The following is a 57,671-nucleotide window of genomic DNA, read 5'->3' as shown; positions in this document are numbered from 1 at the left end:
TGCAGAACCACTACAACGTGGTGAACCGCGACGACGACTCACTCGTCGATCAGCTCGCCGCACAGGGTATCGCGTATGTGCCGTTCTTCCCGCTCGGCGGATTCACGCCGATCCAGTCGTCGGCATTGTCGGACCTGGCGCACACGTTGAACGCCACGCCGATGCAGGTTGCGCTCGCGTGGCTGTTGCACCGCTCACCGAATATCCTGCTGATTCCAGGCACGTCGTCGCTCGCGCATCTGCGCGAAAATATGCAGGCCGCGCAGCTGCGCCTGAGCGACGATGTACTGCGCCAGCTCGATGCCATTCGTGGCACAGGTGGCGCGCATCAGGCGGGGCACTAAGCTCAACGAGACTGCGAACGCATCGCCGGCTCCGCGCCTTCGGGCGCGGAGCCGTGTGTGTCATGCGCGGGTTCGCCGCGCAAGCGGTCGTCCTGATCCAGCATCGCGCGGGCCGTCTTCATGTCGATGGCGCCTTCCCAGCGCGCCACGGCAATCGTTGCAACACCATTGCCGATCAGGTTTGTGACAGCACGCGCTTCGTTCAGGAAGCGGTCCACGCCAAGCAGCAGCACGAGTCCGGACACGGGAATCTTCTGCATCGATGCCAGCGTCGCTGCAAGCGCCACGAACCCCGCGCCCGCCTCGCCCGCCGATCCCTTCGACGTCAGCAACAACACGCCTAGCACCAGCAACTGGTCCCAGATGGACAGGTGAATGTTCATGGCCTGCGCGATGAAAATGGCGGCCATGGTCAGATAGATCGCGGTGCCGTCGGCGTTGAACGTATACCCTGTTGGCAGCACCATGCCGACCACGGGCTTCGTGCAGCCGAGCTTTTCCAGCTTGATCATCATTTGCGGCAATACGGCTTCGGTCGAAGCCGTGCCGAACGTGATGAAGATTTCGTCCTTGATATAGCGCAGAAACTTCCATAGCGAGAGGCCGCACAAACGCATCACCGCGCCGAGCACGACGACCACGAACAGTATCGACGTCAGATACAACGCGAGCATCAACTCGCCGAAAGAAGCCAGCGTGCCAATGCCGTACTTCGCGATCGTGAACGCCATGCCGCCGAATGCACCAATCGGCGCGGCGTACATGACGATACGCACGACGCCGAACATCGCCTGCAGAAACATGTCGAGCAGATCGACGAATGGCGCCGTGCGCGGACCGAGCCGCGCAAGTGCAATCGCAAGCAATACGGAAAAGAAGATGACAGGCAACATCTCGCCATTCGCAAACGCACCGACCACGCTATTCGGCACGATGCTCATGAAGAAATCGAGCATGCCATGCTGATGCGCGCTGTGCGTGTAGCTGCTGATGGCCGCGCTGTCGATATGCGCGGGGTCGATGTTCATGCCGCTGCCCGGCTTCAGTACATTGACGACCACCAGCCCGATGCCGAGCGCGAGCGTCGACGCAATCTCGAAGTACAGCACCGCTTTCACGCCGACGCGCCCTGCTTCGTGGATGTCGTTCATGCGCGCAATGCCGACCACCACCGAAGCAAAAATGATCGGCGCAAGCAGCATGCGAATCAGACGGATGAAGAGATCGCCGAGCGGCTTCATCTGCGAGCCGATGTCGGGATAGAAATGGCCGACCAGGACACCGGCGACAATGCCGATCAGTACCTGGACGTAGAGCTTCGATAAGGTCTTCGTCAGCTTCGAGCCTTGCATGTCTGTCTCCTGTGCATGGCGTCTTGTGAGTTGCGCCTGGGCGTTGCGGGCGCTCCGTTTGCGTGCTGTGCGCTTCTGTTCTTGTTGTTCGTTACCGCTCGTGCTCAAGGCCGCGCCGGCGTTCTGCTTGCGCCGGTCGCGGCCCTGTTTGTGTCACATCAGGCGGAGAGTTGCTGCATCACTGCGAACAGATCCGACTTGCCTTCGAAACCGATGCCCGGCAAATCCGGCATCGTGATGTAGCCGTTGTCGACCTTCACGCCATCGGGGAAGCCGCCGAACGGCTGGAACAGATCCGGATACGACTCGTTGCCGCCCAGCCCCAGGCCCGCCGCGATGTTCAGCGACATCTGATGCCCGCCGTGCGGAATGCAGCGGCTCGCGGTCCAGCCATGCTGATGCAGCATCTCGAGCGTGCGCAGATATTCGACGAGGCCGTAGCTCAGCGCGCAATCGAACTGCAGCCAGTCGCGGTCGGCGCGCATGCCGCCGTAACGGATCAGGTTGCGCGCGTCCTGCATCGAGAACAGGTCTTCCCCCGTCGCCATCGGCTTGTCGTAGTAGTTGCGCAGCGTCGCCTGCAATTCGAAGTCGAGCGGATCGCCCGGCTCTTCGTACCAGAACAGGTCGTATTGCGACAGCGCCTTCGCGTACTGGATCGCCGTGTCGAGATCGAAGCGGCCATTGGCATCGACGGCGAGTTTCTGGCCGTCGCCGAGCACACTGAGAATCGAGTCGATGCGGCGCAGGTCTTCATCGAGCGACGCGCCGCCGATCTTCTTCTTCACCACCGTATAGCCACGGTCGATATAGCTGCGCATCTCGTCCTTCAACTTGCCATGATCCTGGCCTGGGTAGTAGTAACCACCCGCGGCATAGACGAACACCTTGCGGTTCGGCTTGCCGTCGCCATAACGGTCGGCGAGCAACTGGAACAGCGGCTTGCCTTCGATCTTCGCTACCGCGTCCCACACGGCCATGTCGATCGTGCCGATCGCCACCGAGCGCTCGCCGTGGCCGCCCGGCTTTTCGTTCTTGAACATCGTTGCCCAGATCTTGTGCGGATCGAGGTTGTCGCCGGCATCGTTGACGAGGGAAGCGGGGTCCGCTTCCGTCAGGCGCGGAATGAAACGCTCGCGCATCAGCTTGCCCTGCCCGTAGCGGCCATTCGAATTGAAGCCGTAGCCGACCACCGGCTTGCCGTCGCGGATCACGTCGGTGATCACTGCGACTAGGCTCAGCGTCATCTTGCTGAAGTCGATATACGCATTGCGGATGGGGGAACTGATCGGAAGGGTCTTCTCGCGGATTTCAACGATTCTCATGGCAACTCCAGGAACGCGCCGCCCTTGTCTGTGCAATGTGGCGGCGCAAAGCTACGGGACTTCAGGAGTCGCTAGGTTATGCGCGAATTGACGCGTTATGATTCACTGAAAATCACTTCTTTATTAACTTTCGGTGAAAACTGACATCGCCTCGCAACTGGAGTTCTTCGTGCTGCTGGCACGGCATGGCAACCTGTCGGCGGCCGCGCGCGAGCTCGATCTGACGCCGCCCGCCGCCACCAAGCGCCTTTCGCAGATGGAAGCGCGCCTGGGCGTGCGGCTCGTGAACCGCACCACGCGCAGCGTCAGCCTGACGGCGGAGGGCGAGACGTATCTGCATCACGCCACACGTATCCTTGCGGAAATCCGCGATATGGAAGACGCCGTGTCGTCGAGCCGCTCAGTGCCGCGCGGCCTGCTGCGCGTGAACGCGACGCTCGGCTTCGGGCGCACCACCATCGCGCCGCTCGTGTCGGAGTTCGCGAAACGCTATCCGCATGTGGAAGTGCAACTGGACGTGACCGACCGCCCTGTCGATCTGGTCGAGACGGGTGTCGATCTGGCGATCCGCTTCGGCTCGCTGCCCGACAAGCGCCTCAACGCGCGCCGCGTGATGGAGAACCGGCGTTTTCTGTGCGCGTCGCCGGCCTATCTCGAGCGGCACGGCACGCCCGAATCGCTCGCCGATCTCGCCAACCATCATTGCATCGTGCATCGGCAAAACGACGATGCGTATGGCGTGTGGCGTTTCGAGCACGACGGCGCCACGGAGAGCGTGAAGGTGCACGGCATGCTGTCGAGCAACGATGGCGACATCGTGCTGGGTTGGGCGCTCGACGGCCACGGGATACTCGTGCGCTCCGAATGGGATCTGGCGAAATACGTGGAGAGCGGACGGCTGCGCATCGTGCTGCCGGACTATACGCAGCCTTCGGCGGATCTGTTTGTCTACTATTCGAACCGCCGCAATCAGTCGGCGCGGGCGCGAGCGTTTATCGATTTTCTGGTTCAGCGCTTTACAGGCAACGCGTGATCCAGGCTTGAATTGCCTGGTCCGGCTCTTTCAAGTCTCTTCTCCTGCATACGCAACTCGTTCGATTTCATCGAACGAGTTCATCGGCAAACGCGTACGTCAAAGCGCGGCCCGCCCTCTACGATCTCTTCCATCCGCCAGATAGCGGCACCTGCAGCGTGCAGGGCCGCTTTCAGGTCTTCGCACATGTTCGCCTGCTCTGTCCGTGCCGAACGCGTGCCGACTCCATCAACTGTACGCACACGACATCATGCGAAACACACTTGTCTCTGCCTTGCTTGCTGCATCGGTCGTTTTGAGCGGCGCGGCGCATCACGCGCACGCGGCCGTCAGCGACGACTATCTGCCCGCTTCATCGCCAGCCATTGCGGCCGCTTCCGCGAGAGTCCAAGACGGCAAGATCGACGTGAACGGCGTGCGATATCACTATCTGCTCGCGCCGGGCAAGAAAGACAGCCCGACCGTCGTGCTGCTGCACGGCTGGGCATCTACGTCGTATATGTGGCGCTTCGTGATGCCGCAACTCGTCGCGCGCGGCTATACGGTGCTCGCGCCCGATCTGCGCGGCCTTGGCGATACGTCGAAGCCCGCCACGGGTTACGACAAGGCCACTGTAGCCGAAGACATTCATGCGCTCGTCGCGAAGCTCGGGCTTGGACCGCAGATCAATATTGTCGGCCACGACATGGGCGGCATGGTCGCTTATGCGTACGCGGCACAACATCCCAATGAGGTAAGCACGCTTGCGATTCTCGATGTGCCGCTGCCCGGCATCGAACCGTGGGATCAACTGGTGCAGACGCCGCGCACATGGCACTTCCGCTTTTACTCCGTGCAGGATGTGCCCGAAATGCTGATCGCGGGGCGAGAACTCGAATACCTGAAGTGGTTCCACAACTCGGAAGCCGTGAATGCGCGTGCCTTTACTGAAGATGTCGAAGAAACGTATGCGCGCGAATACGCGATGCCGGGCGCACTGCGCGCAGGCTTCGAGTACTACCGTGCCTTTCCGCAGGACATCAAGGACAACCGTGCGTTCTCCGCAACGAAGCTGACCATGCCGGTGCTCGGAATCGGCGGCGCGGGAAGCATGGGACCGATTATCGGCGACCAGTTGCGGCATGTTGCGACAAACGTGCAAGCCGTCAACGTGCAGGGTTCCGGACATTGGGTCGCAGAGGAACAACCTGCCATCGTCACCGACGCGCTGCTGAAGTTCTTGCCCGCTGTGCACTGATCCCGACACGCTTTAAAAAAAGTACTCAACCCATTTCGAATGAGTGCTTTTTCTCTCTTCAAACCGAAAGGACACACCATGAAGTTCTATTTCCACCCGTCGCCGAATCCTCTCAAAGCTGCGTTGCTGATCGAAGAACTGGGTCTTCCGTACGAATTGATCGCCGTCGATACCTTCAAGGGCGAGCAGCACAAGCCTGAATTTCTCGCGATCAATCCGAATGCGAAAGTGCCTGCAATCGTCGACGAAGGCGTGACCGTGTTCGACTCGCAAGCTATCCTGCTGCATCTTGCCGGCAAGCATGAGCGCTTCGTTGCACGCTCGGCAGCCAGCCACGGCGCGATGCTGTCGTGGCTGATGTTCATCGGCACGGGCCTCTCGCCGTTTTCGGGGCAAGCGGTGCACTTCCTGCACCACGCACCGGAAGCGATTGCCTATGCGCGCAATCGCTACCTGAAGGAAGTGGAGCGCCACTATCGCGTACTCGACGAACGCCTCGCCGTATCGAAGTACCTCGCTGGCGACGAATACACCATCGCCGATATGGCGCTGTGGGGCTGGGCCAATTTCGCGGGCTATATTCTTGGCGAGAAGGGTCTCGGCGACTATCCGCACGTCAAGCGCCTGGTCGAAGAAATCTCGGCACGTCCGGCTGCAATGCGTGCACAGGCGCTCAAGGAAAAGCTCGTGCTGAAGGCCGATTTCGATGAAGAAACGCGCCGCGCACTGTTCCCGCAAAACGCTGCACTGTAAGCCTCAAATAAGGTATGCCGTGGCGCAGATCATTCTGCATCTCGCTGCGGCATTTCATGTTTGCTGCTTGAAGTACTCCGCCCAATACGCGAATCGGAATGCGCCAGCCTTTTGTCTGAAATACACCTGGAACCTCTCCGGTCCGTGAATTAGACTAGTTTCTGCCACGCGACCTTCAAGCGTGGCGGACTCACAAAGTCATCATTGCGCGGACTTTCGTGCCCTCCCTTCTGCACGTGTCTGCCGGCATCGGGCCAGATAACGACTGCCTGATGAAGTCTTTCGCCATCCATTACGCTGGCCCGTCCCCACGGCCATTGCGCCTCACACTCCAGAACACCCGGCCGCATTGACGGCTTTTCGTTCTCTCTTTGATTGCTCCGCGCCAAGCGGCAGCGAGGTGTCACTGCGGCCATTTCAGATTGCAATCCGTTTGAGCCGGTCATTTGATCCTGCAGGCAAAGGGCCCCTGCGATTCAGGGTGTCGAGCGTCCGGTTCCGTGACAAGGAGTTGATCATGAAGATTCCGTATTCAGTCATTGTGTCGGCAACTGCAATGGCAGTGTTCTCGCTCAGCGGCACTGCGCAAGCTCACGATCTCTGTTCGACCGCCACGCTGAAGGGTGCTTTCGGCTTTATCGGCCACGGAGAAATTCTTGGATTGGTAGGCGACGACGGCAAAGTCCATCCCTACACGACGACATCGACACTCGATGACGTCGCACTCGTCACATTCGACGGCGCTGGCAACTTTCAACGCACTGACTTCGGCATGATCGGCGGATTGCCGAAAGGCGGCGTGACGACGTTCAATCCTGTCCAGAGCGGCAGCTACAAGGTGAATGGCGATTGCACCGGCACCATGACCATCATCTACAAGGCAGGCGGCCCTGTGCCAGCGGGTGTCGAAACGGATCTGAACATCGTCGTCGCTGCCGACGGCACGCTCGTCGAATCCGTCGTCTACCGGGCCGTCACCGTGTCGGGCGAAAGCGCGGATCTCACGGTGAAGTGTCCGCCGAATTGCGTGCAAGGCGTGCAGGAAAACTTCGAAGGGAAGAAAGTGCTGGTGTACGGCTTCCGCTAGCCAGATGTAGAAAGGCGCAGTCATCTTATTGCACTGCGCCATTCCCGATGCCGCGCAATCCTTGGCTGGCAGCCTCGACGCAGCATTCGAACAATCCCAGTATCATCAAACAACACTGTCCCGTCCCCGCCGGAGGTCATGCATGTCCAGTTCATCCCCAGTCCGCGTCGCCGTGCTCGACGACTACCAGAACGTTGCGCTCGACCTCGCGGACTGGTCGCCCCTGAAAAACCGCGCGGACATCACCGTCTTCAATGATCATCTTGCCGATCGCTCGCAGGTTATCGAACGTCTGAAGCCCTTCGATATTGTCTGCGTGATGCGCGAGCGCACGCCGCTCACCAGAGAGATCATCGAAAGCCTGCCCAATCTCAAGCTGATTGCGTCGACGGGATCGGCCAATGCGTCGATCGACCTGGACGCAGCGGCTGCGCGCGGCATCGAGGTCGTGCACACGGGCTATTCGTCCACGCCGACCATCGAGTTCACATGGGCGATGATTCTCGCGATGGCACGCAATATCTCCCCGGAAAATCAGTCGCTGCGAGCAGGCGGCTGGCAGCAGATGATCGGCACGCAACTGGCGGGCAAGACGCTCGGCGTGCTCGGACTTGGGCATATCGGTTCGGCCGTCGGCGTGATTGGCCGCGCGTTCCGGATGAACGTGATTGCGTGGAGCCAGAATCTGACGGACGAGCGCGCGGAATCGAAAGGCGTGCAACGGGTCGATAAAGACACGCTGTTCTCCACTTCCGATTTTCTGTCGGTGCATTTGCGCCTGAGCGAACGCACACGGCATCTCGTCGGTGCGGCAGAACTCGCGCAAATGAAGCGTACGGCGAGTATCGTCAATACGTCGCGTGGTCCCATTGTCGATACGGCGGCGCTGGTTGCAGCACTGCAGAACGGACAGATCGCGGGCGCCGCTATCGATGTGTACGATACCGAACCGCTGGAACCGACCCACCCATTGCGTTCGATGAATAACGTGCTCGCGACGCCGCATATCGGCTATGTGTCCCGCGAGTTGTACCAGACTTTCTATGGCGATACCGTGCGCAATATCGTCGAGTGGCTCGACAAGAAGAATGCCTGATGCTTGGTCGGCAAGGCCGGTATGGCCTTGTCAGTCGAACAGCAGCGAAATTCAATCAGGATTATAATTGATTTCCTGATTTCTCAGATCCGTGTTCAGGAGCCGTTCTGATTGCGGCTCAGTGTCTGACCGATCAGCGCACACTTTCGAACTTCGCGAGTCCATCATGAAATCCGCAACTCAAGCTCTCATCATCGCGGCCTTTCTCACCGCGCCCCTCGTTTCTCACGCGCAAACAGCGACGCCCACGGAGAACAACATGACCGGCCAGGCCGGGACTTCGTCACTCAGCGTGGGCACCAAGGATCAATCCACGGGTACACAATCTGGCGGAGGCTTCGGCTCGGAGCCGAGAAGCGCGACGCAATCGGGTGCGGGCAATGAAACGACCCTGAGTCCCTATTCGCCGCCGATTCGGGTCGCACGCTAAATAGCGTACTCCCGCGCTAGCCTCAAACCCCATACGAGGCAATCAGACCTTCTCATGGACGACATGATTCACGGTCCGGTTGCCTCGCTGTCCATGCGCGGCATTTAAACCACAGGCGGCAACAGCTTGCGGTCGATAAAGGACTGCAGTGCAGCGCAAAACGCATCGCGTGTATCGACGGCAGCATTGAATCCCGCTTTGCGCAGCTTGACCGTGCTCACAAACGCAACCGGTCCAGCGGGCGCTCCGGAAGCAAACGCGAAGTCGGCATGCTGATCGCCCTGTCCGACGAAGGCGCGCAGATCACCGCTTGCAAGACCATACTTCGCGACAATCTTCGCCCACACGTCCGCGTTGTCGCGAATGTACTGCGCGACATTCGTCGGTTCATCCGTTCCCGCTGTTACGCCAAGCGTGCTTGCCATCGCCGGCCACACACTGCGCCATTCGAATACATCGCCGTTGGTGATGTTGAAAATTTCATTGATTGCCTGCGGCGATTGCGCGGCCCAGACCATCACGTCGCCGACAAGATCGGCATCAGCCGTTTCCCACACAAATGAAGGGCCGCCAGGAAAGCCAAATGCTTCGCCTTTCTCGCGGCGAATCGCGGCATATACGCCAATGGCGGGCAGTACATTGAGCGCGCCTGCGGTCTTTCCTGTCACCAGTTGCGGACGCAATACCGTGTAAGCGAAGCCATGCTTTTCGCCGGCGTCGCGCACATAGTCCTGCTGGTCAAAGAAGAAGTTCGCGTGATCGTCGCGCGGATCGCTTTCGCGCGCGGGAATGGCAATCGGGTGCAAATGCACGCCATACGCTTTCGTGCCCTGAAGAATCGACACGTGCCTGAGCGTTGCATTGTTCTTGCCGGAAACGAGCGGCTCGATGACATTGCGCAGCATCGCGTTGTTGATCTCGATCTGCGCGGCATTCGACCAGCCGCTCACCAGATCATCTGCATTCTCGTAGATCGCTGCATACGCGACGTGTGTAATTCCTTCCAGCGTCGACAGTGCTTTGCGTGCCGCATTTTCATCGCGCAGGTCGACGGAGACAAATTCAAAGTCACCGCCTTCCGTCAATTCCAGCAATTCCGGCTTGCGCCGCGATACGCCGACGACATCCCAACCCGCAGCGAGAAAACGTTCGATAGCGGCGACGCCAATCAATCCACTCGCGCCCGCCACCAGAACCTTGCCATTCTTGCCCATTTCATTTCTCCAGTTTCGATCCATTTCATTCCGGCTCGAACTGTCGCGTCATGTACTGCGCGACAGCTTCGCGTGTCTTTCCCGATATCGAATCGGCTGGAACGGAATGTAGGCGCGAACGGAAACGGGCAGAAGCCAGCGGCGAGGAATGACGCTTATTCCTTCGGGTAATGGGCTAGCGGAAACTGACGGATGCTGCGCGCGCTCAGGCGCGCGCCAGTGCCTCTTCGACGAATTCGACGAACGCACGCGCTCGCGCCGTCACCAGCCGCCCTGACGGGAAGACGGCCCACAGATCGATGGAAGGCAGCGCCCAGTCGGTCAACACGGCCTGAACCTCGCCTGTGGCCAGTTCGGGAGAGAACATCCAGCGCGACGCCACGGCCAGCCCCATGCCGTTGAGCACGGCTGTGCGCATGCCCTCTGCTGCGCTCACACGCACGCGTCCCGCGAGTGTGACGTCTACCTCGCTGCCATTCTGGCTGAATGTCCAGGTCTCACCGCCGCCGCCCTGCCAATAGACGATGGCCTGATGCCGGCTCAGATCGGCGGGCACGGTGGGCACTCCCGCTCGCGCAAAATAGGCGGGCGCGCCGATCACGAGCCGAGGATTGCACCCGATGCGCCGCGCCGTCATCGACGAATCGCTCAGCGCTCCCATGCGCAACGCCACGTCCATGCCTTCTTCGAGCAGGTCGATGTTGCGGTCATCGAGCTTCAGGTCGATTTCGAGCTTCGGGTGCCGGTTCATGAATTCCTCCAGCCACGGCAGCACATGAAGACATGCGAAGGTCACGGCCGCGCTCACGCGCAGCTTGCCGGACAGGCTGTCAGAGGCGTCGCGGACGGCGTGCTCGGCATCGTCGGCTTCCTGGATGGCGAGCTTCGCATGCTCGTAAAAACGCTGGCCGGCTTCCGTCATCGCCAGGCCGCGGGTCGAACGCAGAATAAGCCGAACGCCGAGGCGTTCTTCGAGTTGCGCGACAGATTTGGAGATCGCGGGCTGCCCCACGTTCATCCGCCTGGCAGCAGCCGAAAACGACCCCGCCTCGGCGACGCTGACGAAAATCTCCATTGCAGCCAATCGATCCATACCGCGCTTCCTCCTGGGTCCGTCGAACCGGTCACGCCGTATTCTCTAACAGATGCCCGCACGGCGGGCGGTTCCGGCACACGTTGCGACCTCCGCAAGAAAGGCTCATATCGGCCACACCTGCACCACCCATGCCTGCAGGGAATGACTCTTATCGCCGCCAGACCGCTTCTGCGCGGCATGTCGAGCGCGCATGATCCTGTCACCGTCAACGCTCATCCCGAGGATGCAAGCATGAACCAGCTCTTCACCCAAACCCAGGTCGGTCCCTTCGAACTTAGCCATCGTGTCGTGCTCGCGCCGCTTACGCGGATGCGCACGGAAGAAGGCAACGTACCCGGCGATCTGATGGTCGAGTACTACACGCAACGCGCCACGCAAGGCGGCCTGCTGATCAGCGACGCGACAGCCGTCGCGCCGCTCGGCATCGCCTATGTCGGCGCACCGGGCATCTATACGGACGAGCAGGCCGCGGGCTGGAAGCGCGTGACGGACGCCGTGCACGCAAAAGGCGCGCGGATCTTTCTGCAGCTGTGGCATGCAGGGCGTCAGGCGCACCCGGCGAACACCGGCGGCGTCACACCCGTGGCACCTTCCGCGCTGCGCTCGCTCGAACATGCGGCCATCCGCGATGAGCACGGCAATCTCGCAGAAGCCGAACTGATCGTGCCGCGCGCGCTCGAACTCGACGAGATCGCCCCGATCGTCGAGCAGTTCCGCCGCAGCGCCGTGCTGGCGAAACAGGCTGGCTTCGACGGTGTCGAACTGCACGGCGCGAACGGCTATCTGTTCGAGCAGTTCCTGCTGGACGGCACGAATCATCGCACCGATGCGTACGGTGGCTCCATCGAAAACCGCGCGCGCTTTCTGTTCGACACGCTCGACGCCGTGGTCTCCGTGTGGGGTCCGGGCCGCGTCGCGCTACGGCTGTCACCGAGCGGCAGATACGGCACCATGTCCGACAGCGATCCGCACGCGACCTTCGGCTACGTCGCCGCTCGTCTGAACGACTATGAGCTTGCCTATCTGCATGTGATCGAGCCGCGCATTCGCGGCATCGAAGAACAGGAGACGACCGAGTCGGACGTCACATCGAAGGACATGCGCCGGATCTTTCGCGGCAGGATCATCGCTGCCGGTGGCTTCACGGGTGAAAGCGCCGAACAGATCATCGTCGACGGCCATGCCGATCTCGTCGCATTCGGGCGCATGTTCATCTCGAACCCCGATCTGCCCGAGCGTCTACGTACGGGCAAGCCGCTCGATCGCTACGACCGCTCGACGTTCTATGGCGGCGATGGACGCGGCTACACCGATTATGCGTTCCATGCCGAAGCCAGAACCGAAGCCGAAGCCGAAACCGAGTGAATCAGCGAGGACAACATCATGAATCGACTTGTGAACAAGACGGCCGTGATCACGGGCGGCAGCAGTGGCATCGGACTCGCGACCGCCCAGCGCTTCGTCGACGAAGGCGCGCATGTGTTCATCGTCGCCAGACGGCAATCGGAACTCGACAAGGCCGTGCGGCAGATCGGGCGCAACGTGACGGCCGTGCAGGCCGATGTGACGAAACTCGACGAGCTCGAGCGCCTGTACGCCATCGTCGGGAAGGAGCGAGGCAGCATCGACGTGCTATTCGCCAACTCCGGAGCGATCGAACATCGCACGCTCGATGCCATCACGCCCGAGCACTACGACGCCACCTTCGACGTCAACGTGCGCGGCCTGATTTTCACCGTGCAAAAAGCGCTGCCGTTGATGGCAAGAGGAAGCAGCATCATCCTGACCAGTTCGATTGCAGGCGTCAAAGGCTTGCCCGCGCACGACACCTATAGCGCCGCCAAAGCCGCTGTGCGCTCACTGGCTCGAACGTGGACGACGGAACTGAAGGGTCGCGGCATCCGCGTCAATGCGATCAGCCCTGGCGCCATCGACACGCCGATTATCGACAGCCAGGTGACCCCGGCAGCGGAAGCGGACCAACTGCGCGCGCAATTTGCTGCGGCAACGCCGCTGGGACGTATCGGCCAACCGGAAGAAATCGCTTCGGCAGCGCTCTTTCTCGCATCCGACGACAGCAGTTACGTGGCGGGCATCGATCTGTTCGTGGATGGCGGACTGGCGCAAGTGTAGGTCTGCCAGCCGTTCGAAGCGAACGGTTGCGCTCACCTTCCTCGTCACGCGACGTGCATCCCGCTCCCTGTAAAGGATGCACGTCGCGCTTACCTTTACTGCAGGAGCTTCAGGACTTGCTGCGGCATCGAGTTCGCTTGCGCGAGCACCGAAATGCCAGCCTGTTGCAGAACCTGAGCCTTCGACAGGTTGGCCGTTTCCGTCGCGAAGTCGGCGTCGGTGATCTGCGATTCAGCCGCGCTCATGTTGGTCGCTTCCGTTTGCGTCGTCGAAATAGCGGCCTGGAACGTGTTCTGCGTTGCACCGAGCGTTGCCTGGAAGGTGTTGACGCTCGTCAGCACCGTATCGATCGAGCTCATCGCTGCCTGCGCATCCGAAGCCGTCGCCACCGTCAGGCCACTGATACCCAGCGAGCTTGCATCCCACTTCTGCGTGCCGAAGTCAGCGGTGATCTGCTGGCCGTTGAACGCACCGATCTGGAAGTTCACCGAACCCGCGCCGTTCAGCACGGACTGGCCGTTGAAAGTGGTCTGTTGCGCGACGCGCGTGATTTCCGTCAGACGCGTTGACACTTCCGCCTGCAGATTGGCGAGTGCGTTCGAGTCGAGCGAGCCGTCGCCTGCTTCCACTGCCAGCTGGCGGATACGCTGCAGGTTGTCGACGATCGATTGCAGCGCGCCGTTGGTGGTCTGCACCATCGAAATGCCGTTGTTCGCGTTGGCCGCGCCTTGCGTGAGCGCATTGATCGAAGCCGTTTGCGACGTCGCAATCGCGAGGCCAGCCGCGTCGTCAGCAGCCGTGTTGATGCGCTTGCCGGACGACAGACGGTTGATCGCCTGCGAGAGCGCATTCTGCGACCCCGACAGGTTGTTCTGCGCCGTCAGCGACATGATGTTCGTATTGATGTTAAGCATTTCAACCCCTTTCGGTTCCATGAGATCGGACATAAGCGATCACGCGGTTTATTCCATGTCTCGCGTAATCACTTGACGGGGTTTACGACAACTCCAAATATTGCTTTAAGTTTCCACATGAAATAAATGACTTACAAAAACATAAAATCACGACACTGCGAAGCGCTGGATATCTGCCGGACACCATGCGCATACCGTTGATTTATATGTACATTTTTTATGCAAAAAAGTATTTCTTCCACTTTCATTCTGCGCAATTACAAACCCGATACTCTTATCGCGATTGTTACGAATAATTATGCAAGCTTATTAGCCTGGTGAAAGCATAAATCGAATGGAAGGCGTTTAATGCTGACGCGGTAATAACTTTAGCTGACAGGTCTTTTTCCAGTCTGACCTGAATCTTTCATTTTCTGGACGTTCTGGACGGCAGCGGCACGATTTGTCAAATCGCGGCTGCCGGGCGTCGAAAAGCGGTTGCGCTACAGCCTGGGAATGACGAACCGCCCCGCTCCCGTCAGCTGGTCGAGCGACGTGATCTCGCCATCGCGCTCGAGGAACTCGAACGTCGAACCCGGCGCCGACGCAATGCGAAACACGCGTTCGCGCGATGCGATCAGGCGCGCGTCGCGTTGCCCAGGCACACGCAGCCACAAGCTGCCGTCATCGCGATGAAGAACTTCGGCGCAGACGCCCGCAGCCGTTTCATATCTGCCTGCCAAGCGCTGCAATGTTTCCGGCGCGTGCGCAAATTCCTTGCGCATGAAGACCACTTCGTTCTCGACGATCTTCGTCACGAAGCGGTCCAGTTCACCTTCATGATCCGACTGGAAGTTGATTCGCCAGCGCGCATCGTCCTCGGGGTCTTCCGTTTCGGCGTCGAAGCGATCGTAGTGGTAGTGCTTCAGCGCAAGATCCTGGTGCCGGAACCTGAAGCGCAATTGATCGTTCTCGACGGCAATCGAGACCGTGCCGTACGCTTCATGCGCAAAGTCGCCCGCGTAGTCCCGCAACGGATGCGATGGGCTGGTCTGTTCGATCCGGTCGTCATGGCGAGTGCTACGCGCAGCCGATATCGCGCGTCGCCCCGACTCCAGCAGCCCGAACAGCCGCTCGTTCCATGGCGTGATGTCGAGGCCGAGCAGGCGTTCATACAGTTGATAGTGCACGACATCGCGCAACGCCGCGCAATGGTCGCCAATCACGAATACGCCGACTCCAAAGCCCTCTTTCGGCATCACCGACAGTTTCGAATGGAACCCGCTGATGTCGCCGCCATGCGAAGCCAGCAGATGTCCGCGATACACCTCCGTTTGCCTGCCAAGACCATAGGCGGCGTTCAGCACTTCCCACCAGCCGAATTGCTCGGTCGCAACGTTCTGGATCGGGATTGCGGGCGCCATCGTGTCGCGCAGCAGGCGCTTCGATAACACCTGCGTGTCGCCCGCCATACCTTCGCTGGCCAGCACCGACAGCCAGCGGGACATGTCGGCGGGTGTCGACACCATGCTGCCCGACGGCCAGGGCGGATCGCTGGTCCGTTTCGTCGGCAGTTTGCGCAAGGCGTGGCTGTCGCGGTATTCGGTGTAACCGATGGCCAGATCAGGGTGATCCAGCAGATCCGCATAGAGAAACGACGTGTCGTGCATGCCCGACGGTTCGAGAATGCGCTCGCGCACGGTGTCGGTCCACGACATGCAGCCCAGTCGCTCGATGATGTGCGCGACCGCGTAATACATCACGTTGTTGTAGATGAACGTTTCGCGCAGGCCTGCGCTCGGCTTCATCAGATGCAGCCGGTCGAATACGTGTTTCGGCGTCGCGGCTGCGCCGTACGTCATCATGTCGTGGCGCGTGATGCCAGTGCGATGCGCGAGCAGATCGCGCAGCGTGACGCAGCGCGTCAGGATGTCGTTATGAAAACGCAAGTCAGGCAGATACGTGCACAACGGTTCGTCGAATGCAAGCTTGCCGTCTTCGACCAGCATGCCCGCCGCCAGCGCGACGAACAGCTTCGTGTTGGACGCGATGGGAAAACGCGTCGATGTATCGAAAGGCAAGCGCTTGTCGTAGTCGCGAAAGCCATACCCACGCGTCAGAACGGGCGTGTCGCCGATCACGACCGCGACGCCTAGACCAGGTGCATTCCATTGCGTCATGAGCGCTGCAATGCTGTCGTCGAAGCCTTCGAGTCTGTCCAATGGCGTCAATCGAATTCTCCTCGCGTCGGAAGCATGCCATGTTCGCATACTTGCCCGGAAGCATCATCGAGGACTAACCGCCGTCACAGCAATCCAACCAGATTGCCAAGCGCCGCCGACGCATCTCCTTCGCGCCATCCGAGCGCCAGACGCGCCCGCATCTTTGCGCCCTGCACGTCGAGGTAACGCACGCCCTTCACCTGCACCTGAGCGATCGCAGCGGGCACGATGGACACACCCAGCCCCGCCGCGACCAGATTGATCACCGACGACACCTGCGGCGCGGGCTGCGCAAGCTGCGGACTGAAGCCCGCCTCGCCGCATGCGCGGACAATCTCGTCATGCAGCGTCACACCGGCCGGCCCCGGTACCAGCACGAACGGCTCGCCCGCCAGCGCGGTCAACGGCAGACGCTTCTTCGCCGCCAGCGGATGCGTGGACGGCAACACGATCTTCATCGTTTCATCGGCGAAACGATGCGTCTGCACATTGTCAGGCGACGTCATGCCAGGACGAAAGAACACGGCATCGAGTCCGTCATCGAGCAGGCGTTGCAGCAGCGCAGGCGTGTTCGCTTCTTCGAGTGTGAGATCGACGCTGGCGTAGCGGCTCTTGAAGCGCTGGATCAGCGCAGGCACGACGGGGTTGAAAGCGGCCGAACCCGTGAAGCCGATCCGCAACCGCCCTGTCTCGCCGCGCGCCGCCCGCTGCGCAGCACGCGCGGCGCGATCCGCACCGCTCAGCACGCGTTGCGCCTCGCTCAGGAAAGCATCGCCCGCGCCTGTCAGCTCGGCGCCATGTGCAGTGCGGCGAAACAGTTCGACGCCCAGTTCGCGCTCCAGGCTCTTGATCTGTTGACTGAGCGGCGGCTGCCCGATGCCCAGCTTTTCAGCCGCGCGCGTGAAGTTGCGCTCGTTCGCCACTTCGATGAAATACCGTAGATGTCGCAGTTCCATGCTAGTGCTTAAACATATCGCGTTAGCCTGTTTCATATATTGGACAGTATAGCTTCCCAGCAGGACAATTCCTGCGTCACATTCGAAGGCACGTCTTGTCCATGAACGCCGATTCATCCGTTGCGACGCCCACTCGCATCCAGACTTCCAGTACGCATTCGCCCATCAGCGCCGTATCCGGCGTGCGCCCCGGCTCTGCGGATTTCCGCCGCATCAGCATCGCACTCTTCCTGGCAGGCTTCTCGACCTTCTCGCTGCTGTATTGCGTGCAGCCGCTGTTGCCCGTGTTCGCGAGCGAATTCCACATAGGTGCCGCACAAAGCTCGCTGGCGCTGTCGCTGTCGACGGGGTTTCTTGCAGTTTCGATTCTGTGCGCGGGCGCGTTGTCCGAGCGCTTCGGCAGACGCGGGTTGATCTTCGCGTCGATGACGCTGGCCGCGCTCTTCAACGTATGTGCGGCGCTCGAAGTGGACTGGCACAGCATTCTCATCGCTCGTGCACTGGAAGGGCTGGCGCTCGGCGGCGTGCCTGCCGTTGCGATGGCGTATCTGGCAGAGGAAATCGAACCGCGCGGCCTCGGCTTCGCCATGGGGCTATACGTGGGCGGCACGGCGTTCGGCGGCATGATCGGCCGTGTCGGCATGAGCTATATGAGCGATCATCTTTCGTGGCGCACGGCCATGCTGACGATCGGCATCGTCGATATCATTGCGGCGATTGCGTTCTTCGTGCTGCTGCCAGGCTCGCGCAATTTCGTCAGGCGCACGGACCTCAGCCCCGCGCATCACGTCGCGCTATGGCGCAAGCATCTGACGGCATCCACCTTGCCCGCCGTGTTCGCCACAGGATGTCTCGTCATGGGTGTGTTCGTCACTGTCTACAACTACGCGGGCTTCCGGTTAATGGCGCCGCCGTTCAGTCTCAGCGCGACGCAAACCGGGCTGATTTTTTGCTCGTATCTGTTCGGTATCGTGGCCGCATCCGGTGCGGGCGCACTGGCCGATCGCTGCGGCCGCGGGCCGGTGCTGATCGCCGGCGTGGTGGTGGCGGCGCTCGGACTCGCATTGACGTTGACGCATGCGCTCGTGCCTGTCGTACTCGGTATCGTCGTGCTGACCGTGGGCTTTTTTATCACGCACTCGGTCGCGAGTGGCTGGGTCGGACAGCTTGCCGATGGCGCGAAAGGTCACGCCACCTCGCTCTATCTGCTTGCGTACTATCTGGGTTCGAGCGTGCTCGGTTCGTGGGGCGGGTGGTTCTGGCAGAACGGCGCATGGCCGTCCGTCGCGGGATTCGGCTTTGCGATGCTTGCGGTATGCGGCACGCTCACGTTGTATGTCGCGCGCGTGCAGGCACGCGCACACTGATAGACGGAGGATCTCATCGTGATCGATCATCTCGACCATCTGGTGCTGACCTGCACCGACGCGGAAGCAACGCAGCACTTCTATACGAAGGTCATGCAGATGCAACTGGAAACCTTCGGCGCGGGGCGCATCGCGTTTCGCTTCGGCAACCAGAAGATCAACCTGCATGTGCGCGGCAGCGAGTTCGAACCGAAGGCGCACTTGCCTGTGCCGGGCGCGCTGGATCTGTGCTTCATCGCGTCCGTGCCGCTCGATCAGGTGATCGCGCATCTTGCCGCATGCAACTGGCCGATCATCGAAGGACCGGTGGAGCGAACGGGCGCAACGCATAAGATCCGCTCCGTGTACGTACGCGATCCCGATCTGAATCTGATCGAAATCTCCGAACCGATAGCCTAAACCCACGTTAGTAGCAATATCAAAGCGAGGTGACGCGCCTTAATTCTCATTTAATTCCACCTGCCTAAATTGGAAGCATGAAGACACGGAAGCGATATCCAGTTTCAAGCAAGGAGAATGACATGAACAAGTTCACCAAAACCAGCCTTGTCGCCATCGCGCTCGTATTCGCGCAAGCGGCCACCACAAGCGCATTCGCGGCGACGCCGGATCTGCCCTCGCTGCATCAGCAAGGTGCCGTCACCTATCTGTCGGGCGGCGTAGGCAGCGATCAGGCGGCGGCGATCAGAGGCGTCATGCACAAGTATCCGCTCGTGCTCGAATTTGCGGGCGCCACACATCAGGGCAACGAATATCTCGCGGACGTGCCCGTCCATATCACCAATATGAAGGGCGCAACCGTTTTGAAGGCGACTGCAAATGGCCCGTTCATGCTCGCCTCGCTGCCAACCGGCCGCTACAAGATCACCGCGAGCTACGACGGCAAGGCGCAGGAACGCGTGGTGAACGTGTCGTCGTCGGGACATCTGCGCACGTTGTTCGTGTGGCAGACGCATTCGGATCGGAGCGCATCATGAGCGCCGACGCCGATGCACCTGTCGATGAAGCACGGCGTCGCTGGATGATCGCCACCTCGGTGGCGGGCGGCATCGCGGGCGTGGCCGTGGTTACGCCATTCGTCGAATCGTTGAAGCCGTCTGCCTCCGCGTTGGCGGCAGGCGCGCCCGTCACGGTCGACATCAGCCATCTGCAGCCTGGCGACATGATGACGGCAGCATGGCGCGGCAAGCCGATCTTCATCGTCAATCGCACAGAGGCAATGCTCGCCGACGTGCGCGCCGCCGATGCGTTCGTCGCAGACCCGCACACCACACGGCCGTTTTCGATGCCGTTGCCGCCTTACTGCAACAACGAATATCGTGCACGCGCCGAGCGCAGCAATCTGCTCGTGGTGGTGGGTGTGTGCACGCATCTGGGCTGCACACCAAGCCCACGCTTCCAGCCCGGCGCGCAGACCAGTCTTCCCGACGACTGGCCGGGCGGATTTCTGTGTCCATGTCACGGCTCGACATACGATCTCGCGGGACGCGTGTTCAAGGACAAGCCCGCACCGCAGAATCTCGATGTGCCGCGTTATCAATTCGAGTCTGCAAATAGCGTGGTAATCGGCGCGGACGAGCACGGCGACGCGTAGTTAGTCTTCGCAGTTTGATATTCCGCATTGGCCCCTTTAAGATTCGCTTAAGGGTTGGTCGCTATGGTGTTCGCTCCGTCGTCTATCACTGCACGGCAGCTTCGCCGCATTTTTTACATGCCGTTCGACACGTCAGTTCCGTTTGCCGTCATTTTTACTGCACTCTGTTTGCAGCTCGAATAGCCGCATCACTCGCATCACTCATCAACTGGACGCATCGCGTCTATCAGTCCGATCGCGCGCAGGTTCTCTGCCTCACGCGATTGCCATCGCAGCATCCGTCGCTCCGCATTATTCGATCATGCCTCTTCCCGCATTTGTCGCGTCATCGGCGCGCAGTGGCAAAGTCATTCTGGTTTGCGCGCTCAGTTCCGTATGCGCTGCACTGATCTTCTCGCCGCATCGCGCGAAACATGCTGCCGACCAGGACGATGCGAATACCGCGCAATCGCCGTCGCTGAATCGCGATGCAGCCAGCAGCACGCTGCATGCACCGTCCGCGCCTGAAGCTGCGTCTGGGACTGCACCGCAACCCGTCGTCCGATCCGCGACCGTGAGAAGCAGCTTTGCAGAGGCGGCGCAGCGGCTCGGTCTGGACGACCGCACCACGGCCATGCTCGCGCATGCCTTTGCAGGCGAAATCGACTTTCGCCGCGACCTCAAGCCCGGAAATACGATCAGTCTCGTTGTCGATCCACCGGCCGCGAGTGCATCCACAACACCAACACCAGCGTCAGCGGATACATCGCCGCAGGCATCCGAAGCCGATGACACGCCGCTCGCCGTGCGCATCGAAACGGGCAAGTCCTCGCACGATCTGTTTCTCTACCGCAATCTGGATGGCAAGCCGTTCTACTACACCAAGGACGGCACCAGCACGACGCCTTCGTTCTCGCGCTATCCGCTCGCCTATGAGCGCGTCTCTTCGGATTTCGCGCTGCGTCGGCTCGATCCCGTCACGCACCGCTGGCAGAGCCACGACGGCGTCGATCTCGCCGCGCCCGCGGGCACGCCCGTGCACGCGACGGCACGCGGCACCGTGAGCTTCATCGGAAGACAAACGGGATACGGCAAAGTGATCGTGCTGCGCAACCCGCCGCCCTATCAGACCGTGTTCGCCCATCTGTCGCGCTTCGCAAAGGGCCTGCATCGCGGGGCGCAAGTGCATCGTGGCCAGGTGATCGGCTATGTCGGATCGACAGGCTGGGCAACGGGTCCGCATCTGCACTACGAAGTGCATGTCGATGCCGTGCCAAAAGACCCGTTGACCGTCGCGCTGCCGGGCAACGACCCGCTCGATCCGACCGAGCGCGCGCAGTTCGCGAAGGAAGCGGACCGTCTCGCCGCTTTGCTCTAACGCACGAGGCCATCGATAGCCATGACATCCTTGCTCCACGCCCGGCCAACGTGCTGAAATTTCATCTGCTCATCATGCTGTTGCTGCTCGCGAGCCTTGCGCCAGCGATGGCCCACGCGAAACGCGCCGCGCTCAAACCCGCCGTGCTGGCACGCGCGGCCATCGTCGTCGATATGACGACAGGCCGCACGCTCTACGCGAAGCACGCGGACGAACGCCGCCCCATCGCTTCGCTGACCAAGCTGCTCACGGCAATGGTCGCCGTCGATGCAAAGCGTTCGATGATCAAGCCGCTGCGCGTCACCGACGCCGATGTCGATCGCCTCAAGTGGTCGCGCTCGCGTTTGCCCGTGCATTCGCTGCTGTTGCGCAGCACGCTGCTGCATATCGCGCTGATGTCGTCGGAAAACCGCGCGGCGTTCGCGCTGAGCCGCGACTATCCGGGCGGGCGGCCCGGCTTCGTGCGCGCGATGAACCGCACCGCCAAACGCCTGCAGATGACGCGCAGTCACTTCGTCGATCCTACCGGCCTGTCGCCGCACAACATCTCGACGGCACGCGACCTCACGCGGCTGGTGCGCGCCGCGTATCGCTACCCGGTGATCCGGCGTTACTCGACGGCACACCAGAAGCTCGTGCTGGGTGGCGACGGCCCGCTGATGTATCGCAACACCGATCCTCTCGTGCATCGCGCGTCGTGGCATGTCGGGCTGCAGAAAACCGGCTTCACCAACGAAGCGGGACACTGCCTGATCATCGTGACGATGGTGCGCGGCCATCCGGTGCTGATCGTGCTGCTCGGCGATCCCAACGCGCAGGCGCACTTCCAGGACGCCGTCGATCTGCGCCGCTGGCTCGTCGCCGCACATCCCTGAGCGCCTGTGCAGGCTTGCGAGCGCGAAGGGTCCGAACCCACGCTGCGCTGTACACTTCCGGGCAACGCCGCCGTGCTGGCGGCTTCCTGAGCGATCCACCATGGACCGGATAGACGCAATGAAGGTGTTCGTCGCGACGCTGGACGAAGGCAGCCTCGCGGGCGCGAGCCGCCGGCTTGGCCGTTCGCCCGCCGCGGTGAGCCGCGCGATCGCCTTTCTCGAAGCGCACGTCGGCTCGCCGCTCCTGCATCGCACCACGCGCACCATCAAGCTCAGCGAAGCGGGCGAACGCTACGCAGCCGCATGCCGCCGCATCCTGACCGACCTCGAAGAAGCCGACCTGCTGGTCGCAGCAGAACGCTCCGCGCCGCGCGGCGTGCTGAACGTCACCGCGCCCGTCGCGGCGGGCCAGGACATGCTGCGCGCGATCCTCGAAGATTTCATCGACGAATACCCTGCCGTGTCGGTGCGACTGCATATGCTCGACCGGCCCGTGAGCCTGATCGACGAAGGCATCGACGTCGCGCTGCGCATCGCGCATTTGCCCGATTCGACCTTGATCGCGATTCCCGTTGGTGAAGTGCGGCGCGTGGTGGCCGCTGCGCCGCGCTATCTGGCGAAACACCCGCAGATCCGCGAGCCTTCCGATCTCGAGCAGCACCAGATCATTTCGATGACGCACTTCGGCGTCGATTCGTGGAGCTTTCCGCCCGCCGAAGGCTCGACCGTCGCGCAGGTGGTCAACTTCTCGCCGCGCCTGATCGTCAACAGCATCGAGGCCGCCGTCGCCTCCGCCGTCGAAGGGCGCGGCGTCACACGGATGTTCTCCTATCACGTCGCGCAGCAAGTCAAGGACGGCCAGCTGCGCATCGTCCTGCGCGACAGCGAGCACGCGCCTCTGCCCGTGCATCTTCTGACCCCGCACGGGCGCCTGTCCGTGCCCAAGGTGCGTGCGTTCGTCGATTTTGCCGCGCCTCGCTTGCGCCGCCAGTTCAAGCAGCTGCAACGTATCACCAACCGTGATTGAATCGATTCGCGGAAGAATGTCTGCCGCATGGCGTGGATTCTCTCTGCGTTCGACCGAATCTATATTTGCTCCATCGACATCGGGCCGGCATGGCCCACTGGACAACGGAGCAGACGAATGGGTGCAGAGCAGAAAGTGGCGATCATCACGGGCGCGTCGCAAGGTATTGGCGCGGGTCTGGTGAAGGCGTATCGCGACCGCAATTTCCGCGTGGTCGCGACCTCGCGCTCGATCAAGCCGGGCGACGACGCCGATATCGCCACCGTGCAAGGCAATATCGCCGATGCGAAGACCGCACAACAGGTGATCGACGTCGCGCTGGAACGCTTCGGCCGCATCGACACGCTGGTCAACAACGCCGGCATTTTCATCGCCAAACCGTTCGAAGCCTACACACCGGAAGACTACAACGCCGTCATGGCGACCAACGTCAACGGTTTCTTTCATATCACGCAGCGCGCGCTGACCGTGATGGGCAGAAAGCGCAGCGGCCACGTCGTGAACATCACGGCGAGCCTCGTGGACCGTCCGCGTGCGGGCTTGCCTGCCGCCATGGCAGCGCTGACCAAAGGCGGCCTGAATGCCATCACGCGTTCGCTTGCCATCGAATATGCACCCGTCGGCATTCGCGTAAATGCCGTGGCGCCGGGCGTGATCAAGACGCCGCTCCATCCTCGTGAGCGGCACGAAGCGCTGGCGCGCTTTCACCCGCTCGGGCGGCTGGGCGAAGTGGCCGATATTGCGGAAGCGGTGCTGTATCTGGAATCGGCAAGCTTCGTGACGGGCGAGATCCTGCACGTCGATGGCGGCAGCAACGTCGGCTCCTGAGCCTCGGCTTCATTGCATCAGCGGATTGAAGGAATGACAGCATGAATCAGCCCACCTCAGCCGTCGCGCTGCGCGGCGCGCGCGACGTTGCAGCCCCCGGCTACACCGAGCGCAACCAGCAGTACTGGATGCGCAATCTGTTCGTCTGCGTATTCGGTTCGTTCACGACGCTCGTGAGCCTGAGCATGCTGCTGCCGTTTTTGCCGTTGTATGTGAAGCAGTTGGGCGTTCAATCGCAGGCGGACGTGATCCAGTGGTCGGGTGTCGCGTTCGGCGCGACCTTTCTCGGCACCGCGGTGACTGCGCCGCTGTGGGGACGCCTCGCCGACCGCTACGGGCGCAAGCCGATGCTGATTCGCGCCGCGCTGGGCATGGCCGTCGTGATGTCGCTGATCGGCATTGCGCACAATGTGTACGAGCTGGTCGGCTTGCGTCTCGTCGCGGGTCTGGTGGGCGGCTATGCATCGGCTTCGACCGTAATGGTCGGCACACAGGCACCGCGCGAGCGTGCCGGATGGGCGCTCGGCCTGCTGTCCACGGGCGCGCTGGCGGGCAATCTGATCGGGCCGCTGATCGGCGGGCTGCTGCCGGGCTGGATCGGCATACGCGGCACGGTCTTCGCAGGCGGCGCGGTGATCGCCATCGCGGCATTGCTGACCATCTTCGTCGTCAAGGAAGACTTCCATCCCGATACGGACTCGAAGCGCAAAACCAGCAGCGGCGCAGCGGGCGAACACGCGTCCCGCACGCACTATGCGGTGGTCGGCGCACTGCTCACGACGGCGATGATGGTACTGCTCGCCAACATGTCGATCGAGCCGGTGATCACGGTGTATGTCGGCAGCCTCGGCGTCGAACCGGACCGGCTGGCGCGTATCGCGGGCGTCGTGATGGCCTGCTCCGCGTTCGGCAGCATGTTCACGGCAGCGCGGTTGGGCGCGCTGGCGGACCGGATTGGTGGATGGAATGTGATCATCGGCTGTCTGGTCGTGACGGGCCTCGTGATGATTCCGCAGGCGTTCGTGCATCAATGGTGGCAACTCGCTGTGATGCGTGCGCTGATGGGCATGTCGCTGGCCGGCCTGCTGCCTGCCATTGCGAAACTCGCACGTCATGCTGTCGACGAGAGCAGGACAGGCCAGATGCTCGGCTATCTGCAATCCGCGCAGTTCAGCGGACAGGTGCTTGGCCCCGTGATCGGCGGGCAGATTGCCGTGTACTTCGGCCTGCATTCGGTGTTCTTCGTCACCGGCTCGCTGCTGGTGCTGTGCGCGGGCTTTGCGCAATGGGCGCGCGGGCGCCAGGGTTCGCCCGCTTCGTAGCACGCTGCACGGGTCTGCGATCTATGCGTATACTTCGCCGGTGGACTTTCGACATATCGGCAACTTCACGCTGCATCGCAGTCATTCGGGAGCGACAGTCATGTTCATTGCAATGAACCGGTTCAAGGTAGCGCCAGGCTCGGAAAGCGCATTCGAGGAAGTGTGGACCACGCGGGACACGCATCTGAAAGACGTGCCCGGCTTTGTCGAGTTTCATCTGCTGAAGGGACCGCAGCGCGACGATCACGTGCTGTATTCGAGCCATACCGTGTGGGCGAATCGCGCGGCGTTTGAAGCGTGGACGCAATCGGAAGCGTTTCGCGCGGCTCACCGCAACGCGGGCGGCGAAAAGCGCGCACTCTATCTCGGGCATCCCGAGTTCGAGGGTTTCGAGGTGCTTCAGACCGTCAAGTAACACAGAGGGCGCGTCATGCACGCCAACCCTGCCGCTCTGGCGGAAACAAGTTCTCCCGTGTTTCAGGCGCATGGCGATGGCTATGCGTTCGGCAATGCGGCCATTGCGCTCAGTTGGAGCATGGCGGAGCGTTCGATTGACGATGTGTCTATCGTCGATCGCGCTCATGGGCGCAGCATTAAGGTGATCGCGCCATTCATGATCGGCTTCGCCGATGGAAGCGAGCTCGGCGCGAAAGATCTTCATGTACTCGCGCCGTTGCGTGAGGAAGCGTTGCCCTTTGATGTGGACGCGCTCAGGCAAGCCGGACGTATTCCTGGCAAGCGCATTGTCGTTACGCTCGGAGACAACGCGCAACGGTTACGCATCGAATGGAGCGTCGAGCAACGCGACCACGCGCTCTATCTTCGTCATCATCTTTCGATCACCGCCCTCTCGCACGACGAACCGATTACATCGGTTTCGCTATTCCAGAGCGATGCGCCTCATGCGCACAGAGCGGGCGATCTCGCCGCAGTACCTGTTATCGATGGCAACGTGTATCTGGGCTTCGAACTTCCGATGTCGGAAAGCGAAGTACGCGACGATATCGCCAGCTTCCGTGTAAAGCGCGCGTTGCCGCTCGAAAAAGGAAAGACGCTCACTTATTCGTTCGTTGCAGGCGTATACCGCGAAGGCCAATTGCGGCGCGACTTTGCAGCCTATATCGAATGCGAACGCGCCCGCCCCTATTCGCCGCTTCTGCACTACAACTCGTGGTGCGACATCGGCTTTCTGACAAAGTACACGCAGGAGCAGGCAATCGAGCGCATTCATGCAATCGGTCATGCGTTGCACGAGAAGCGCGGCGTGCAACTCGACGCCTTCCTCTTCGATGATGGATGGGACGACTACAGCGGCGCATGGACATTCAGTCCGGCGTTCCCCGACGGCTTTATCCCATTGAGGGACGCTGCAGCGGGTTATCGTGCCGCGCCTGGCGTCTGGCTGTCGCCTTGGGGCGGCTATGGCCCACCCCGAACGGAACGCGTCACGCGTGGCCGCGCAACGGGATACGAGACGACAGGCGACGGCTTTGCACTCTCGGGGCCGAAGTACTATCAGCGCTTTCATGAAGTCGCGATGGACCTTCTTACGCGCCACGGCGTCAATCACTTCAAGCTCGATGGCACCGGCAACGCGAATACCGTTGTCCCTGGCAGCCGCTTCAACAGCGATTGGGACGCGGCCGTCGAACTGATCGACGCGATGCGTCGCGTGAAGCGCGATGTGTTCGTCAATCTGTCGACGGGTACGCAAGCGTCGCCGTTCTGGTTGCGCTATGTCGACTCCGTGTGGCGCGACGGTGCCGATTATGGTTTTGCGGGCGCGGGCAGCGACCGTGAGCAATGGATCACGTACCGCGATGCGCAGACATATCGCAATGTCGTTTGCCGAAGTCCGCTCTTTCCGCTTAACTCGCTGATGCTTCACGGCATCATCTATGCGCAGGAAAACAAGCGGCTCAATAGCGATCCGGCATATTCCTTTGCCCACGAAGTGCAGACGTACTTCGGCAGCGGCACGCAATTGCAGGAACTCTATGTGACGCCGTCACTGTTGCAATCGCGTGACTGGGATTGTCTGGCTCAAGCCGCCCGTTGGGCGCGAAGCCACGCCGACGTGCTGCGTGATTGCCACTGGATAGGCGGCGCGCCCGACAAACTTGAAGTGTATGGATGGGCCGCGTGGACGCCTTCGATGGCAATCGTCACGCTGCGCAACCCCGCCGAATTCGCGAATGATTTCGTGCTCGATCTTCAGGCGCAACTTGAGTTGCCTGATGCTTCGGCAAGCATGTTTGGCGTGCGTTTTCCGTTTGGCGAAGGTGATTCAAATGTGCCTTCACCGTTAGACGCATTCCGCCAGCAATCCATTCGGCTTGCACCGTTTCAGGTCTTGACGATGGAGTTGTATCCCGTTGCGCGTTAGGCAAGTGTCGAAGCTAAACTGACGGGACGCGCTACAGTTTGATGCAGATCGAAAATCAACACCGTATTATCACCAGCGCTTAAAAACGGTGCCGGGCAATAGAGCCGCTCTTGCGGCCCAATATGCCAGTAGCGTCCCAGATTGTGCCCATTCACCCAGACGACACCTTTTGTCCATTCACTCATGTCGAGATAGACATCGGCGGTGGCTTCGATTGAAAGCGTCGCAATGAAGAAGAGACCTGGTTTATCCGGGTTGCTACAAAGCGGACGCAAGTTCTCGACAAACGAAGTCTCCATTGGCAGAAGCACGACTTCCCATTCTGTCAAAACCTCGTGCGCGCCTCCCCGACGATGCAACACAACCGGATCTTCGATTCCCTTGCGGTCTATCATCGGATAGCCATAGTTCACCCGTCCCATGCCTTCGACCAGAACATCGAGCGCGGGCGCCTTGTCTTGCACTAAAGAAACATCAGGTAGCGCAACTGGCGCGCGATGCACGACATTCAGCGGCAACGCGAGAGGTTCCGGCATATCCACACGCGACACCGCGCCCGCATACCGATCCCCTACGAAAATCGTCGCATAGTCATGCACGTCGCCTATATCGAGCGCACCGCCTTCATATTGCATCAGGCGCTTGCGGTACAGCACGAAGCCCGATACCTGGCCATACATCTCGAACGGCTGTGGATGGATCGACTGCGCCAAGGGTAACGCTGCCGGAAGATTGTCCCAGAGCGACGCGTAACGTTGCGGCATCAAACGGCGAGTGCCGTTCGAATCCGTCACCGGAATCGTCGCGATGGGTGGGGGCACATCCGGCAATGGCGAAGACAGATAGCCAGCAATGATGCTGCGGTACTGCATATAGCGCGGCGTAGCTACGCCCTGCTCGCTAATCGGCGCCGCGTAGTCGTAGCTGGTGATGTCGGGCTGGTATGCGTCGCTATCAGGGTCCAGATTTGCACCTGCATAAAAGCCGAAACTCGTGCCGCCGTGAATCACATACAGATTGAACGACAGGTTCTTGCGCATGAATGCATCGAGTGTTGCCGATAGATCGACGGACGTGCCTTGAAACGTTGCGTCGCCCCAATGCGTGAGCCAGCCCGGATAGACCTCTCCAGCCATGGCGGGCACCAGCGGAAACACCTTGCGCACGGCCTCTATCTGCGCCGCATTGCCGTTGCTCAAGGCAATGGCACCTCCAGCAACATTGGACTGATTCTGCTGCAACTGGACGATGCCGTCCTCTGTGTAAAACGGCCCGCTTATTCCATGACGAATCCAGAGTTGCCGCAGTTCCTCGAGATACGCGGGGTTGCAAGCGAACGATCCAAATTCATTTTCGATCTGGATCATCAGGATCGGACCACCGCTTTCAGTCATCAATGGCTTGATGCGCGGCGCAAGCTCGTCGATATAGCGTTCGACGGCAGACATGTAACGTGGGTCAGTGCTTCTGTCCGTGCGCAGTTGAATGTCCTTGTACTTCAGCAGCCATGAAGGGATGCCGCCGAGATCCCATTCTGCGCACACATATGGACCTGGCCGGAACAGCACCCACAAGTTCTCTGCCTGACAAAGACGGATGAATGCTTCGATGTCGCGATTGCCGGTGTGGAAGTCGAATGCGCCTTCAACCGGCTCGTGATAATTCCACATCACATATAGCGCGATGGTGTTCATACCCATCGCTTTCGCCATTTGGATGCGATGCTGCCAGTACTGAACCGGAATGCGCGCCGGATGCAACTCGCCGCTGCGAATCTGAAACGGTTCACCGTCGAGCAGAAAGCCCTCGCCATTCGCAGCGAAACCGAAAACATGCGGCCCATTCGGTGTCGTCGATGCCCGATCTGTCATGTCTGCAGGCTCCTTCAAGCGCTTACGCACGAGAACAGCTTACACATTACCGCACGCTTCATCTCGCCATCACACCGCGCTGGCTATCTGCTCCCGCAACCAGCGATGGGCAGGATCGCGATGGCAGCGCTCATGCCACAGCATCCCCATCTCGTAGCCTGGCACATCGACAGGCGGTCTGACGACCCGCAATCCGCTCATATTGCGCGCAAGCCGCTCCGGCACCATCGCGACGAGATCGGTGCTCGCGAGCACGGACAACATGAACAGAAAGTGCGGCACAGACAGCACGACATGCCGCACCAGTCCTACTTGCGCGAGCGCTTCATCCGTTACGCCGCGAAATCCGCCACCATCAGGCGAAACGATCACATGCTCGAACGCACAGAACTGCGCGAGCGTGGGCCGCCGCTTCAGTCGTGGATGATTCTCGCGACCGGCTAATACATAGCGCTCGGTAAATAGTACACGCCGATGCAGGCCCAAAGGTGATTCGTCGCTAGTGTGAAAAGCCAGATCGATATCGCCGCGTTCCGCCTGCTTCGCGATATACGTGGGCTTCATCTCGACCACGGACAGCCGCGTAGCCGGCGCAGCCGCGCGCAGTGTGCCCAACGCAGGCAACAGCACGGTCGATTCGCTGTAGTCGGTCGCAGCCAGTCGCCAGATGTTCGTCGCCGTGGCCGGATCGAACGCTTGCGCGGGCGAGACGACCTGTTCCAACGCCTCCAGCGCTTCGCGCAATGGTTGCCGCAATTCGTCCGCCCGCGCGGTGGGCCGCACGCCGCGCGGACCCGGCAACAACAGCGGATCGCCGAATATTTCACGCAGCTTCGCGAGATGCACGCTCACCGCGGGCTGCGAAAAGTTCAACCGTGCCGCGGCGCGCGTCACGTTGTGTTCCGACAGAAGCGCATCGAGCGTGAGGAGCAGATTCAGATCGAGCCGTCTGAGATTATTCATCGTTATACCTGTCATATCACCAATTCATTTCTAATATACCTGACAGGTGCTTATGCTGATTGCTGTGAATCACGGAGATCGAAACATGAATGTACTGCTCGTCTATGCGCACCCCGAACCGCGTTCGCTGAACGGCGCCTTGAAGGATTTCACCGTATCCCGTCTGGAGGCAGCGGGACACAGCGTGCAGGTGTCGGATCTGTATGCGATGAACTGGAAAGCATCACTCGATGCGCGCGACAGCACCGGTGCGCCTCTCGGTGATCGCTTCGACCCAAGCCTCGATTCGAAGCATGCGTTCGAAAACGGCTTGCAAAGCGAGGACATCGCGCTGGAGCAAAAGAAGCTGCTATGGGCAGACGCGCTGATCCTGCAATTTCCGCTGTGGTGGTTCTCGATGCCCGCGATCCTCAAAGGCTGGGTGGAACGCGTCTATGCGTACGGCTTTGCATATGGTGTCGGCGAACACTCCGATGCGCGGTGGGGCGACCGCTACGGAGAAGGTACGCTGGCAGGCAAGCGTGCCATGCTGATCGTCACGACGGGCGGCTGGGAATCGCACTATGGCGCGCGCGGCATCAACGGACCGATCGACGATCTGCTGTTTCCGATTCATCACGGGATTCTCTACTACCCCGGCTTCGACGTGTTACCGCCGTTCGTTATCTACCGGACCGGGAAGATGGATGAAATGCGCTACGCGGCGACGTGCGAGACGCTTGGGCAACGCCTGGACAATCTGTGGACGGCTCCTCCCATTCCATTCCGTCCGCAAAATGCCGGTGCGTACGAGATTCCCGCGCTCACGCTGCGCGCCGACATCGCTTCCGGCAATACGGGATTCGCGCTGCACCACATCCAATCTTGCGAGTCCCAATCGCCCTAAGCCATGGAGCCTGGCGCGATCGGGTGCTGCACGCCGGAAAATAAGCTAGGCTCCGTCTGATGGTGCGAGAAAACGCTGCAACTGCTCATCGCGCCAACGCACGCGCATGTCCCAATCGTCGAGCGCCAGCAGCGCACGCCGTTGCCGCGTCACTTCCTGTACGAGACCGTCGGTCCACGGATCTTGCTGCCCGCGCTCCGCGCCCATTCGCGCATACGCCGGTCCCATCTTCTGCGCATGCGACTCGATGCCACCGCGCGTGTTCAGATCGACAGTCTCGAACGGGCCGATGACACTCCAGCGTCGTCCCACCCCCAGTCTGACGATATCGTCGATGTCCGCCACGGATGCCACGCCATCGCGCACCAGACAATACGCCTCTCGCAGCAGCGCCCCTTGCAGACGATTGAACACGAAGCCTTCCACTTCGCGATGGACCGCAATCGGCTTCAACCCGGCGCGCGTGTAGAGTTCAGCGGCCCGGTCCGCGAAACGCTGCGCCGTGAACGCAGAAGGCACCACTTCGATTACCGGCAACAGGAACGGTGGATTCGCCGGATGCCCGACGAGGATGCGCTCCTGCGCGGCACAGCCTGCTGCGATCTCACCAGGCTTCAACGCCGATGTCGAGCTTGCCAGAACGGTATCCGGATGCGTGATAGAAGCTAGCCGCGCAAAGAGTTCACGCTTGAGCGCCAGCTGCTCGGGAATGCATTCCTGTACCAGGTCAGCACTCTCTACTGCTTCGTCGAGATCGACGTGCCAGCTCACCCGCGCACGCACCGTACTGTTCGTCGCGTCCGCCTGACTCAAGCCCGACAGCATCGCGAGCTTGTCGTCGAACTCGCGTTGTCCACGTGCAAGCGCATCGCCATAGACGTCCCACATGCGCACGCGAAAACCCGCGCGCGCAAACACCACGGCGAACGCGACACCAATCGATCCCGCGCCAAGCACGCAAACAACTGTCGATGCATCGTCGCGCGTTGTAGTCATATCGCCGCTCATTCGATCTCCCACCAGCTTCTGTCGCCGTCATAGCCCTTCTGCAGCATCGCAACGACGGCTTCGTGTGTCAGCGCACGCGGATTGTTGGCGATCAGCCGCGTCGCCTGCATCGACTGGCTGGCAATCGCTTCGAAGTGCTCGGGCCGGATGCCGATCGATTTCAGATCGAGCGGTGCGCCCACCGTTTCGAGCAGCGCTTCGACGCGCCGTATCGCGGCATGGGCCTGATCCACAAGTGGCTGCGAGGCGTCCGCAACCCCGAAGATGCGGCCAATCTCCGCGAACGCATCGACGCGCGCCGGCAGATTGAAACGCATGATGTACGGCAGCAGCGCGCCAACGCCAAAGCCGTGCGGCGCGTCGCTATAGGTGGCCATCGGTGACTGGATGGCGTGCGCGCCCGCCGTGCCTGTCGTGTTGATCGCCATGCCCGCGCAATACGCGGCGAACATCACATCGGCGCGTGCATCGACATCATGCAGATCGCGAACCACGCCCGGCAGCCCCGTATTCAGCAAAGCCAGCCCATGCGATGCAAACAGATCCGTCAAACGGTTCTTGCCCACATACAGCTTCGTAGCGATCTCCTCGGGCGACGGATTTTTCGCCTTCGCGGTGAACGCCTCGATCAGATGCGACAGCGCATCGGCACCCGTTGCAGCCGTCAGCCCGCGCGGACACGACAACGTGAGCTCAGGATCGATGATGGCAGCGTATGGCTCCAGATGAGGACTCGCAATGCCGAGCTTCATCCCTTTCTCGCGGTCGTAGACCACCGAGATACAGGTCACTTCCGCACCTGTGCCGCCTGTAGTCGGCACCGTGATGACAGGCAAACCCGGCGACGGCACGCGGAACTCGCCGTAATACTCACGCACGTCATGCTGGTTGACGAGCGCGACGGCGGCGACCTTAGCGAGATCGAGACAGCTTCCGCCGCCGATGCCGATCACGGCATCGATGGGCCGCGCAGTGGCACTCGTCGCATAGCGGCTGACGACGGCAAGCACGTTTTCACGCGGCAGATCAGGCTCCGTTTCTGCATAGACGGAAACGGCGATGCCCTGCGCCTGCAATCCGCTGCGGATTTCATGAAAGGTTTCGCTCGCCGCCATGCGTGCATCCGTCACGACGAGCACGGACGATGCGATCGACTTTGCGATCAATGGCAATTGCCGCCGCTGGCCGGGTCCGAACAAGACGCTCTTCGGTTGACGCAGCAAACCAAGGCCCAATGTGTTGTCGTTCATGCCAGCACCTCTTCTTCGCGCTTGACTGTGAGCGCCATGTACTTCGGTTCGAGAAATTCGTAGATACCGTCGTGCCCGCCTTCGCGTCCGAGTCCCGATGCCTTGATGCCGCCAAACGGCGCGGCAGGGTCGGCCATGATGCCGCGATTGATGCCGACCATGCCGAAGTCGAGCCGCTCACCGAGCGCAATCGCTCGCGAGATGTCTTGCGTGAAGAGATAGGCAGCGAGTCCGTAGCGCGTGTCGTTGGCAAACGCGAGCGCTTCAGCGGCGGAACGTGCGGGGAAGATCGCCGCGACAGGCGCAAACAGTTCTTCGTCGCACAACGCAGCGTTGATCTGCGTAAAGCGGATCACAGTCGGCTGATAAAAGTAACCGTCGCCTTCGATGGGCGCGCCGCCTGTCAGCACCTGTCCGCCGGATTCCGCAAGCTGCGCGACGAGGCGCTGCACGCGTTGTCGCTGTCGTTCGGAAATGATCGGGCCGACATCGACAGCTTCGAAGCCATTGCCAACGCGCAGTGATTCAGTGCGCTCGACGAACTTGCGCGTGAACTCAGCCTCGACGGCTTCGTGCACGATGATCCGGTTCGCCGCGACGCAAGCCTGGCCCGCGTTACGAAACTTGCAGACGATCGCATGTTCGACGGCAGCGTCGATATCGGCATCGTCGAGCACGATGAACGGCCCGTCGCCACCCAGTTCCATCGATGCATTGATGATGTGTTTCGAAGCCTGCGCAAGCAGCGTGCTGCCGACGCCCGTCGAACCCGTAAAGCTCACCTTGCGCAAGCGCCTGTCGGCCATCAGCGCGGCCGATACGCCCGACGCATCGGTCGTATGCACGAGATTGATCACACCCGCAGGAAAGCCCGCGTCTTCCAGCACCTTCACGAAGAGCGCGGAAGTGAGCGGCGTCTCACTCGCCGATTTCGTCACGACAGTGCAGCCCGCCGCGAGCGCCGCGCCGGCCTTGCGGGCGATCATCAGCAGCGGGAAATTCCACGGCGTGATCAGCAGGCACGGACCCACCGGCTGATGCGACGCGACGATGCGATAACCGCCGTGCGAGCCATCGGCGTATGTGCCATGCAGATGCGCAATCTGTTCGGCGTACCAGAGAAAGAATTCCGCCGACAATTTGAATTCGCCGCGCGACTCGGCGAGTGGCTTGCCGCTTTCCAGCGTCATCGTTTCAGCGAACAGGTCGGCGCGTTGCACGAGCAGCGCATGTGCCTGATGAAACAGATTCGCACGCGCTCGTGGCGACACGCTGCGCCATGCATGTTGCGCGGCGACGGCGGCATCGAGCGCTTCCATCGCGTCGTCGACGGAGCCGTTCGCGACCTGCGCCAGCACGCTTCCTGTGGCCGGGTCCAGCACGTCCAGCGTATCTTGCGTTGCTCGCCATGTACCGTTGATAAACAGTCCACGCGGCACGGTGTCATTCAATCGACCGTTATGTACTTTCATTTGCATGCTGCTTCTCCATCCATTTCTTTGAACACTCGTTGTTCTCAGTCCGGTATTACGCGCATACCGCATGATCAGCAGATGAGAACTCGAGCGCAGTGATAAGATTTGTCGCTACACATTCAGTGAGGTCAGGTTCATGGCACGGCCCGTCGTCGTGGAACGGCATGCAGCACCGCTGCGGCAGCAAGTCGTGAAGCTCATTCGCGAGCAGATTCTCGACGGCGAAATCGCACCGGGTGAAAGGCTGCTCGAAAGCACGCTGTGCAATGCATTCGGCGTGTCGCGCACCGTGATCCGCGAAGCCTTGCGCCAGCTCGAATCCGAACGGCTCGTGACTGTCGTCGCGGCGTTCGGCCCGGTCGTCACCGTACTGACGCAACGCGATATCGAATCGATCTACCGCGTGCGCGAAAATCTCGAAGGTCTTGCGGGCGAACTGTTCGCGCTCAATGCGACCGACCAGCAGGCCAAAGCCATGATCAAGCTGCTCAAGCGCATGGAACGCGAATTCCTGCATGGCAGCGTCGGATCGCGCGACACCATCAAGAGCGAGTTCTATGCACTGTTGCTCGCAGGTGGCGGCAACGATGTGCTTGCGGAAACGATGGCCGTCATTCATGGCCGCATTGCATTGTTCCGCCGCTATGCATTCGTCGACGATGCGCGTGTCGCCATTGCGATGAACGAATTGCGCCATATCATCGATGCCGTGGCCGTGAATCGGAATGCCGACGAAGCACGCAAGGCCTGCGAAGCGCACGTGCGGCTCGCTGGCAAGCTCGCCGTCGAGGAATACGCGCGGCGTCTTAAAGAAGGCGTCCCGGTGACCGATTCCGTCGCCTGAACTTCGTCGCTTCATCCGCTTCACGTCACGCCTCGCTCAGATCGACCAGCCGCCGTCGATCGCTACTTCCGCGCCCGTGATAAAGGCGCTATCCGCGCTCGCCAGGAACGCGACCAGCGTCGCTACTTCTTCAGGCGTGCCGTGACGCTTGAGCGGCGCTGCGTCCGCACCGATGCGATTGACCTCGTCGGTGTTCTCCTTGAGCATGTCGGTCGCGATGAAGCCGGGGTGCACGGAGTTCACGCGAATGCCATACGCAGCGAGTTCCGCCGCCGCCACCTTCGTCATGCCGCGCACCGCCCATTTCGTGCCGCTATATGCGACGGCGTTGGCAAAGCCGCGCAAGCCCGCAATCGACGAGATATTGATGATCACGCCGCCGCCCGTCTTTTTCATCGAGGCGGCTGCGTGCTTCATGCCAAGCAACGTGCCGAGCTGATTGACCTTGAACATCTTTTCGATCATCGCTTCGCTCGTTTCTTCAATCGGTGCGGGCCGGTACACGCCTGCGTTGTTGACGAGTACATCGCATCGGCCGAAACAACGCTCGGTTTCGGCGATGGCCGCCGACCAAGAGTGATCGCTCGTCACATCGTGATGCAGATAAATCGCGTGGCCGCCGAGTTGTGCGGCAAGCGCTTCGCCATCGGCATCGAGTACATCGGCGAGCACGACCTGTGCGCCTTCCGATACAAAACGGCGGGCTTCAGCCGCGCCCTGACCGCGCGCTGCGCCAGTGATGAAGACAACCTTGTGCTGGAATTTCATCGCGTATTCCTGAAGTTCATGGGTTCGCTCGAAATCGCGATGCGGTGCGCCTGCCTTGCACAAGCGCCGCGCGCATCGCGTTGCTTCTCATCGACTGATCAGCCTGCCGGCGCCAGCGCTGCTTCGTGAAAGCCCACGAAGCCGTTCTCCGCGATCTCCGTGCACTGTTTGAAGTACACGTCGGCCCCGCCCATATAGACGTTGAACTCTCTTGCCTTGCCGGGAATATTCGCGCCGAGGAACCACGCGTGCGCCGCCCCGCCTTGCGCCATGATCGTGGCCGAACCTGCCCGATGGACTTCGTGCGCCCACGCGTTTTCGGCCTCGACGGAAGATTCCATGCAAGCGATGCCATTCGTTTCCGCAAAGGCAACTGCACGCGACACCCAGCCGACCGCTTCCTGAATCGCCACGGGCAGATTCGCGTAAGGCGTTTGCGGGCCGAGAATCATGAAGAAGTTCGGAAAGCCGTTGACGGCCAGCCCCATGTTCGTCTTCAGGCCGTCCTTCCACTTGTCGCGCAGCACGAGACCATCGCGGCCGACAATATCGATGCGCGTCAGCGCGCCCGTCATCGCATCGAAGCCGGTCGCGAAGATCAGCACGTCGAGTTCGACATGCTGGTCACCGACACGCACGCCCGTTGCCGTGATCTCATCGATACCATTCGGGCGAATGTCGACGAGATGCACGTTGTCGCGATTGAAGGTCTCGTAGTAACCGTGGCCGCCCGGCGGGCGCTTGCCGTTGAACGGATAGTCCTTCGGGCACAGCAGTTCTGCCTTGAGCGGGTCTTTCACCGTCTCGCGAATCTTCTGGCGAATGAAATCGGACGCATAGGCATTCGACTCTTCATTGGTAGCGAGATCGTTGAACGTTTCGAGCATGAAATGGAAACCGCCCTCTTTCCAGCCTGCTTCGAACACACGCTCGCGTTCCTGCGCCGACACATCCTTTGCGCCAACGGAGGGTTTAGCGAACGGCACGGCGAAACCATGCGCGGTCGCCTGCTTGTGGATGTCGTCGTAGTTCGCGCGAATCTGCGTCATCCATTCGTCGTCGACGGCGTAGTTGCTGCTCGCGACCACGTAGTTCGGCGTGCGCTGGAACACGAACAGGTCTTTCACGACCGGCGCAATCACGGGCACGATCTGCACGCCCGATGCGCCGACACCGATCAGGCCCACGCGCTTGCCAGTCAGATCGACGCCTTCCTTCGGCCACGTGGCCGTCTGATAGATCGAGCCCTTGAACGACTGCACGCCCTTGATGTTCGGCACCGACGGTGTCGACAGCACGCCCATGCCGCTGATCAGATAGCGCGCCGTGTATGTCTCGCCCTGATCCGTCGTGACGTGCCACAGGTTAGCGTCTTCATCGAACTGTGCGCGGCTGATCTTCGTGTTGAAGGCAATGTCCTTGTTCAGATCGAGCTTTTGCGCGACGAACTCGAGATAACGCAGCACTTCAGGCTGCGCCGGATAGCGCTCGCTCCATTTCCATTCTTCACGCACTTCGCGCGAGAACGAAAACGAGTAGTAGTAAAACTCGCTGTCGGTACGCGCGCCGGGATAGCGGTTCCAGAACCAGGTGCCACCGACACCCGAAGCCGCTTCGAACACGCGGCTGCGCATGCCGAGTTCGTTCAGATGGTGCAGCATGCCGAGCCCTGAAAAACCCGCGCCGATGATCACTGCGTCGTAATGCGTGCCGCTGGTGGCGGCGCCCGTCGTGAGCTTGCTCATAGGTGTCTATCTCCTTCCATGAATGGTGTTGTGTGCGTTCGGCTCAAGCCGGAATGCGTGTGCTGCTTGCTTCTGTTTGCTGTGCGGTTTGCGGGTCTTTCCAGAACCACTGCGCAATCGCAGCGATCTCCGCATCGGCAGCGGGATGGCGTCCCGCGAGAAACGGATAGACGTGCTGCATGCCTTCGCCGACTGTCAGCGTCACATCGACATGCGCGCGCCGCGCGCGGGCTTCGAGCTGAACGCTGTCGTCGAGCAGCGACTCGACGGAGCCGGCATCGATATACAGGCGCGGAAAGCCGGTGAAATCCGCGTAGAGCGGATTGACGCGCGGGTCTCGCGGCGACACCTTGCCGCCCAGATAGCGATCGATGTTGGCCTGCAGGCCGGCGCGCGTGATGAGGAAATCGGTGGGATCGTTGCTGTCGATGGTCGCGCCGTTGTTTTCCATGTTCAGCCACGGCGACATCACGACAACCCGCTCCGGCAACGGACGGCGCTCACGCATGCGTTGCAGCACGAGGCTGACGGCGAGATTGCCGCCTGCACTGTCGCCAACGGGCGTGATCTGCGACGGCGCATAGCCCGCCTGAAGCAGCCCTTCGAACACAGCCGCGCCATCGTCCAGTTGCGCCGGGAACGGAGATTCGGGCGCGAGACGAAAGTCGACGATGAACGCCTTCACGCCAATCGCCTTCGCCAGATGCCCCACCATCTTGCGGTGACTCGCCGACGAACCCAGCGCAAAGCCGCCGCCGTGCAAAAACAGCAGCACGTGATCCGTTTTTGCATCGACCGGCGTCACCCACATGCCGGGGACATTGCCCACGCGTGACATGGCGTACGTCACGCCATCCGGTTCGACCGTTGCGCGCTGCCAGTCATCGAAGATGATGCGCAGCAGCTCGAGCGACATGTCCGGGTAGCGCGTCATCTCGGCTGCCCAGGTCGCATAGATTTCGCCCAGATAGTCGGTGGGACGCGGTTCACTGCGCACTTCAGTCATTTCGCCTCCTGATATGTCTCGTCTGTGTTGGTGTTTGCACCGCTGTACAAGGATGCAGATGTCCGGATTACAATAATCCCGTATTACGGTCATCGCGCCCGTGCTGATCCGCCTCTGCGCCTTGTGTCAGGCGTCGCAGCCGTGTTGCAGCGGGCTTATGGGCAAGATTAGTGGCGATGAAATCGCGCGTCTTGCAGATTTTTTCGCCATTACAGATTCCTGCAGAACATCGCTGGACCGTCCGTGTTGGCGAAATGAAAGGCGGTCACGCAGCGCGATCGCATAGCTCGTTTATACTTTTTGGGATCCGCGCGCCTTCATGGAAAGCATCAGCCGCTGGCGCGCCGGACCGATGCGGCATAGCCCCACAAAAAGGGGCAACGGAGACAAGCATGAGTGCAGACGCCTCGCAGCATCCCGCTAGCGGAATCGAACAGTTCCGCATCGTGAGTTGCGCAAGCGGCATTGATTATTGTGTGTCGAAATCTGGTCCGTATCTGCTGGATCTGGTGAATACGGCCGACGTGGTCTGCCTGCTGCTCGGCGATATCGTGTCCGATACGCGCTACGACGACGCACGGCCAAGCGCGCATATTTTCCGTGGCGAAACATCGGCGTTCCATCCGAAGGGCAGCCGCATGAGAATCGATGCACGCGAAGTGCGGCAACGCTTTATCGCGTTTCGCTATTCGGACGACTTTCAGCAGAACGTCTCCGAGCACGACTCGCAATTGCTCAGACGCAACGGCAGCATCGACAACATCGGCGCACAGGCCATCGCGCATCTCGCGCGTTACGCGCGGCAAAAGCTGAGCGGCGCGCAATTACTCGATCCATGGGAAGCGCAAAGTCTCGCGACACTCGCCTATATCGAAACCACGCGGCAACTCGAACGGCCCGACAAGGCACGCAAGATCGCGATGTCGAATGCCGAGTTTGCACGGATGGAAGCGTTCATTCTCTCCAACATCGCGGAGAGCCTGACGGTCGCTGAAATCGCCCAGGCAGTCGGGTTGCCCGTGCGTCTTATCGCCGATAGCGTGAAGAACCGCACGGGGTATTCGCTCTATCACATGGTCGTGGAGAAGCGCGTTGAGCTTGCGTCGCAGATGCTCCGCGAATCCGATACGCCCATCTCGGAGATCGCCTTTGCGTGCGGGTTTTCTTCGCAGCAGCATATGACAGGCATCTTCTCCGAGCGCCGCGGCATCACGCCGCTACGCATGAGAAAGTCCGATCAAGGCAATCTGGAATAAGCGCGGTTCGGTGCGCCGTTCTCTCCTCCGACAAAAGAGAATGTGTGCTTCGTCATATTTAACGATCTGGCGTCAAACAACATATCAAACAGCCCATCAAACAGACGTTTAACGGCGCAAGCGGTAATTCCGAAATACGCCTTTATGCCCGATGCGTAATATTTCCAGAATGCACCGCGTTATTACATTGCCTTTCGCATCGAGAAAATATTTCTCATCGGCATTATGCTATAACCGGAATGTGAGCCAAAACTAGCGATCTTTCCGATCTCAATACGTATGGCGTTTTACTATGTCGAGCCCGAAGTCGCTGGCGGCCTTGGAAAAGATACCGTGCTGGATTCAACCGTCCATCCGCCAACCGTCATCAAACTGCACTACCAGGTCATCAACTGGCTGGGCGATGCATTACTGGAGAGTTTCCCTGCGCTGATCATCACGCGTGAAGCGGCCCGTGCGCTGCATGAATCCGGCGCAAGCGGATTCGAATGCCGCGACGTTGAAATAACCGTGAGCGACTCCTTTAAAGAGATTTATCCCGAGCGGATATTGCCGGAATTTCACTGGCTGGCCGTCACAGGGAAGGCGGGACGCAATGATCTCGGCGTCGCGGACGATTCGCGGCTCGTCGTCTCCGAACGTGCGCTCGATGTACTCAAAACATTTGGCCTGAATAACGCTCTCGTCGACGACTACTGACGCTTACCCGCTCTTCGGAAAAGCCAAAGGCCCGTCTTGCGACGGGCCTCCGGTTGCCTTTTTTGAAGAACTGCGAAGAAGAACAACAGAGAACATCTACAGCGAAAACGTCAGAAGCGATACCCGACTGAAACGAATGACACGATAGGATCTATGTGCAGTTTCGACGTGCTCGTCACAGTGCCGACGCTCGAATGCGTGGTGAGCGTCGCGCGCGTCGAGAGCCACATATAGGACAGCGATACGCCCGCTGACCAGTGCTTATCGAAGTTATACGTAAAGCCCGCATTGATCACAGGCGCAAACGAATTGCTGAGCTTCGCCGATGTCGGACCTTCGAGCAGACTGCCCGTCGTCGATGAATAGAGAAACGCGCCGCTCGACATCGCCGAACTCAGCTTCACGCCGCTATACCAGACATAGGCCGCGCCCGCACCGAGGTATGGGCGGAAATGAGCTTGCGCATCGTTGAAGTAGTACTTCAGCAATAGCGTCGGGCTCCACTCATATGCCTTGCCCAGTTCGCCGAGCCCTGCGAGCGTGCCCGTGCCATCCAGTGTGAATTTTGGCGGTATGCCGAACACGCCCTCCACGGCGATGTGATCGGTGACGAAGTACGCCGCCGTCAAGCCAACCGTATCCGACCCGTCGACGCTCGCGCCCGATCCGCTTGCCGTCGTCGTCGATCCCAGCGCATTGATACTGAACGGCTGGCTCGACGACTGCGGCGCCAGATGGAACCAGCCGACGTTCGCGACGAAACTGCCTGCGCTCTGCGCATGCGCGGCCGTGCCCGTCAGAAGCGCGGCCGCAATGGCGATGGCACGCAATGGCCTCATCGATCTCCTCCTTTGTTGTGTGGGTCTGGAGGCGATTCTATGCGTACGATCGTGCTAATCGATATGCCGAGTCTGGTGAGTTGTCTCTGGAAATTCGTAAGGATTGACGCGGCTAGCCGGCCAGTTCGCGATGCAGCGCCAGATACTCTTGCGCGAGCTTGTGGCGCGGATCGAGGTGGATCACGGGCTTGGAATGCTGATGCGATTCCTTGATCTTGACCGATGACGACAGTCTCGAACCAAGCACGGGCAGCCCTTCGCTGACCAGTTCGTCGACCAGTTGCTGCGGCAGGCTCGCACGCGGCTGGAACTGGTTGATCACGATGCCCTCGACATGCAGCGCATCGTTATGGTCCTGCTGGATCTCACGCACGTTATCGAGCAGCGTATAAAGCGCGCGACGCGAGAAGTCGTCGCAGTCGAACGGAATCAGGCAGCGCTCGACCGCGATCAGCGCAGAACGTGTGTAGAAGTTCAGCGCAGGCGGCGTGTCGATGTAGATCGCGTCGTACATGTCCAGTTCGTTGAGCGCATCGCGCAGCTTGTAGATCTTGTAGCGCGATTCGAGCTTGCCGTGCAACGCATCGAGATCGGCATGCGCGGGCATGATGTCCAGGTTCTCGAAGGGCGTCGGATGAATGAACGAGGTCACGTCGATCGGCTTGAAGCTGAACGTCAATGCCGTTTCGAAGAAACTGGCGACCGTCGGGTTCGCTTCGCCTGCCCGCGAGCCGAGCAGATACTGGCTCGAATTGCCTTGCGCATCCAGATCGATGACGAGCGTACGCAAGCCTTCGCTGGCGCTGATCGCCGCCAGATTGCATACGATGGTCGATTTGCCGACACCACCTTTCTGATTGAATACGACGCGCCGCATATGTCCCCTCTTGCTGTCAATTGCCTGAAAACAGCCAGCATACCTCAGCCAGATTACCGGGCCGTGTGCGCCATAAAAGGCGCCGCGTCCGTCCATTCGTACGACGCGACGACTTCGCCTAGAATCGTTTCAGGCGTGTCGCAGAACACCCGCGCAACACCGGGCATCTGTGATACTGGATGGGCGCGAACCTTCGCGCCAACTGTCTTCAGGAGGTCATGATGAAAGCAGATGAAACAGGCGACCTGCGCGCCTTCGTGCAAACGGCTGAACAGGCAGGCGATTACGTTTGGGTGATCGCACTGGTCGATTTCGGTGCACGCGAAGTGAAGCGCGCCCTCGTCTCCGATGAAAAATACTCGACCCGCGCCGCCGCAAAAGACGCCGGCGATGCGCGCCTGAAAGCACTGACCGATGACCGCCACGCACACGCGTAATGCCAGGCCACCCGCCACGACGGGTGTGTCGATCCTCGTCTACGGCATCGGTGCCGCGCTGGCCGTCTATGTGGCCGTGCTGATCGCGCTGTATCTGATGCAGGACAGCATGCTGCTGCCCGAGCCCGTCGATGCCGGCCATTCGCTCGCGGGCCATCACGGCAGCTACGACGTCGAGCCGTGGCGCCCTGAGGGGCAGTATGCAGGCTATGTCGTCACGCCCGCTGCCGGCACGCCGCGCGGCACGTTCATCGTGTTTCACGGCAATGAGGAAGTCGCCGAGAACAAGCTGCCGCTTGCAGAAGTGTTCGCGCGCGATGGGTATCGCGTGGTGATCGTCGAATATCCGGGGCAAGGCCAGCGCGGTGGACAGCGCACCATGCTGGCGGCGCTCGCGGCATCGCGCGAGGCATTGACCGCGGCGCGCGCGCAATGGCACGGGCGCGTCTATCTGGTCGGCGAATCGCTCGGCGCGGGCATGGCGTCGCAAGCCGTCAGGAACAACGAAGACGCCGTTGCGGGCGTCGCGCTCATCACGCCATGGGACACGCTCGCCAGCGTCGCGGGTGAAAAATACTGGCTATTTCCCGTGCGCTGGATGCTGCACGATCCGTTCGATTCCATCGACGCACTCAAGCGCTATGAAGGACCGCTCGTGGTAGTCGGTGCGCAGCGGGATACGCTGATTCCCGTCGCCCATGCGCAGCGCCTCGCGGACATGCATCGCGGCGCGCAACTCGTGCTGCTGCCCGACGCGGATCACGAGAACTGGTTCGATACGATGCATGACGCGCAGTGGCAACAGGTGATGCGCGGGATGCACGCGGACTGAGCGCATCACGCACGCATCGCAACCATCAACCACGCTTTGCGGCGCGCGCTCACACGCCGCGCCTGCTCATCAATTCGTTGCGGATCAATGCGTGCAGATCTTCGGCACTCGGTTGCGTGCCCCAGCTGCTCGCGCCCGCCACCGATGCAATCGCAAACCACGAATGCGGCGGGAACCACTCCTGCACCATCGCGCCGTTCTGCCTCAGACACAGTTGCCCGGTGAGTTCGCTATATTCGGCGGACATCGACCTGCCGTTCGTCTGCACCGTCACGCAGATACCCTTCGACGACGGCGCTGCCTCGACGCTGACGGTCACGTCCTCGTCATCCAGATGCTCATTGGGTGCGCCCATCATCGACGTTGCCCGACTCGTGTGTGCCGATACGGATGCACGGAAATCTTCGCAGCGATCGTTGCTTTCATCATGTCCTCCCAGCTTTAGCTCTCGGGGGACACTCTATGCAAATCGCACCGCAAATATGTGTGCGTGTGTAAGCAAACGTGAATCCTGCCGCGCGATGCACGCATGCATGGGACAAGGTGTAACGCTGCCGTTCAATTGCCTTTCGGCCTGTGCGCCGATACAACACTTGCGCCGCCCATGCGTTATGCGCCCGCGATGAAAACATGCGCGCATCAATCGTCTATCACACAACACGACATCGGCTCACGCATGGAGACCCTGTGCATGCACCGTGAGCACGCTGTCACAGGGAGGTAACACCTTTGGGAATATCGTGTTGCCCGGAATGACGTTTCCTTTCCATTCCTTTCCAGCGTCGACGCCCCCGCGCCGCTGCGCCTTCGTGCGTCGTCTGCCTTCCAACGCGAGAACAAACGACATGTCGAACAAAAACGCCCCCGATACGACACCGGACGAACCGGACAACACGCAACCTGCTTCACAAGCTTCATCGAGCACGCAGTCCACCACCTTCTCGCGCCGCGGCTTTCTGAAGCTCGCGGGCGCGTCGGGCTTTGCGACGGCAGCCGGCACTTTCGCGGGCGCAGCGCGGGCCGATTCTGCAACGCCCGACGGCACGCCCGAGCAGGTCCATCTGACGTGGGGTGAAGATCCCACCAGTGAGGTGGTGGTGTCGTGGGCATCGCTGGCGGCCGCCTCGAATCCGCGCGTGCGCTTCGGCGCTACGGGCGACAAAAAGGACATCGTGCATGCCGTGCAGCGCACATACACGGACGGTCTGAACGGCGAAGTAGTGTTCACCTATCACGCGCGTCTGCATGGCCTGAAGGCGGACACAACCTATCAATACGAAGTCACCGCCGATAACGACAGCAGCACAGGCTCGCCGTTCTCCGCAACGTTCAGGACGGCGCCGCGCGGTCGCACGGCATTCCGCTTCACGAGCTATGGCGATCTCGCGACGCCCAACACCGGCTGGGTGCTGTCATCGCCGCAAAGCCGCTTTGCGGTGCAGGCCGTCGAGCGCTTTCAGCCGCTCTTTCACCTGCTGAACGGCGACCTCTGCTACGCGAACCTGAACCCGACGCAACAGCCTGAAGTGTGGCGCGATTTCGGCAACAACGCTCAATCTTCGGCGGCAAACCGTCCGTGGATGCCGTGCCCCGGCAATCACGAAATCGAATTCAACAATGGCCCGCAGGGCTTCGATTCGTATCTGACCCGCTACACGTTGCCGCATAACGGCACGCGTTTTCCGGGCCGCTGGTATAGCTTCCGCGTGAGTTCGGTGCTGTTCATTTCGCTCGATGCCGACGACATCGTCTATCAGGACGCAGCCGCTTTTGTCGCCGGTCCTGCACCGCTCGTCCCTGCCGCCAGCACGGGCAATCCCGCCATCGCGCCGGGCACGTCGTTCTATGTGCGCGGCTACAGCAACGGCGAGCAGACGCACTGGCTCGAAACCACGCTGCGCCATGCCGCCGATAACGACGACATCGACTGGATCGTCGTGCAGATGCATCAGGACGCGCTGAGTTCGTCGAAGACGGGCAATGGCTCCGACAAGGGTATCCGCGAAGCGTGGCTGCCCCTCTTCGACCGCTATGGCGTGGACCTCGTGCTATGCGGCCACGATCACGACTACGAACGCAGCTACCCTGTGCGCGGCTGCAACCATCATGCGGGCATCGACGCGACCACGGGCGAGAAAGTCGACACGCTGCAGCCGAAGCCGGTAGTGCATGCGCACGCGAGCAACGGCAACACGTTCGACACGAGTCACGGCACGATCCACCTGATTCTCGGCGGCGGCGGCACGAGCGCGCCGCTCGACGTGTATGGCGTCGATACGGGCAACGGCAATCCGCAGGCGAAGATCTTCACCAAGCCGAACCGGCCGATTCCCGGCACGACGGCAGGCACCTTCACGCGCGCCAACGCCGATGCGCTAGAAGATGCCATCTGGTCAGCACAGCGCGATACGGGCACGGGTTACGGCATCGCCGTGTTCGACTACGATCCCGGCTCGCATGGCGGCAAGACCACTATCACGATGAACTACTATCACGCGCCCGGTGCGGATCAGACGCCCACCGCGAACTACGAACTGTTCGAGACGATCACGCTGTCGAAGCACCGGCGCGGTTGAGCATCAGGTTCGCAGCGACGCCGCCAGCTTCGCGTAGGTGTTTTCGTCAGTGCGGTCGAAGTAAAGCGGCGTCACCGACACGCGTCCCGATGCGACTACAGCCGTTTCGCTATCGGGCGCGTTCTCGCGCGGACCGCGCTGAAAGCGCAGCCAGTGATACTCGAGGCCGCGCGGGTCGACTTGCGGCAGCACGTCGATGCCTTCCACCAGACCAACGCCCTGCTTCGTCGGCGTCAGCGGTCCCGCCTTCGCAGCATCGATATCGGGGAAATTGACGTTCAGGCAAACGGGTGCGTCGTGCTCGATGGCGAACAACTGGTGGATCACGCCGGGTGCGAGCGCGCGTGCCGTATCCCAGCGCACTTTCTCGCGGTCCTTGAAGGTCTGGCTCAATGCAATCGACGGCAGCCCGAGTAGCAGCCCTGTCATCGCTGCGCCGACAGTGCCGGAGAACATCGTCTCGACACCGAGGTTGCCGCCACGATTGATGCCGGAGAGAACCCACGTAGGCGGCGTGTCGCGCATCAGATGACGCGCTGCCATCACGACGCAATCGCCCGGCGTGCCCACTACGCCGAAGCGGCGCTCGCCCTGACGGCTCACACGCAACGGCGAATGCAGGCTGATCGAATGCGAGGTGCCGCTCTGATCGTGCTCGGGCGCGACGACCCAGACTTCATCGGCGAGTTCGGCGGCGACGGCTTCGAGCACGGCGAGGCCAGGGGCATCGATGCCATCGTCGTTGGTGAGGAGAACGCGGGGGACTTTGCGGAAAGAGGCGGACATGACGTGAAGGTATCGGTAACGGAGGGATGCCGTTACGCTACCACAAGCTGAACGGACGCCGCCCGTTCAGCTTTGATCATCACATCAGAAGCGGTGAATCACACCCAGGCCGAAAGCAAACTGGCTGGCCGACGATGCCGGCGTCGAATTGAAACCATCGCCGATGCTCGCGGTTGCATCGATGATCTGCCCCGCGCCATTCGTGCCGAGCGTCTTGCCGTTCGCGCGCTGATACGCTTCGAGAGCATACAGACCCGTGCGTTTGGACAGCGAGTAGTACTGCGAGAGGTTGAACTGCTGATACGACGCGCTATCCGTAATGCCGTTCGCACGCGTGGCACGCGTGTAGCTGTAGCCCGCTGCAAAATCCCACACCACGGTCGGCTTCCAGTGCAACACCGCACCGCCTGTGTTGAAGATCGCCGTATCGTGGAACTTCGAATTGATGCCAGGGATGTACTGCACGTTCGAATACGTCGCGGTGATGTCCCACGCGCTGTTGAACGTATAGCCGCCGCCGACCGCGAAACGCTGCTGCGCCTGCGCCGTCTGGTAGCCGTTCGTCAGCGCGGATACGCCGATCTGCGAGCCGCCGTTGGTGGTGGTCGAATCCGCGCCCCACGCGCCGCCGCCGGACGTCGAGTTGTTGATGCGCGAGAAGCCCACTGCAAGCCCGATCGGGCCGAGCGCGTACTGGATCGCCGTGGCCCATGTCGAACCCTGGTTCACGCTGCCCGCCACACCGCCGAGCGAATACGAGCCGCTCACCGTCAGACCATACAGCTTCGGCGACGTATATTCGAGCGTGTTGTTCGCGCGATAGATCGTGTCGAGTCCGTCGATATCGCCAGGGTGCGCGCCGTAAAAGCCGGTGATCCACGTCGTCGGGCTATACGGCGACAGCAACTGGTAATACGACGCGTACTGGCGGCCCGCCGTGAACGTACCGTAAGTCGGGTTCGTCACGCCGACATACGCAAGACGCCCGAACATCGCGTTGGTGTACTGCTGCGCGCCCGTCGATGAATTGAAGCCTGACTCCAGTTGAAAGATCGCCTTGGTGCCGCCGCCGAGATCTTCGCCGCCTTTCAGGCCGAAGCGGCTGCCTGCCCATACGCCCGGCGTCATCTTCACGGCGGAATGGCCATTGCTCGTCGATCCAAGCGAAGTCGAACTGCTTTGATACGCCAGCCCGTTATCGACAATACCGTAGAGCGTCACACTGCTTTGCGCGAACGCCGGCGCACTGCCAGCCAACGCAACCCCGATTGCCACTGCTTTCACGCTGCGGGTACTCCTCTTCATTCTTATGACCTCCATCCTTGCTGTTGTTGCTGCTGTTTAAGTTCTTTGAATTGCGCGGCTTGTGTTGTGTTTAGGTTGTGTACTCGCTCAGCTTCCGCTTGATCGTCAAGGCGAGCGGCACGGTAAAGAAGAAGTGCGACATGAAGCCGCCGATCACGACATTCGGATTCGTGTAATCAGGGTGGTTATCCGATGCGATGATGATGGCGACGTGCATCGCGATCCACGCGAGCACGGCATAAAAGAGCGCGACAAAGGTGGCTTCGTAGCCGCGCCGTTTGAAGTAAGGCCACACGGCTGCGAACAGCACGCCCCATGCAATCGCGAAGACAAAGTGAATGCATGTGCCGACGATATACGCCCACACGCCAATCGATTCCTGCACGGCCTTGCCAAAAACGAGGCCTGTCGCATTGCGCGGAATGCCTGTGAGCGGCTTCAGATGCTGAATGCCAACCCACACGACCGCCTCGTAAATCCAGATGATCATGGCGCCTAGCAGTCCTCCTGCAACGCCCGCGCGAAGCATGGCTGCAAAGTCCGGCCACGCTGACACGTCCAGCGCCGCATTGCCGCCCATCTGCTTTCCACCGATGCTGAAATTGCCGCTCATCTCAAGTCCCCTCATGTCGATATAGCGCTGAATGTGCTGCACGAGCCGATGGCACATGACCATCGGCGCAGTATTCAAACTTCGTTCAGACGTCCGCGACGGGACTCGTAATGAAGCGCAACGCAAAGCGGTTCATCACGATCGCGATGGCAGCGATCACGGCAGGCACCGCGAGCACCGAGCACACCGCCTCGAAGCTAAAGCCGAGCGACAGCAATGCACCGCCCACGAGCGAGCCGAGAATGCCGCCCAGCCGTCCAAAGCCCAGCATCCAGCTCACGCCCGTGGCGCGTGCACGTGTCGGATAGCAAGACGGTGCGAGTGCATTGAGGCCCGTTTGCGCGCCGCTCATGAAGAAGCCTGCACACGCGACCAGTACCGGCAGCACGCCCGATTTGAGCGTGCCCATGCCGAGCGCGAAGATGAACACGCCGCCCAGCAGATACGAGACGCCGATCACCGAATTGCGGTCCATGCGGTCCATTGCGAAGCCGACTGCCACGGCACCGACCGTGCCGCCCAGCTGGAACATCCCCGTGATGGCAGCAGCGCGTTCGACAGGCAGGCCTGCATCCTTGATGAGCGTGGGCAACCAGCCCGTCAGCAGATAGATGATCAACAGGCCCATGAAGTACGTGACCCACAGCATCAGCGTGCTCATGGCGTAGCCGTCGGCGAACAGCATGCGCACGGGCGCTTTGGCCGCGACAACAGGTTCGGGTGCGGTGAAACGCACGTCGTCGTCGAAACGGTGTCCGCAAACGCGGCCCAGCGTGCGCGCAATGCGCTCCGTGGTGGCCTTGCGCACCAGCAGCAGACGTGCCGATTCAGGCAGCAGCCACAGCAGCAGCGGCACGCTGACGACAGGCAGAATGCCGCCGAACATGAACACCGCGCGCCAGCCGAAATGCGGAATCAGCCACGCGGCGATAAAGCCGCCTGCGCCCGAGCCGAAATTAAAGCCGGTAAACATGATGGTCAGCAGCAGCGAACGGCTGCGCGACGGCACGTACTCGGAGAGCAGCGTGGTCGAGTTCGGCATCGCGGCACCGAGGCCGAGGCCCGTGAGAAAGCGCAGCATCACGAGCGCAGTAGGCGTCTCCGCGAACGCGCACAGCAGGCTGAAAAGGCCAAAGCAGAACACCGAGCCGATCAACACCTTCTTGCGTCCAACGCGGTCGGCCATCGGCCCGGCGACCAGCGCGCCGACCGCGAGACCGACCATCGCCGCGCTCATCACCGGGCCGAAGGCCGCACGGCTCACGCTCCAGTCGTGCATGATGACGGCCGCAACGAAGCCCATCACAGCCGTGTCCAGCCCGTCCATGGTGACGATCCAGAAGCACAGTACAAGCACGAGCCACTGGTACGCCGACATCTTGCGTGCGTCGATAAACGCCTTGATGTCGACTGATTCTGCAGGTTTCATACAAGTCTCCGAAAAAAGGTTCCCCGCCCCGGGGCTTCTGTCGAAGCCGGGGTCTTGTTGTGGCGAAGGAGAAAAACGACGACGGAAGCGTCAGCTGCGTGGCTCGCTACATCGCTTCTGGCACCCGTGGCGTCGTGTCGAACGTTTCCGATGTTTCGCTGCGCATGCTGGCTTATAGGCCGACGGGCTGCTGTCTCGCGTGCTCCCGAAATCGCAACCATCCTGGGACACGAAGATAGCGAAGCGCGCCAGTTGCAAGGTAGTGCGGGTAAACCACATGAAAGCCTGGTCAGAATCGGTAAGACAGGCGTGTTCATGGCGTTCAGGCGCATCCGATCGTGCCCGGCGCCGCGCCAGATCAAGCCTTCCGGCACGCATCCACTCAGCCGTGCATGCCCGTTCACGCATCGCCGGACGCACACGCCGATAAACAGAACAGATGGCAAGCGAATCAAGTCGCAATGCGCTGTGACAGCGTTGTAGCGCGAGCGATAGCGCCGTTATACTGACCAGCCGATGAGCAGAAACACATGAACGGGACAACGGCAGTGCGCACTTTCCAGCGGTGTATCGCGTGAGCAGCAAAGACCTGCTCAACATCGCGCAGTTGCGCGCCTTCAAACTCGTCGCCGACACGGGCAGCGCCACGCGTGCGGCTTCCGCACTGTTTCGTGCGCAATCGGCTGTGACGCGCTCGGTGCAGGAACTCGAGGCGGCACTCGGCGAGCCGCTATTCGATCGCAAGCCTTCGGGCATGTTGCCGACGCCCGTCGGCCGCGCGGTGCTGAATCGCTGCGAACGGCTTTTCGCGGAACTGGAAGAACTCGCACAATGGTGCGCCGCGCGTCAGGCGCGCCGCCGCCCTGCCGCCGAAGGTTCGTTGCCCGCGTATCTGCTCAATACGCGGCGGCTGCAACTGTTCACGGCGCTCGCGCGGCATCGGCATATGCCGAGCGCGGCGAAGGCGTTCGGCATCAGCCAGCCTGCGGTGAGCACCGCGATTCGCGTGCTCGAAAGCGGCTCGGGGCTGCAACTGTTCCATCGCAGCCCGCGCGGCATCCTGTTGACCACGGAAGGCGAAACCTTCCTGCTGCACGTGCGCCGCGCATTGAACGAACTGCGCCACGTACCCGACGATATCGCCGCGTTGCACGGCTACATTCAGGGCGCGGTGACGGTCGGCGCGCTGCCGCTCGGACGCACGCTGATCCTGCCCAAAGCGATTGCGAGCATGAGCGCGAAGCATCCAGGCGTGCGCATCATCACTGATGAAAGTGCGTACGAAACGCTGGTCGCCGCATTGCGTGCCGGCGATATCGACTTTATTCTCGGCGCGCTGCGCGAGAACGATGCATCGAGTGGCCTGATGAACGAGCGTCTGATGTCGGAAGACATGGTCGTGCTGGCGCGCCGCACACATCCTCTTGCGAAGGCACGCGGCCTGACCGTCGCCGATCTGCAGGACATGCAATGGATCGTGCCGCGCAGCCACGCACCCGCGCGCGGCCTGTTCGAAGCGCAGTTCAGGCGCGTGAAGCTGAAGCCGCCGATGCCATCCGTCGAAACGGCCGACCTTGCCGTGATTCGCGGCCTGCTGCTCGGCACGGATATGCTCGCGGCCTTATCTGCGCAGCAGTTGCACTACGAATGCCAGTCGGGAGAACTGGTGGTGCTCGACGTGAAGCTGCACAACACACGGCGCGAGATCGGCCTCACGATGCGCGCAGCGGGCACGCCGTCACCGGCGGCGCGTGCGTTGATCGACGCGATCCGGCTTGCTGTCGTGGATGTGACGCGCGCGATCAGCATGGCGGAAGCATGAGCGCGGCCTGATCGTTTCCGGTCACGCTCACGCGGCACAGATGCCTGGATTGAAGCGCCCTTGCAGAACGCAAGGGCGCACGCTGGCTACATCATTCAACGACGTGCGCGCGCGAAGCGGCACCAGCTATGGTGATCGAGGTTCTTCAATAACTCCGCGCGCAGACGCTCGCGACGGTAATGCTGCACCATCGACAGCAACGCAATCAACAGCACGGATGCTCCAAGTGCAGTCACGATCCATGTTTCGTTCATTGCCATCCCCTGTAGCAACTACGCCTGTACCTCGCACGCAGTTCTAGAGCGGGCACTGACCGGCCTTCGGACAACTGCCGGCATAGGTGCACTGCTCGAAAACCAGTTCGCGGTAGCGGCCCGCATCGCGGTCCGCAGGCGTACGCGGCCCAAAAGTCCGGTTCACGACCACCACCCGATTCGTGCACCGGCATTGATACAACTGTTGTTTTGTCTCCACCACTTCTTCCTTGTCGGACCCTGCGCCGTTATCGGCTGTATGTGAGCGGGTCCATGTTCTTGCGAATCGCGTTGATCCAGAATCAGTTCATATGCTGGCCGCCGTTCACGGCCAGGTTTGCGCCCGTAATGAAACCCGCATCGTCCGAGCAGAGGAACGCCACGAGCGCCGCCACTTCTTCCGGCTTGCCGAGCCGGCCAGCGGGAATCTGCGGCAGGATCTTCGTATCGAGAATCTCTTGCGGAATGGCCGTGACCATTTTCGTGGCGAGATAACCCGGCGAGATCGTGTTGACAGTCACGCCCTTGCGCGCCACTTCGAGCGCCAGCGCCTTCGTGAAACCGTGCATGCCCGCTTTGGCTGCCGAGTAGTTGGTCTGCCCCACCGATCCCTTCGAGCCGTTCACCGAAGAGATATTGATCACCCGTCCCCAGCCGCGCTCCATCATCATTTCGCACACGGGCTTGGTCATGTTGAAGACCGAGTCCAGGTTGGTGCGCATGACGGCATCCCAGTTCACCTTGTCGAGCTTGCGCAGCGTCATGTCGCGCGTGATGCCGGCATTGTTGACGAGGATGTCGACGGGACCGATCTCTGCCGTGATCTTCGCGATGCATGCGTAACACGAGTCGTAATCGGCGACATCGACGGGATAGGCATAGAACGCGCGGCCCGCGGCTTCCATCGTGGCGAGCCATTCGTCCTGGCACGTATTGCCCGGCGAGCATGTCACCACCACGCGATAGCCGGCGTCGTGCAGACGGATGCTGATAGCCTCACCCAATCCGCCCCTCCCGCCCGTTACCACAGCAATTCGATTAGTCATCCTTTACACCTGTCAGTCGTTCATTGCGAAACTTCCCGATCGTCAACTGGCTGGTTCGCATGTGCAGCCGTTGACTGGTCTCCCCGACTGATCCATTTCTCTCGCCGCCTGCTGCGGCGCGCGTGTCGCGATTCGATGCAGCGTCGCGTGTCGGTGGAAATCTGGCGTATGTCTGTGCTTTAGGTGAATTGATCGACAACCGCTGTGCCGGGACGCGCGGCGTGCGCGATGGCGTCTTCGGTCTGTTGCTGCGCGAGCGCTTCAGGCGTCGACGCGGCGCCGAGCGCCGTCGCGACAGCCGAGGTCACGGCCGATGCAGCCGCTTGCGTGCGGCTCTGGAATGTGTCGACGACGGAGCGCAGATGGAGGTCGTTGGTTTTCGCTTGTGTTTGTCCGACTTCCTGCAGCGCGACGTTCATGCGCGACACGATCTGGCCGAACTGCTGGCCATACGCCGCGCATAGCGCGACAAACTGATTCGCTGCATCCGACTGGATAGCGAACACGTCCGTCACGCTGCGAGCACTGCCGATCGTGCTCAGTGCCTTCAATGCTTCGCCGTTGAACTGGCTGATCATCTGTAAATTCAGTGCTGCAATGGATTGCGCTTCCCGAACAGCGGGAATGGCCCAGGCGTGGAGAGCGGAGATGCCAGGCTCCCACGCCGATATGACACCTACGGAATTCCGAGTGTTCATTGACGTGACTCCGTTAGTCAAACTAATTAGCTTATTGCCACATGCACAGCGGGGCCGCACCGTGTCATGCGAATAGCATGGATGTTCGCAACCGTTCGTTCTTTGTGCGAAGCACCATTAGAAGCGCCATTCTAAACACATCATTTGACAATCATTAACCATTGTTCCGTAGGTAGTTACCCTATGTTTTTAACACTTTATCCCAACTATTGGGTAAATCGAAGCTGATTACGATTCAGCCGACGACTAAAGATGCATCCCGTAAGTATCGGGAATGGCGCGATCCTCATCCGACAAGTACGGATTGTCGATACGGATAATTCGCCGCCCTGCCAGGTTCACGCGCTTCAAACACGCCGCGCATCTCCCCATCACACGCGTGTAGCGGCAGCCGCAACACGCGACACCCCTTGCAACAGGATCGTCCTAGCCATCGCGCGGCGCACATGCCAGAGTGGCGCACGTATCCCAGCCAGAGGAATCCTTCGTGTCTGCGCCCGAACCGCTTTCCACGTCTGCTGCCGTCACCTTCCGGCCCTTCACGCGCGACGACATCGCCGCTGCGCATGCGCTGTCGCTCGAAGTCAAATGGCCGCATCGCGCCGACGATTGGCGCTTCGTCGCCGACGCAGGCAGCGGCTTCGTCGCGCTGGACGCGGGTCGACTCGTCGGCACGGGGCTGTGCTGGCAGTATGGAGAGCACGGCGCGTCGCTAGGCATGGTGATCGTCGCGCCGGACCAGCAAGGCCGTGGCATCGGCCGCGAACTGATGGAGTGTCTGCTCGGCGCGCTCGGCTCGCGGATCACGGTGCTGCATGCCACGCCAGCCGGTCAGCCGCTTTACGAAAAGCTCGGCTTCAGTGCGATCGGCACGATCCATCAGCATCAGTCTGCGGACTTTCATGTGCCGCAGGTTTCGCTCGACGCGGCTGAGCAACTGCGCCCGCTGCAATCGGCCGACACGCCCCGCCTGATCGAACTCGCAACACGCGCGAGCGGACTGGACCGCGGCGCGTTGCTGCCCGCGTTGCTCGGCGTGGCGCAAGGCATGGCGATCGAACGCGACGGCGAGGTGCTCGGCTTTGCGTTGCTGCGCCCGTTTGGGCGTGGCCATGCAATCGGCCCTGTGGTCGTCGAGGCCGGTCCGGATGACGTCGATGGCGACGCCACGCGCCGTGCGCAGGCCTTGATCGCCGCTTGCCTCGCGGCGAACGCGGGCGCATTCACCCGCATCGACACACCCGGCGACAGCGGCCTGTCGGCCTGGCTCGAAACGCTGGGCATGAAACGCGTCGACACGGTGGTCAAGATGTCCCGCAACGGCACCCCAGCCAGCGACGCTTCCATCCGGCAGTTCGCCATCGTCAATCAGGCACTCGGTTAAATCATGACGCTTCTCTACAAGGCCGATCCCGAACGCGGCAAGCAATGGGCACAACACTTCGCGCAGAAGGCGCCCGACATTCCCTTTCGACTGTGGCCGGACATCGGCGATCCGGCGGACGTGCGTTATCTGGCCGCCTGGCAGCCACCCGAAGATCCCGCCCGCACGCTGCCGAATCTCGAAGTGATTTTTTCGGTGGGCGCGGGCATCGACCAGTTCGATCTGACGCGGGTGCCGCCGCACATCGCCGTGGTACGGATGATGGAGCCGGGGATCGTCGAGGGGATGGTCGAGTATGTGACGCAAGCGGTGCTGACCATTCATCGCGATCTGTTCGACTATGGCTTGCAGCAGCAACAGCGCGTGTGGCGCGAGATGCCCGTGCGGGCGGCTTCGACACGACGCGTCGGGGTGCTGGGGCTCGGCATGCTCGGCACGGCTGTGCTGGAGCGTTTGCGGCTGTTTGGGTTTCCGTGTGCCGGGTGGAGCCGGTCGGCGCACCAGATTGAAGGTGTCGAGTGCTTTGCCGGCCTCGATACGCTCGATGCGTTTCTCGCCCGCACCGACGTGCTGATTTGCCTGTTGCCGTTGACGGATGCCACGCGCGGCATGCTCGACGGGCGCGTGTTCGGCATGCTGCCGAAAGGGGCGTCGTTTATCAATGTCGGGCGTGGACCGCAGGTCGTGCAGCAGGATCTGCTCGATGCGCTCGATAGCGGGCAATTGCTGAATGCCATTCTCGATGTGACGGATCCGGAGCCTTTGCCTGCGGCGCATCCTCTTTGGACTCATCCGAGGGTCAGGATTACGCCTCATATTGCCAGCGCGACTCGGCCCGAAACAGCTGTCGATGTCGTGCTGGACAATATTCGCCGGTGGCGGGACGGTGTACCGATGATTGGTCAGATCGATCGCAGCCGCGGGTATTAGGTTTTTTTTGCTGTCTTTTGCGCCTTTTTGGGGTTGATGGCATCCGCGGTTTGGTGTCGGTACTTCACGCGTCGCCCCTGTGCGGGGCAGCACCTACTTTTCTTTGCCGCGGCAAAGAAAAGTAGGCAAAAGAAAGCCGCTGAAC

55 protein-coding genes (1 of these 55 running past the window's edge) are annotated in these 57,671 nt (G+C 61.0%); 30 read left to right on the top strand and 25 right to left on the bottom strand.

Annotated features, from left to right (window positions below; all coding sequences use genetic code 11):
• Positions 1–344 carry the end of an aldo/keto reductase family oxidoreductase gene (locus DK391_RS20680; protein ID WP_109479841.1) on the top strand. Its footprint begins 550 nt before the window's first position, so the window shows 344 of its 894 coding nt (coding positions 551–894); the start codon falls outside the window, past its left edge; the stop codon is at positions 342–344.
• Positions 345–346: 2 nt separating this feature from the next.
• Here the strand turns inward: DK391_RS20680 and dctA are convergent, their stop codons facing one another.
• Positions 347–1,696 carry a C4-dicarboxylate transporter DctA gene (gene dctA, locus DK391_RS20675; RefSeq protein WP_109479840.1) on the bottom strand — a complete coding sequence of 450 codons (1,350 nt, stop codon included), beginning with the start codon at positions 1,694–1,696 and terminating at the stop codon, positions 347–349.
• A 158-nt stretch (positions 1,697–1,854) separates the two neighbouring features.
• Positions 1,855–3,021 carry a mandelate racemase/muconate lactonizing enzyme family protein gene (locus tag DK391_RS20670; RefSeq protein ID WP_109479839.1) on the bottom strand — a complete coding sequence of 389 codons (1,167 nt, stop codon included), beginning with the start codon at positions 3,019–3,021 and terminating at the stop codon, positions 1,855–1,857.
• 133 nt (positions 3,022–3,154) lie between these two features.
• On the opposite strand from DK391_RS20670, the gene DK391_RS20665 reads away from it, so the two are divergent.
• The 6 genes from DK391_RS20665 to DK391_RS44390 all read left to right on the top strand — a co-directional run bounded on the left by DK391_RS20665 (position 3,155) and on the right by DK391_RS44390 (position 8,657).
• Positions 3,155–4,054 (top strand): LysR family transcriptional regulator, encoded by a 900-nt coding sequence (locus tag DK391_RS20665; RefSeq protein WP_109479838.1) that lies wholly within the window; start codon positions 3,155–3,157, stop codon positions 4,052–4,054.
• Between the two features lie 250 nt (positions 4,055–4,304).
• Entirely contained in the window at positions 4,305–5,291 is a 987-nt protein-coding gene (locus DK391_RS20660; RefSeq protein ID WP_109479837.1) for an alpha/beta hydrolase, read from the top strand.
• Between the two features lie 78 nt (positions 5,292–5,369).
• A complete protein-coding gene (locus DK391_RS20655) occupies positions 5,370–6,044 on the top strand; it encodes a glutathione S-transferase N-terminal domain-containing protein (RefSeq protein WP_109479836.1) in 675 nt (224 codons plus the stop codon).
• 517 nt (positions 6,045–6,561) lie between these two features.
• Complete coding sequence (locus tag DK391_RS20650; protein ID WP_109479835.1) at positions 6,562–7,131, top strand: hypothetical protein; 570 nt, start codon at positions 6,562–6,564, stop codon at positions 7,129–7,131.
• A gap of 142 nt (positions 7,132–7,273) precedes the next feature.
• The gene (locus DK391_RS20645; RefSeq protein ID WP_109479834.1) at positions 7,274–8,227 is read left to right on the top strand and encodes a D-2-hydroxyacid dehydrogenase family protein; all 954 of its coding nucleotides are present in this window, start codon (positions 7,274–7,276) and stop codon (positions 8,225–8,227) included.
• A 166-nt stretch (positions 8,228–8,393) separates the two neighbouring features.
• Positions 8,394–8,657 (top strand): hypothetical protein, encoded by a 264-nt coding sequence (locus tag DK391_RS44390; protein WP_162600873.1) that lies wholly within the window; start codon positions 8,394–8,396, stop codon positions 8,655–8,657.
• Between the two features lie 104 nt (positions 8,658–8,761).
• Here DK391_RS44390 and DK391_RS20640 read toward each other — a convergent pair whose 3' ends face one another.
• Both DK391_RS20640 and DK391_RS20635 read right to left on the bottom strand, forming a co-directional pair.
• Positions 8,762–9,871, bottom strand: a complete 1,110-nt coding sequence (locus DK391_RS20640; RefSeq protein ID WP_109479833.1) for an SDR family oxidoreductase — start codon at positions 9,869–9,871, stop codon at positions 8,762–8,764.
• Between the two features lie 205 nt (positions 9,872–10,076).
• Entirely contained in the window at positions 10,077–10,964 is an 888-nt protein-coding gene (locus DK391_RS20635; protein ID WP_109479832.1) for a LysR family transcriptional regulator, read from the bottom strand.
• 234 nt (positions 10,965–11,198) lie between these two features.
• Here DK391_RS20635 and DK391_RS20630 point away from each other — a divergent pair, with 234 nt between their 5' ends.
• Positions 11,199–12,332, top strand: coding sequence for an alkene reductase (locus tag DK391_RS20630; protein ID WP_109479862.1), 1,134 nt, complete (start codon positions 11,199–11,201; stop codon positions 12,330–12,332).
• Between the two features lie 18 nt (positions 12,333–12,350).
• Positions 12,351–13,100, top strand: coding sequence for a glucose 1-dehydrogenase (locus tag DK391_RS20625; RefSeq protein WP_109479831.1), 750 nt, complete (start codon positions 12,351–12,353; stop codon positions 13,098–13,100).
• Between the two features lie 95 nt (positions 13,101–13,195).
• Here the strand turns inward: DK391_RS20625 and DK391_RS20620 are convergent, their stop codons facing one another.
• From DK391_RS20620 to DK391_RS20610, 3 genes are all read right to left on the bottom strand, one after another.
• Positions 13,196–14,014: a flagellin domain-containing protein gene (locus DK391_RS20620; protein ID WP_109479861.1), complete on the bottom strand. Its 819-nt coding sequence runs from the start codon at positions 14,012–14,014 to the stop codon at positions 13,196–13,198.
• A gap of 482 nt (positions 14,015–14,496) precedes the next feature.
• The gene (locus tag DK391_RS20615) at positions 14,497–16,224 is read right to left on the bottom strand and encodes a serine hydrolase (RefSeq protein WP_109479830.1); all 1,728 of its coding nucleotides are present in this window, start codon (positions 16,222–16,224) and stop codon (positions 14,497–14,499) included.
• Between the two features lie 74 nt (positions 16,225–16,298).
• Positions 16,299–17,171: a LysR family transcriptional regulator gene (locus tag DK391_RS20610; protein ID WP_109479829.1), complete on the bottom strand. Its 873-nt coding sequence runs from the start codon at positions 17,169–17,171 to the stop codon at positions 16,299–16,301.
• Between the two features lie 101 nt (positions 17,172–17,272).
• Here DK391_RS20610 and DK391_RS20605 point away from each other — a divergent pair, with 101 nt between their 5' ends.
• The 11 genes from DK391_RS20605 (at position 17,273) to DK391_RS20555 (ending at position 27,927) form a co-directional block, all read left to right on the top strand.
• Positions 17,273–18,538, top strand: a complete 1,266-nt coding sequence (locus DK391_RS20605) for an MFS transporter (RefSeq protein ID WP_109479828.1) — start codon at positions 17,273–17,275, stop codon at positions 18,536–18,538.
• 18 nt (positions 18,539–18,556) lie between these two features.
• Complete coding sequence (locus DK391_RS20600; protein WP_109479827.1) at positions 18,557–18,937, top strand: VOC family protein; 381 nt, start codon at positions 18,557–18,559, stop codon at positions 18,935–18,937.
• Positions 18,938–19,059: 122 nt separating this feature from the next.
• Entirely contained in the window at positions 19,060–19,515 is a 456-nt protein-coding gene (locus DK391_RS20595; protein ID WP_109479826.1) for a carboxypeptidase-like regulatory domain-containing protein, read from the top strand.
• Positions 19,512–20,132, top strand: a complete 621-nt coding sequence (gene petA / locus DK391_RS20590; protein WP_109479825.1) for a ubiquinol-cytochrome c reductase iron-sulfur subunit — start codon at positions 19,512–19,514, stop codon at positions 20,130–20,132. The genes DK391_RS20595 and petA overlap by 4 nt, the downstream gene beginning before the upstream one ends.
• Before the next feature lie 301 nt (positions 20,133–20,433).
• Positions 20,434–21,489 carry a M23 family metallopeptidase gene (locus tag DK391_RS20585; RefSeq protein WP_109479824.1) on the top strand — a complete coding sequence of 352 codons (1,056 nt, stop codon included), beginning with the start codon at positions 20,434–20,436 and terminating at the stop codon, positions 21,487–21,489.
• A gap of 50 nt (positions 21,490–21,539) precedes the next feature.
• Positions 21,540–22,364 carry a serine hydrolase gene (locus DK391_RS20580; protein WP_109479823.1) on the top strand — a complete coding sequence of 275 codons (825 nt, stop codon included), beginning with the start codon at positions 21,540–21,542 and terminating at the stop codon, positions 22,362–22,364.
• Between the two features lie 100 nt (positions 22,365–22,464).
• Entirely contained in the window at positions 22,465–23,391 is a 927-nt protein-coding gene (locus tag DK391_RS20575) for a LysR family transcriptional regulator (protein ID WP_109479822.1), read from the top strand.
• Positions 23,392–23,508: 117 nt separating this feature from the next.
• Complete coding sequence (locus tag DK391_RS20570) at positions 23,509–24,219, top strand: SDR family oxidoreductase (RefSeq protein ID WP_109479821.1); 711 nt, start codon at positions 23,509–23,511, stop codon at positions 24,217–24,219.
• 41 nt (positions 24,220–24,260) lie between these two features.
• A complete protein-coding gene (locus tag DK391_RS20565; protein ID WP_109479820.1) occupies positions 24,261–25,541 on the top strand; it encodes an MFS transporter in 1,281 nt (426 codons plus the stop codon).
• Between the two features lie 100 nt (positions 25,542–25,641).
• Positions 25,642–25,956, top strand: a complete 315-nt coding sequence (locus DK391_RS20560) for an antibiotic biosynthesis monooxygenase (RefSeq protein WP_109479819.1) — start codon at positions 25,642–25,644, stop codon at positions 25,954–25,956.
• Between the two features lie 15 nt (positions 25,957–25,971).
• Positions 25,972–27,927 carry an enterotoxin gene (locus tag DK391_RS20555; protein ID WP_109479818.1) on the top strand — a complete coding sequence of 652 codons (1,956 nt, stop codon included), beginning with the start codon at positions 25,972–25,974 and terminating at the stop codon, positions 27,925–27,927.
• On the opposite strand, the gene DK391_RS20550 is transcribed toward DK391_RS20555, so the two are convergent.
• The gene (locus DK391_RS20550) at positions 27,924–29,798 is read right to left on the bottom strand and encodes a beta-galactosidase (protein WP_109479817.1); all 1,875 of its coding nucleotides are present in this window, start codon (positions 29,796–29,798) and stop codon (positions 27,924–27,926) included. The genes DK391_RS20555 and DK391_RS20550 overlap by 4 nt on opposite strands.
• A 69-nt stretch (positions 29,799–29,867) precedes the next feature.
• Positions 29,868–30,761, bottom strand: a complete 894-nt coding sequence (locus tag DK391_RS20545; RefSeq protein WP_109479816.1) for a LysR family transcriptional regulator — start codon at positions 30,759–30,761, stop codon at positions 29,868–29,870.
• 85 nt (positions 30,762–30,846) lie between these two features.
• Between DK391_RS20545 and DK391_RS20540 the strand changes: the two genes are divergently transcribed.
• Positions 30,847–31,647, top strand: coding sequence for an NAD(P)H-dependent oxidoreductase (locus DK391_RS20540; RefSeq protein ID WP_109479815.1), 801 nt, complete (start codon positions 30,847–30,849; stop codon positions 31,645–31,647).
• A gap of 45 nt (positions 31,648–31,692) precedes the next feature.
• Here DK391_RS20540 and DK391_RS20535 read toward each other — a convergent pair whose 3' ends face one another.
• From DK391_RS20535 to DK391_RS20525, 3 genes are read right to left on the bottom strand one after another with little or no spacing between them, the layout of a single operon-like run.
• The gene (locus DK391_RS20535) at positions 31,693–32,643 is read right to left on the bottom strand and encodes a 3-hydroxyacyl-CoA dehydrogenase (protein ID WP_109479814.1); all 951 of its coding nucleotides are present in this window, start codon (positions 32,641–32,643) and stop codon (positions 31,693–31,695) included.
• 8 nt (positions 32,644–32,651) lie between these two features.
• On the bottom strand, positions 32,652–33,905 hold the full coding sequence (locus DK391_RS20530) for an iron-containing alcohol dehydrogenase (RefSeq protein WP_109479813.1): 1,254 nt from the start codon (positions 33,903–33,905) through the stop codon (positions 32,652–32,654).
• Complete coding sequence (locus DK391_RS20525; RefSeq protein WP_109479812.1) at positions 33,902–35,383, bottom strand: NAD-dependent succinate-semialdehyde dehydrogenase; 1,482 nt, start codon at positions 35,381–35,383, stop codon at positions 33,902–33,904. The genes DK391_RS20530 and DK391_RS20525 overlap by 4 nt, the downstream gene beginning before the upstream one ends.
• A 133-nt stretch (positions 35,384–35,516) precedes the next feature.
• Between DK391_RS20525 and DK391_RS20520 the strand changes: the two genes are divergently transcribed.
• Positions 35,517–36,224, top strand: coding sequence for a GntR family transcriptional regulator (locus tag DK391_RS20520; protein ID WP_109479811.1), 708 nt, complete (start codon positions 35,517–35,519; stop codon positions 36,222–36,224).
• 36 nt (positions 36,225–36,260) lie between these two features.
• Here DK391_RS20520 and DK391_RS20515 read toward each other — a convergent pair whose 3' ends face one another.
• The 3 genes from DK391_RS20515 to DK391_RS20505 form a co-directional block, all read right to left on the bottom strand.
• On the bottom strand, positions 36,261–36,992 hold the full coding sequence (locus tag DK391_RS20515) for a glucose 1-dehydrogenase (protein WP_109479810.1): 732 nt from the start codon (positions 36,990–36,992) through the stop codon (positions 36,261–36,263).
• A 98-nt stretch (positions 36,993–37,090) separates the two neighbouring features.
• The gene (locus DK391_RS20510) at positions 37,091–38,737 is read right to left on the bottom strand and encodes an NAD(P)/FAD-dependent oxidoreductase (protein WP_109479809.1); all 1,647 of its coding nucleotides are present in this window, start codon (positions 38,735–38,737) and stop codon (positions 37,091–37,093) included.
• 43 nt (positions 38,738–38,780) lie between these two features.
• Positions 38,781–39,743 carry an alpha/beta hydrolase gene (locus DK391_RS20505; RefSeq protein WP_109479808.1) on the bottom strand — a complete coding sequence of 321 codons (963 nt, stop codon included), beginning with the start codon at positions 39,741–39,743 and terminating at the stop codon, positions 38,781–38,783.
• Between the two features lie 392 nt (positions 39,744–40,135).
• Between DK391_RS20505 and DK391_RS20500 the strand changes: the two genes are divergently transcribed.
• Positions 40,136–40,999 carry an AraC family transcriptional regulator gene (locus tag DK391_RS20500; protein WP_109479807.1) on the top strand — a complete coding sequence of 288 codons (864 nt, stop codon included), beginning with the start codon at positions 40,136–40,138 and terminating at the stop codon, positions 40,997–40,999.
• Between the two features lie 279 nt (positions 41,000–41,278).
• Complete coding sequence (locus DK391_RS20495; RefSeq protein WP_109479806.1) at positions 41,279–41,698, top strand: hypothetical protein; 420 nt, start codon at positions 41,279–41,281, stop codon at positions 41,696–41,698.
• Positions 41,699–41,808: 110 nt separating this feature from the next.
• Here the strand turns inward: DK391_RS20495 and DK391_RS20490 are convergent, their stop codons facing one another.
• Entirely contained in the window at positions 41,809–42,537 is a 729-nt protein-coding gene (locus DK391_RS20490) for an OmpW family outer membrane protein (protein ID WP_109479805.1), read from the bottom strand.
• A 112-nt stretch (positions 42,538–42,649) separates the two neighbouring features.
• Positions 42,650–43,414: a ParA family protein gene (locus DK391_RS20485; RefSeq protein ID WP_109479804.1), complete on the bottom strand. Its 765-nt coding sequence runs from the start codon at positions 43,412–43,414 to the stop codon at positions 42,650–42,652.
• Between the two features lie 221 nt (positions 43,415–43,635).
• On the opposite strand from DK391_RS20485, the gene DK391_RS20480 reads away from it, so the two are divergent.
• Both DK391_RS20480 and DK391_RS20475 read left to right on the top strand, forming a co-directional pair.
• Complete coding sequence (locus DK391_RS20480) at positions 43,636–43,851, top strand: hypothetical protein (RefSeq protein ID WP_109479803.1); 216 nt, start codon at positions 43,636–43,638, stop codon at positions 43,849–43,851.
• Positions 43,829–44,683: an alpha/beta fold hydrolase gene (locus tag DK391_RS20475; RefSeq protein ID WP_109479802.1), complete on the top strand. Its 855-nt coding sequence runs from the start codon at positions 43,829–43,831 to the stop codon at positions 44,681–44,683. The genes DK391_RS20480 and DK391_RS20475 overlap by 23 nt, the downstream gene beginning before the upstream one ends.
• 49 nt (positions 44,684–44,732) lie before the next feature.
• Here DK391_RS20475 and DK391_RS20470 read toward each other — a convergent pair whose 3' ends face one another.
• Complete coding sequence (locus DK391_RS20470) at positions 44,733–45,038, bottom strand: hypothetical protein (protein WP_109479860.1); 306 nt, start codon at positions 45,036–45,038, stop codon at positions 44,733–44,735.
• Between the two features lie 490 nt (positions 45,039–45,528).
• On the opposite strand from DK391_RS20470, the gene DK391_RS20465 reads away from it, so the two are divergent.
• On the top strand, positions 45,529–47,259 hold the full coding sequence (locus DK391_RS20465) for a metallophosphoesterase family protein (protein WP_109479801.1): 1,731 nt from the start codon (positions 45,529–45,531) through the stop codon (positions 47,257–47,259).
• Positions 47,260–47,262: 3 nt separating this feature from the next.
• Here the strand turns inward: DK391_RS20465 and surE are convergent, their stop codons facing one another.
• From surE to DK391_RS20445, 4 genes are all read right to left on the bottom strand, one after another.
• Complete coding sequence (surE, locus tag DK391_RS20460; RefSeq protein ID WP_109479800.1) at positions 47,263–48,045, bottom strand: 5'/3'-nucleotidase SurE; 783 nt, start codon at positions 48,043–48,045, stop codon at positions 47,263–47,265.
• A gap of 84 nt (positions 48,046–48,129) precedes the next feature.
• The gene (locus DK391_RS20455) at positions 48,130–49,350 is read right to left on the bottom strand and encodes a porin (protein ID WP_109479799.1); all 1,221 of its coding nucleotides are present in this window, start codon (positions 49,348–49,350) and stop codon (positions 48,130–48,132) included.
• Positions 49,351–49,420: 70 nt separating this feature from the next.
• Positions 49,421–49,963, bottom strand: a complete 543-nt coding sequence (locus DK391_RS20450) for a hypothetical protein (protein WP_109479859.1) — start codon at positions 49,961–49,963, stop codon at positions 49,421–49,423.
• 85 nt (positions 49,964–50,048) lie between these two features.
• Complete coding sequence (locus tag DK391_RS20445; protein WP_109479798.1) at positions 50,049–51,392, bottom strand: MFS transporter; 1,344 nt, start codon at positions 51,390–51,392, stop codon at positions 50,049–50,051.
• 574 nt (positions 51,393–51,966) lie between these two features.
• Between DK391_RS20445 and DK391_RS20440 the strand changes: the two genes are divergently transcribed.
• A complete protein-coding gene (locus tag DK391_RS20440; RefSeq protein WP_109479858.1) occupies positions 51,967–53,214 on the top strand; it encodes a LysR family transcriptional regulator in 1,248 nt (415 codons plus the stop codon).
• 95 nt (positions 53,215–53,309) lie between these two features.
• Here the strand turns inward: DK391_RS20440 and DK391_RS44930 are convergent, their stop codons facing one another.
• The 3 genes from DK391_RS44930 to DK391_RS20430 form a co-directional block, all read right to left on the bottom strand.
• Complete coding sequence (locus tag DK391_RS44930; protein ID WP_204117403.1) at positions 53,310–53,468, bottom strand: hypothetical protein; 159 nt, start codon at positions 53,466–53,468, stop codon at positions 53,310–53,312.
• A 302-nt stretch (positions 53,469–53,770) separates the two neighbouring features.
• Positions 53,771–54,514: an acetoacetyl-CoA reductase gene (gene phbB, locus DK391_RS20435; protein ID WP_109479797.1), complete on the bottom strand. Its 744-nt coding sequence runs from the start codon at positions 54,512–54,514 to the stop codon at positions 53,771–53,773.
• Positions 54,515–54,693: 179 nt separating this feature from the next.
• Positions 54,694–55,212, bottom strand: coding sequence for a phasin family protein (locus DK391_RS20430; protein ID WP_109479796.1), 519 nt, complete (start codon positions 55,210–55,212; stop codon positions 54,694–54,696).
• Between the two features lie 487 nt (positions 55,213–55,699).
• Between DK391_RS20430 and DK391_RS20425 the strand changes: the two genes are divergently transcribed.
• Both DK391_RS20425 and DK391_RS20420 read left to right on the top strand, forming a co-directional pair.
• Entirely contained in the window at positions 55,700–56,596 is an 897-nt protein-coding gene (locus DK391_RS20425; RefSeq protein ID WP_109479795.1) for a GNAT family N-acetyltransferase, read from the top strand.
• Between the two features lie 3 nt (positions 56,597–56,599).
• A complete protein-coding gene (locus tag DK391_RS20420; RefSeq protein WP_109479794.1) occupies positions 56,600–57,526 on the top strand; it encodes a glyoxylate/hydroxypyruvate reductase A in 927 nt (308 codons plus the stop codon).
• Positions 57,527–57,671 lie beyond the last annotated feature (145 nt).

Origin of the sequence: Paraburkholderia sp. C35 (assembly GCF_003121405.1) — a bacterium.
Lineage (GTDB): Bacteria > Pseudomonadota > Gammaproteobacteria > Burkholderiales > Burkholderiaceae > Paraburkholderia.
Note: the sequence above shows the minus strand (reverse complement) of the source record. Positions and strands in the feature narration are given on the sequence as shown.

Bases quoted from the DNA above. Each gene is read 5' to 3' on its own strand.
- DK391_RS20490 (WP_109479805.1), bottom strand. From the start codon at position 42,537: ATGAGGCCATTGCGTGCCATCGCCATTGCGGCCGCGCTTCTGACGGGC.
- DK391_RS20505 (WP_109479808.1), bottom strand. From the start codon at position 39,743: ATGACTGAAGTGCGCAGTGAACCGCGTCCCACCGACTATCTGGGCGAA.
- DK391_RS20565 (WP_109479820.1), top strand. From the start codon at position 24,261: ATGAATCAGCCCACCTCAGCCGTCGCGCTGCGCGGCGCGCGCGACGTT.
- DK391_RS20670 (WP_109479839.1), bottom strand. From the start codon at position 3,021: ATGAGAATCGTTGAAATCCGCGAGAAGACCCTTCCGATCAGTTCCCCC.
- DK391_RS20595 (WP_109479826.1), top strand. From the start codon at position 19,060: ATGAACAAGTTCACCAAAACCAGCCTTGTCGCCATCGCGCTCGTATTC.
- DK391_RS20550 (WP_109479817.1), bottom strand. From the start codon at position 29,798: ATGACAGATCGGGCATCGACGACACCGAATGGGCCGCATGTTTTCGGT.
- DK391_RS20430 (WP_109479796.1), bottom strand. From the start codon at position 55,212: ATGAACACTCGGAATTCCGTAGGTGTCATATCGGCGTGGGAGCCTGGC.
- DK391_RS20650 (WP_109479835.1), top strand. From the start codon at position 6,562: ATGAAGATTCCGTATTCAGTCATTGTGTCGGCAACTGCAATGGCAGTG.
- DK391_RS20555 (WP_109479818.1), top strand. From the start codon at position 25,972: ATGCACGCCAACCCTGCCGCTCTGGCGGAAACAAGTTCTCCCGTGTTT.
- DK391_RS20475 (WP_109479802.1), top strand. From the start codon at position 43,829: ATGACCGCCACGCACACGCGTAATGCCAGGCCACCCGCCACGACGGGT.
- DK391_RS20585 (WP_109479824.1), top strand. From the start codon at position 20,434: ATGCCTCTTCCCGCATTTGTCGCGTCATCGGCGCGCAGTGGCAAAGTC.
- DK391_RS20660 (WP_109479837.1), top strand. From the start codon at position 4,305: ATGCGAAACACACTTGTCTCTGCCTTGCTTGCTGCATCGGTCGTTTTG.
- DK391_RS20605 (WP_109479828.1), top strand. From the start codon at position 17,273: ATGAACGCCGATTCATCCGTTGCGACGCCCACTCGCATCCAGACTTCC.
- DK391_RS20575 (WP_109479822.1), top strand. From the start codon at position 22,465: ATGGACCGGATAGACGCAATGAAGGTGTTCGTCGCGACGCTGGACGAA.
- DK391_RS20655 (WP_109479836.1), top strand. From the start codon at position 5,370: ATGAAGTTCTATTTCCACCCGTCGCCGAATCCTCTCAAAGCTGCGTTG.
- DK391_RS44930 (WP_204117403.1), bottom strand. From the start codon at position 53,468: ATGAACGAAACATGGATCGTGACTGCACTTGGAGCATCCGTGCTGTTG.
- DK391_RS20640 (WP_109479833.1), bottom strand. From the start codon at position 9,871: ATGGGCAAGAATGGCAAGGTTCTGGTGGCGGGCGCGAGTGGATTGATT.
- DK391_RS20495 (WP_109479806.1), top strand. From the start codon at position 41,279: ATGGCGTTTTACTATGTCGAGCCCGAAGTCGCTGGCGGCCTTGGAAAA.
- DK391_RS20525 (WP_109479812.1), bottom strand. From the start codon at position 35,383: ATGCAAATGAAAGTACATAACGGTCGATTGAATGACACCGTGCCGCGT.
- DK391_RS20445 (WP_109479798.1), bottom strand. From the start codon at position 51,392: ATGAAACCTGCAGAATCAGTCGACATCAAGGCGTTTATCGACGCACGC.
- DK391_RS20485 (WP_109479804.1), bottom strand. From the start codon at position 43,414: ATGCGGCGCGTCGTATTCAATCAGAAAGGTGGTGTCGGCAAATCGACC.
- DK391_RS20420 (WP_109479794.1), top strand. From the start codon at position 56,600: ATGACGCTTCTCTACAAGGCCGATCCCGAACGCGGCAAGCAATGGGCA.
- DK391_RS20540 (WP_109479815.1), top strand. From the start codon at position 30,847: ATGAATGTACTGCTCGTCTATGCGCACCCCGAACCGCGTTCGCTGAAC.
- surE (WP_109479800.1), bottom strand. From the start codon at position 48,045: ATGTCCGCCTCTTTCCGCAAAGTCCCCCGCGTTCTCCTCACCAACGAC.
- DK391_RS20620 (WP_109479861.1), bottom strand. From the start codon at position 14,014: ATGCTTAACATCAATACGAACATCATGTCGCTGACGGCGCAGAACAAC.
- DK391_RS20510 (WP_109479809.1), bottom strand. From the start codon at position 38,737: ATGAGCAAGCTCACGACGGGCGCCGCCACCAGCGGCACGCATTACGAC.
- DK391_RS20635 (WP_109479832.1), bottom strand. From the start codon at position 10,964: ATGGATCGATTGGCTGCAATGGAGATTTTCGTCAGCGTCGCCGAGGCG.
- DK391_RS20500 (WP_109479807.1), top strand. From the start codon at position 40,136: ATGAGTGCAGACGCCTCGCAGCATCCCGCTAGCGGAATCGAACAGTTC.
- DK391_RS20480 (WP_109479803.1), top strand. From the start codon at position 43,636: ATGAAAGCAGATGAAACAGGCGACCTGCGCGCCTTCGTGCAAACGGCT.
- DK391_RS20530 (WP_109479813.1), bottom strand. From the start codon at position 33,905: ATGAACGACAACACATTGGGCCTTGGTTTGCTGCGTCAACCGAAGAGC.
- DK391_RS20470 (WP_109479860.1), bottom strand. From the start codon at position 45,038: ATGGGCGCACCCAATGAGCATCTGGATGACGAGGACGTGACCGTCAGC.
- petA (WP_109479825.1), top strand. From the start codon at position 19,512: ATGAGCGCCGACGCCGATGCACCTGTCGATGAAGCACGGCGTCGCTGG.
- DK391_RS20645 (WP_109479834.1), top strand. From the start codon at position 7,274: ATGTCCAGTTCATCCCCAGTCCGCGTCGCCGTGCTCGACGACTACCAG.
- DK391_RS20450 (WP_109479859.1), bottom strand. From the start codon at position 49,963: ATGAGCGGCAATTTCAGCATCGGTGGAAAGCAGATGGGCGGCAATGCG.
- DK391_RS20625 (WP_109479831.1), top strand. From the start codon at position 12,351: ATGAATCGACTTGTGAACAAGACGGCCGTGATCACGGGCGGCAGCAGT.
- DK391_RS20520 (WP_109479811.1), top strand. From the start codon at position 35,517: ATGGCACGGCCCGTCGTCGTGGAACGGCATGCAGCACCGCTGCGGCAG.
- DK391_RS20630 (WP_109479862.1), top strand. From the start codon at position 11,199: ATGAACCAGCTCTTCACCCAAACCCAGGTCGGTCCCTTCGAACTTAGC.
- DK391_RS20515 (WP_109479810.1), bottom strand. From the start codon at position 36,992: ATGAAATTCCAGCACAAGGTTGTCTTCATCACTGGCGCAGCGCGCGGT.
- DK391_RS20560 (WP_109479819.1), top strand. From the start codon at position 25,642: ATGTTCATTGCAATGAACCGGTTCAAGGTAGCGCCAGGCTCGGAAAGC.
- DK391_RS20465 (WP_109479801.1), top strand. From the start codon at position 45,529: ATGTCGAACAAAAACGCCCCCGATACGACACCGGACGAACCGGACAAC.
- DK391_RS20455 (WP_109479799.1), bottom strand. From the start codon at position 49,350: ATGAAGAGGAGTACCCGCAGCGTGAAAGCAGTGGCAATCGGGGTTGCG.
- dctA (WP_109479840.1), bottom strand. From the start codon at position 1,696: ATGCAAGGCTCGAAGCTGACGAAGACCTTATCGAAGCTCTACGTCCAG.
- DK391_RS20610 (WP_109479829.1), bottom strand. From the start codon at position 17,171: ATGGAACTGCGACATCTACGGTATTTCATCGAAGTGGCGAACGAGCGC.
- phbB (WP_109479797.1), bottom strand. From the start codon at position 54,514: ATGACTAATCGAATTGCTGTGGTAACGGGCGGGAGGGGCGGATTGGGT.
- DK391_RS20535 (WP_109479814.1), bottom strand. From the start codon at position 32,643: ATGACTACAACGCGCGACGATGCATCGACAGTTGTTTGCGTGCTTGGC.
- DK391_RS20545 (WP_109479816.1), bottom strand. From the start codon at position 30,761: ATGAATAATCTCAGACGGCTCGATCTGAATCTGCTCCTCACGCTCGAT.
- DK391_RS20570 (WP_109479821.1), top strand. From the start codon at position 23,509: ATGGGTGCAGAGCAGAAAGTGGCGATCATCACGGGCGCGTCGCAAGGT.
- DK391_RS44390 (WP_162600873.1), top strand. From the start codon at position 8,394: ATGAAATCCGCAACTCAAGCTCTCATCATCGCGGCCTTTCTCACCGCG.